Origin of the sequence: Neptunomonas qingdaonensis, assembly GCF_900113275.1 — a bacterium.
In the GTDB taxonomy this organism is placed as follows: Bacteria; Pseudomonadota; Gammaproteobacteria; order Pseudomonadales; family Balneatricaceae; genus Neptunomonas; species Neptunomonas qingdaonensis.
Genome location: NZ_FOOU01000005.1, coordinates 230,687 through 288,357, shown reverse-complemented (window position 1 = coordinate 288,357; position 57,671 = coordinate 230,687). Strand labels below are relative to the sequence as shown.

57 protein-coding genes (2 of these 57 running past the window's edge) are annotated in these 57,671 nt (G+C 45.8%); 36 read left to right on the top strand and 21 right to left on the bottom strand.

Annotated features, from left to right (window positions below):
- The 7 genes from BM099_RS09935 to BM099_RS09905 all read left to right on the top strand — a co-directional run.
- On the top strand, positions 1-405 hold the final stretch of the coding sequence (locus BM099_RS09935; RefSeq protein WP_090727437.1) for a CoA-acylating methylmalonate-semialdehyde dehydrogenase. 1,089 nt of this gene lie to the left of the window's left edge; the window shows 405 of its 1,494 coding nt (coding positions 1,090-1,494); its start codon lies beyond the left edge, outside the window; the stop codon is at positions 403-405.
- A gap of 134 nt (positions 406-539) precedes the next feature.
- Positions 540-1,697 carry an acyl-CoA dehydrogenase family protein gene (locus BM099_RS09930; RefSeq protein WP_090727435.1) on the top strand — a complete coding sequence of 386 codons (1,158 nt, stop codon included), beginning with the start codon at positions 540-542 and terminating at the stop codon, positions 1,695-1,697.
- Between the two features lie 89 nt (positions 1,698-1,786).
- A complete protein-coding gene (locus BM099_RS09925) occupies positions 1,787-2,563 on the top strand; it encodes an enoyl-CoA hydratase (protein WP_090727432.1) in 777 nt (258 codons plus the stop codon).
- A gap of 28 nt (positions 2,564-2,591) precedes the next feature.
- A complete protein-coding gene (locus BM099_RS09920) occupies positions 2,592-3,692 on the top strand; it encodes an enoyl-CoA hydratase/isomerase family protein (protein ID WP_090727429.1) in 1,101 nt (366 codons plus the stop codon).
- A gap of 48 nt (positions 3,693-3,740) precedes the next feature.
- Positions 3,741-4,685, top strand: coding sequence for a 3-hydroxyisobutyrate dehydrogenase (gene mmsB / locus BM099_RS09915; RefSeq protein ID WP_090727427.1), 945 nt, complete (start codon positions 3,741-3,743; stop codon positions 4,683-4,685).
- A gap of 106 nt (positions 4,686-4,791) precedes the next feature.
- Complete coding sequence (locus BM099_RS09910; protein ID WP_090727425.1) at positions 4,792-6,681, top strand: AMP-binding protein; 1,890 nt, start codon at positions 4,792-4,794, stop codon at positions 6,679-6,681.
- A gap of 268 nt (positions 6,682-6,949) precedes the next feature.
- Entirely contained in the window at positions 6,950-7,300 is a 351-nt protein-coding gene (locus BM099_RS09905; RefSeq protein ID WP_090727423.1) for a VOC family protein, read from the top strand.
- 105 nt (positions 7,301-7,405) lie between these two features.
- On the opposite strand, the gene BM099_RS09900 is transcribed toward BM099_RS09905, so the two are convergent.
- Positions 7,406-7,981 (bottom strand): PhnA domain-containing protein, encoded by a 576-nt coding sequence (locus tag BM099_RS09900; RefSeq protein ID WP_090727421.1) that lies wholly within the window; start codon positions 7,979-7,981, stop codon positions 7,406-7,408.
- 203 nt (positions 7,982-8,184) lie between these two features.
- Here BM099_RS09900 and BM099_RS09895 point away from each other — a divergent pair, with 203 nt between their 5' ends.
- From BM099_RS09895 to BM099_RS09880, 4 genes are all read left to right on the top strand, one after another.
- On the top strand, positions 8,185-8,580 hold the full coding sequence (locus BM099_RS09895) for an MmcQ/YjbR family DNA-binding protein (RefSeq protein WP_090727418.1): 396 nt from the start codon (positions 8,185-8,187) through the stop codon (positions 8,578-8,580).
- Between the two features lie 167 nt (positions 8,581-8,747).
- A complete protein-coding gene (locus BM099_RS09890; RefSeq protein WP_090727416.1) occupies positions 8,748-9,509 on the top strand; it encodes an SDR family oxidoreductase in 762 nt (253 codons plus the stop codon).
- A gap of 220 nt (positions 9,510-9,729) precedes the next feature.
- Positions 9,730-10,212 carry a DUF4124 domain-containing protein gene (locus BM099_RS09885; RefSeq protein WP_198064128.1) on the top strand — a complete coding sequence of 161 codons (483 nt, stop codon included), beginning with the start codon at positions 9,730-9,732 and terminating at the stop codon, positions 10,210-10,212.
- Positions 10,213-10,337: 125 nt separating this feature from the next.
- Positions 10,338-10,523: a hypothetical protein gene (locus BM099_RS09880; RefSeq protein ID WP_090727522.1), complete on the top strand. Its 186-nt coding sequence runs from the start codon at positions 10,338-10,340 to the stop codon at positions 10,521-10,523.
- A gap of 110 nt (positions 10,524-10,633) precedes the next feature.
- Here the strand turns inward: BM099_RS09880 and BM099_RS09875 are convergent, their stop codons facing one another.
- Complete coding sequence (locus tag BM099_RS09875) at positions 10,634-11,170, bottom strand: adenine nucleotide alpha hydrolase family protein (protein ID WP_090727412.1); 537 nt, start codon at positions 11,168-11,170, stop codon at positions 10,634-10,636.
- Positions 11,171-11,342: 172 nt separating this feature from the next.
- Between BM099_RS09875 and BM099_RS09870 the strand changes: the two genes are divergently transcribed.
- From BM099_RS09870 to BM099_RS09860, 3 genes are all read left to right on the top strand, one after another.
- Positions 11,343-14,198: a cache domain-containing protein gene (locus tag BM099_RS09870; protein WP_090727408.1), complete on the top strand. Its 2,856-nt coding sequence runs from the start codon at positions 11,343-11,345 to the stop codon at positions 14,196-14,198.
- Positions 14,199-14,215: 17 nt separating this feature from the next.
- Positions 14,216-14,941, top strand: coding sequence for a response regulator transcription factor (locus BM099_RS09865; RefSeq protein WP_090727406.1), 726 nt, complete (start codon positions 14,216-14,218; stop codon positions 14,939-14,941).
- Positions 14,942-15,066: 125 nt separating this feature from the next.
- Complete coding sequence (locus BM099_RS09860; protein ID WP_232348962.1) at positions 15,067-15,876, top strand: CvfB family protein; 810 nt, start codon at positions 15,067-15,069, stop codon at positions 15,874-15,876.
- Here the strand turns inward: BM099_RS09860 and BM099_RS09855 are convergent, their stop codons facing one another.
- Positions 15,877-16,842, bottom strand: coding sequence for a LysR family transcriptional regulator (locus BM099_RS09855; RefSeq protein ID WP_232348959.1), 966 nt, complete (start codon positions 16,840-16,842; stop codon positions 15,877-15,879).
- Positions 16,843-16,938: 96 nt separating this feature from the next.
- On the opposite strand from BM099_RS09855, the gene ydiJ reads away from it, so the two are divergent.
- Positions 16,939-19,998, top strand: a complete 3,060-nt coding sequence (gene ydiJ, locus BM099_RS09850; RefSeq protein ID WP_090727520.1) for a D-2-hydroxyglutarate dehydrogenase YdiJ — start codon at positions 16,939-16,941, stop codon at positions 19,996-19,998.
- A 71-nt stretch (positions 19,999-20,069) separates the two neighbouring features.
- Here ydiJ and BM099_RS09845 read toward each other — a convergent pair whose 3' ends face one another.
- The gene (locus tag BM099_RS09845; protein WP_090727396.1) at positions 20,070-21,227 is read right to left on the bottom strand and encodes a DUF5610 domain-containing protein; all 1,158 of its coding nucleotides are present in this window, start codon (positions 21,225-21,227) and stop codon (positions 20,070-20,072) included.
- Between the two features lie 340 nt (positions 21,228-21,567).
- Here BM099_RS09845 and rraA point away from each other — a divergent pair, with 340 nt between their 5' ends.
- Complete coding sequence (gene rraA / locus BM099_RS09840; RefSeq protein ID WP_090727393.1) at positions 21,568-22,056, top strand: ribonuclease E activity regulator RraA; 489 nt, start codon at positions 21,568-21,570, stop codon at positions 22,054-22,056.
- 26 nt (positions 22,057-22,082) lie between these two features.
- Here rraA and BM099_RS20430 read toward each other — a convergent pair whose 3' ends face one another.
- Positions 22,083-22,238, bottom strand: a complete 156-nt coding sequence (locus BM099_RS20430) for a hypothetical protein (RefSeq protein ID WP_177201137.1) — start codon at positions 22,236-22,238, stop codon at positions 22,083-22,085.
- Between the two features lie 215 nt (positions 22,239-22,453).
- Between BM099_RS20430 and BM099_RS09830 the strand changes: the two genes are divergently transcribed.
- On the top strand, positions 22,454-22,651 hold the full coding sequence (locus tag BM099_RS09830; RefSeq protein ID WP_090727388.1) for a hypothetical protein: 198 nt from the start codon (positions 22,454-22,456) through the stop codon (positions 22,649-22,651).
- Between the two features lie 52 nt (positions 22,652-22,703).
- On the opposite strand, the gene BM099_RS09825 is transcribed toward BM099_RS09830, so the two are convergent.
- The 7 genes from BM099_RS09825 to paaF all read right to left on the bottom strand — a co-directional run bounded on the left by BM099_RS09825 (position 22,704) and on the right by paaF (position 29,505).
- On the bottom strand, positions 22,704-23,165 hold the full coding sequence (locus BM099_RS09825) for an RrF2 family transcriptional regulator (protein WP_090727385.1): 462 nt from the start codon (positions 23,163-23,165) through the stop codon (positions 22,704-22,706).
- Positions 23,166-23,301: 136 nt separating this feature from the next.
- Positions 23,302-24,609: a phenylacetate--CoA ligase PaaK gene (gene paaK / locus BM099_RS09820; RefSeq protein WP_090727383.1), complete on the bottom strand. Its 1,308-nt coding sequence runs from the start codon at positions 24,607-24,609 to the stop codon at positions 23,302-23,304.
- A 107-nt stretch (positions 24,610-24,716) separates the two neighbouring features.
- Positions 24,717-25,925 carry a 3-oxoadipyl-CoA thiolase gene (pcaF, locus tag BM099_RS09815; RefSeq protein ID WP_090727380.1) on the bottom strand — a complete coding sequence of 403 codons (1,209 nt, stop codon included), beginning with the start codon at positions 25,923-25,925 and terminating at the stop codon, positions 24,717-24,719.
- Positions 25,922-26,419, bottom strand: coding sequence for a hydroxyphenylacetyl-CoA thioesterase PaaI (gene paaI, locus BM099_RS09810; RefSeq protein ID WP_198064127.1), 498 nt, complete (start codon positions 26,417-26,419; stop codon positions 25,922-25,924). The genes pcaF and paaI overlap by 4 nt, the downstream gene beginning before the upstream one ends.
- On the bottom strand, positions 26,416-27,927 hold the full coding sequence (paaH, locus tag BM099_RS09805; RefSeq protein ID WP_090727377.1) for a 3-hydroxyacyl-CoA dehydrogenase PaaH: 1,512 nt from the start codon (positions 27,925-27,927) through the stop codon (positions 26,416-26,418). Before paaH ends, paaI begins: the two co-directional genes overlap by 4 nt.
- A 2-nt stretch (positions 27,928-27,929) precedes the next feature.
- Entirely contained in the window at positions 27,930-28,721 is a 792-nt protein-coding gene (paaG, locus tag BM099_RS09800; RefSeq protein WP_090727375.1) for a 2-(1,2-epoxy-1,2-dihydrophenyl)acetyl-CoA isomerase PaaG, read from the bottom strand.
- A 4-nt stretch (positions 28,722-28,725) separates the two neighbouring features.
- The gene (gene paaF, locus BM099_RS09795) at positions 28,726-29,505 is read right to left on the bottom strand and encodes a 2,3-dehydroadipyl-CoA hydratase PaaF (RefSeq protein ID WP_090727373.1); all 780 of its coding nucleotides are present in this window, start codon (positions 29,503-29,505) and stop codon (positions 28,726-28,728) included.
- Positions 29,506-29,725: 220 nt separating this feature from the next.
- Here paaF and paaN point away from each other — a divergent pair, with 220 nt between their 5' ends.
- Positions 29,726-31,402 (top strand): phenylacetic acid degradation protein PaaN, encoded by a 1,677-nt coding sequence (gene paaN / locus BM099_RS09790; RefSeq protein WP_218150142.1) that lies wholly within the window; start codon positions 29,726-29,728, stop codon positions 31,400-31,402.
- 159 nt (positions 31,403-31,561) lie between these two features.
- Complete coding sequence (paaY, locus tag BM099_RS09785) at positions 31,562-32,170, top strand: phenylacetic acid degradation protein PaaY (RefSeq protein WP_090727366.1); 609 nt, start codon at positions 31,562-31,564, stop codon at positions 32,168-32,170.
- Positions 32,171-32,304: 134 nt separating this feature from the next.
- Here the strand turns inward: paaY and BM099_RS09780 are convergent, their stop codons facing one another.
- The 4 genes from BM099_RS09780 to paaX all read right to left on the bottom strand — a co-directional run bounded on the left by BM099_RS09780 (position 32,305) and on the right by paaX (position 35,786).
- Positions 32,305-32,751 carry a MaoC family dehydratase gene (locus BM099_RS09780; RefSeq protein WP_090727363.1) on the bottom strand — a complete coding sequence of 149 codons (447 nt, stop codon included), beginning with the start codon at positions 32,749-32,751 and terminating at the stop codon, positions 32,305-32,307.
- A gap of 54 nt (positions 32,752-32,805) precedes the next feature.
- Entirely contained in the window at positions 32,806-33,363 is a 558-nt protein-coding gene (locus tag BM099_RS09775; RefSeq protein ID WP_090727361.1) for a DUF2889 domain-containing protein, read from the bottom strand.
- A 69-nt stretch (positions 33,364-33,432) separates the two neighbouring features.
- Positions 33,433-34,779, bottom strand: a complete 1,347-nt coding sequence (locus BM099_RS09770) for an FAD-dependent oxidoreductase (RefSeq protein WP_090727358.1) — start codon at positions 34,777-34,779, stop codon at positions 33,433-33,435.
- A gap of 68 nt (positions 34,780-34,847) precedes the next feature.
- Complete coding sequence (paaX, locus tag BM099_RS09765) at positions 34,848-35,786, bottom strand: phenylacetic acid degradation operon negative regulatory protein PaaX (protein WP_090727355.1); 939 nt, start codon at positions 35,784-35,786, stop codon at positions 34,848-34,850.
- 565 nt (positions 35,787-36,351) lie between these two features.
- On the opposite strand from paaX, the gene BM099_RS09760 reads away from it, so the two are divergent.
- The 9 genes from BM099_RS09760 to maiA all read left to right on the top strand — a co-directional run bounded on the left by BM099_RS09760 (position 36,352) and on the right by maiA (position 44,983).
- Complete coding sequence (locus tag BM099_RS09760) at positions 36,352-37,377, top strand: TRAP transporter substrate-binding protein (protein ID WP_090727352.1); 1,026 nt, start codon at positions 36,352-36,354, stop codon at positions 37,375-37,377.
- Between the two features lie 11 nt (positions 37,378-37,388).
- Entirely contained in the window at positions 37,389-37,904 is a 516-nt protein-coding gene (locus BM099_RS09755) for a TRAP transporter small permease (RefSeq protein ID WP_090727349.1), read from the top strand.
- Between the two features lie 42 nt (positions 37,905-37,946).
- Positions 37,947-39,275 carry a TRAP transporter large permease gene (locus BM099_RS09750; protein ID WP_090727347.1) on the top strand — a complete coding sequence of 443 codons (1,329 nt, stop codon included), beginning with the start codon at positions 37,947-37,949 and terminating at the stop codon, positions 39,273-39,275.
- A gap of 78 nt (positions 39,276-39,353) precedes the next feature.
- The gene (locus tag BM099_RS09745; protein ID WP_090727344.1) at positions 39,354-39,839 is read left to right on the top strand and encodes a universal stress protein; all 486 of its coding nucleotides are present in this window, start codon (positions 39,354-39,356) and stop codon (positions 39,837-39,839) included.
- Positions 39,840-40,116: 277 nt separating this feature from the next.
- Positions 40,117-41,079 (top strand): MBL fold metallo-hydrolase, encoded by a 963-nt coding sequence (locus tag BM099_RS09740; protein ID WP_090727341.1) that lies wholly within the window; start codon positions 40,117-40,119, stop codon positions 41,077-41,079.
- Between the two features lie 145 nt (positions 41,080-41,224).
- A complete protein-coding gene (locus BM099_RS09735) occupies positions 41,225-42,142 on the top strand; it encodes a LysR family transcriptional regulator (protein WP_090727339.1) in 918 nt (305 codons plus the stop codon).
- Between the two features lie 192 nt (positions 42,143-42,334).
- Positions 42,335-44,011 (top strand): FAD-dependent oxidoreductase, encoded by a 1,677-nt coding sequence (locus tag BM099_RS09730; RefSeq protein WP_090727337.1) that lies wholly within the window; start codon positions 42,335-42,337, stop codon positions 44,009-44,011.
- Positions 44,012-44,040: 29 nt separating this feature from the next.
- The gene (locus BM099_RS09725; protein WP_090727335.1) at positions 44,041-44,238 is read left to right on the top strand and encodes a DUF2783 domain-containing protein; all 198 of its coding nucleotides are present in this window, start codon (positions 44,041-44,043) and stop codon (positions 44,236-44,238) included.
- A 106-nt stretch (positions 44,239-44,344) separates the two neighbouring features.
- Complete coding sequence (gene maiA / locus BM099_RS09720; RefSeq protein WP_090727333.1) at positions 44,345-44,983, top strand: maleylacetoacetate isomerase; 639 nt, start codon at positions 44,345-44,347, stop codon at positions 44,981-44,983.
- On the opposite strand, the gene BM099_RS09715 is transcribed toward maiA, so the two are convergent.
- Complete coding sequence (locus BM099_RS09715; protein WP_090727330.1) at positions 44,984-46,222, bottom strand: EAL and HDOD domain-containing protein; 1,239 nt, start codon at positions 46,220-46,222, stop codon at positions 44,984-44,986.
- A gap of 136 nt (positions 46,223-46,358) precedes the next feature.
- Between BM099_RS09715 and ylqF the strand changes: the two genes are divergently transcribed.
- The 8 genes from ylqF to BM099_RS09670 all read left to right on the top strand — a co-directional run bounded on the left by ylqF (position 46,359) and on the right by BM099_RS09670 (position 54,249).
- Positions 46,359-47,327, top strand: a complete 969-nt coding sequence (ylqF, locus tag BM099_RS09710; protein ID WP_090727327.1) for a ribosome biogenesis GTPase YlqF — start codon at positions 46,359-46,361, stop codon at positions 47,325-47,327.
- A complete protein-coding gene (locus tag BM099_RS09705; protein WP_090727324.1) occupies positions 47,317-47,622 on the top strand; it encodes a hypothetical protein in 306 nt (101 codons plus the stop codon). The genes ylqF and BM099_RS09705 overlap by 11 nt, the downstream gene beginning before the upstream one ends.
- 78 nt (positions 47,623-47,700) lie before the next feature.
- Complete coding sequence (locus tag BM099_RS09700) at positions 47,701-48,831, top strand: BaiN/RdsA family NAD(P)/FAD-dependent oxidoreductase (RefSeq protein ID WP_177201143.1); 1,131 nt, start codon at positions 47,701-47,703, stop codon at positions 48,829-48,831.
- Between the two features lie 906 nt (positions 48,832-49,737).
- Positions 49,738-50,175 (top strand): hypothetical protein, encoded by a 438-nt coding sequence (locus tag BM099_RS09695; RefSeq protein ID WP_090727319.1) that lies wholly within the window; start codon positions 49,738-49,740, stop codon positions 50,173-50,175.
- A 24-nt stretch (positions 50,176-50,199) separates the two neighbouring features.
- Positions 50,200-50,898: a phospholipase D-like domain-containing protein gene (locus tag BM099_RS09690; RefSeq protein ID WP_090727316.1), complete on the top strand. Its 699-nt coding sequence runs from the start codon at positions 50,200-50,202 to the stop codon at positions 50,896-50,898.
- Positions 50,899-51,322: 424 nt separating this feature from the next.
- The gene (locus BM099_RS09685; RefSeq protein ID WP_090727314.1) at positions 51,323-52,210 is read left to right on the top strand and encodes a DMT family transporter; all 888 of its coding nucleotides are present in this window, start codon (positions 51,323-51,325) and stop codon (positions 52,208-52,210) included.
- Between the two features lie 322 nt (positions 52,211-52,532).
- On the top strand, positions 52,533-53,471 hold the full coding sequence (locus BM099_RS09675) for a homocysteine S-methyltransferase family protein (protein WP_090727310.1): 939 nt from the start codon (positions 52,533-52,535) through the stop codon (positions 53,469-53,471).
- A 256-nt stretch (positions 53,472-53,727) separates the two neighbouring features.
- Positions 53,728-54,249 carry a VOC family protein gene (locus BM099_RS09670; RefSeq protein ID WP_198064125.1) on the top strand — a complete coding sequence of 174 codons (522 nt, stop codon included), beginning with the start codon at positions 53,728-53,730 and terminating at the stop codon, positions 54,247-54,249.
- Positions 54,250-54,273: 24 nt separating this feature from the next.
- Here BM099_RS09670 and istB read toward each other — a convergent pair whose 3' ends face one another.
- The 4 genes from istB to BM099_RS09645 all read right to left on the bottom strand — a co-directional run.
- Entirely contained in the window at positions 54,274-54,999 is a 726-nt protein-coding gene (gene istB / locus BM099_RS09665) for an IS21-like element helper ATPase IstB (RefSeq protein WP_269750471.1), read from the bottom strand.
- Positions 55,000-55,035: 36 nt separating this feature from the next.
- Positions 55,036-56,586 (bottom strand): IS21 family transposase, encoded by a 1,551-nt coding sequence (gene istA / locus BM099_RS09660; RefSeq protein WP_415860141.1) that lies wholly within the window; start codon positions 56,584-56,586, stop codon positions 55,036-55,038.
- Positions 56,587-57,034: 448 nt separating this feature from the next.
- A complete protein-coding gene (locus BM099_RS20425; protein ID WP_090727299.1) occupies positions 57,035-57,337 on the bottom strand; it encodes a hypothetical protein in 303 nt (100 codons plus the stop codon).
- A 252-nt stretch (positions 57,338-57,589) separates the two neighbouring features.
- A protein-coding gene (locus tag BM099_RS09645; protein ID WP_090727297.1) for a hypothetical protein crosses the window boundary here: on the bottom strand, positions 57,590-57,671 show its final stretch. It continues 104 nt past the right edge of the window; only the last 82 of its 186 coding nucleotides appear in the window; the start codon falls outside the window, past its right edge; the stop codon is at positions 57,590-57,592.

The window sequence follows — 57,671 nt, the reverse complement described above, 5'->3', positions numbered from 1 at the left end:
GTTGGCCCGACAATGTTCCGTAATGTATCCACAGATATGTCGATTTATCAGGAAGAGATTTTCGGACCTGTTCTGATTGCTTTAGAAGTAGATACGCTGGATGAAGCTATCGCGTTGATTAATGAGAACCCGTACGGTAACGGTACGTCGATGTTTACTTCTTCAGGTGCTGCTGCCCGTAAATACCAGCATGAGATTAAAGTCGGGCAGGTAGGTATTAACGTGCCGGTTCCTGTGCCTCTGCCGATGTTCTCATTCACGGGTTGGAGAAAGTCTTTCTATGGCGACCAACATGCTTATGGTAAGCAGGCTGTGCGTTTCTATACAGAAACTAAAACAGTCACTGCGCGTTGGTTCGAAGATGATATCGATACCGGTGTAAATACCAGTATTCACCTCAAATAATATTGCTGAGTCAGGCGAAGCTCTTGATGGGTATTGTTTCCAATACTCGTCAAGGCCTTGTTTTGTATGATAATCAGCCTTTACGAAGGCTGGCGGGCTTTGCTAATGAGCTTTGTTAATAAAGGGAGAGGCTAATGGATTTTGAACTGAATGAAGATCAAATCGCATTTTCCGACATGGCACGTTCGTTCGCTCAGAACGAGATGGAGCCGCATGCAGCTGAATGGGATCAGCAGCAGATTTTTCCTGTCGATGTATTACAAAAAGCAGGCGAGTTGGGTTTTTGTGGTTTGTACTCCCCTGAAGATGTTGGCGGTTTAGGTTTAGGCCGTCTTGACTCGAGTATTATCTTCGAACAACTTGCGATGGGTTGCACTTCTACCACCGCTTTTATCACCATTCACAATATGGCTACGTGGATGATTGCCGATTTTGGCAATGAAGAAACACGCCAGTTGTGGTGCCCGGATTTAACGGCAGGACAAAAGCTTGCTTCGTATTGCTTAACTGAGCCTAATGCCGGTTCCGATGCCGCTTCACTTAAAACTACGGCACGTAAAGACGGTGATGAGTACGTTCTTAACGGTAGCAAAATATTTATTTCCGGCGCCGGTGCGACAGATGTATTAGTGGTTATGGCGCGCACGGGTGAAGAGGGACCCAAAGGTATTTCAGCTTTTGCAATTGATGCGAAAACAGCCGGTATTGCCTATGGCCGTAAAGAGGAAAAAATGGGTTGGAATAGCCAGCCGACACGACTCATTACTTTTGAAGATGCCAGAGTTCCTGCTTCATGCTTGATGGGTAAGGAAGGCGATGGCTTCAAAATTGCCATGATGGGATTGGATGGCGGGCGCATTAATATTGCAACCTGTTCAATTGGTACAGCGCAGGCTGCACTCAATCACGCTATTCAGTATATGGGTGAAAGAAAACAGTTTGGCCGCACGCTAGAGAACTTCCAGGCTTTGCAGTTCAAAATCGCGACGATCAATACTGAACTAGTGGCTGCCCGTCAAATGGTGCGTCTTGCCGCCAGCAAACTCGATCATAAGCATCCTGACCGCTCTACTTACTGCGCCATGGCAAAACGCTTTGCGACGGATGTAGGTTTTAACGTCTGTGATGAGGCGCTGCAGATTTTTGGTGGTTATGGATATATCAAAGAATATCCTCTGGAACGTTATGTCCGGGATAGTCGGGTACATCGTATTCTTGAAGGTACCAATGAAATTATGAACGTTATTATTGCGCGTCGATTACTCTTAAAAGATGCGGCTGATATTGTGTAATTTGTTTGTTATAGGTTATGCAGAGCTTTGTCAGTGAATATGGCCTGGGTAGGCTCTGTAACAGAAAAATGAATGGAGCAATGAACAAGATGAGCGATAAATTGATAGTAGAAAAGCAGGGACATATTGCGATTATTACGATGAATAATCCGCCTGCCAATACTTGGACAGAAGCCAGCCTGAAAGAGTTAACCTCAATCGTAAAAGAATTAAATGCAGATATGCAGATATTCAGCTTAGTGCTGAAAAGTAGCAGCGAGAAGTTCTTCTCTGCCGGTGCCGATTTAAATCTCTTTGCAGACAGTGATCGTTCAGTCGCAAGAGATATGGCGCGTTATTTCGGTGAAGCGTTTGAGACGCTTTCTCAGTTTCGTGGCGTGTCCATTGCGGCGATGAATGGCTGGGCAATGGGAGGTGGTTTAGAAGTAGCGCTGGCATGTGATATCCGCATCGCAGAAGAGCAGGTACAGATGGCATTACCCGAAGCGAAAGTTGGTTTGCTACCGTGTGCCGGTGGCACGCAAAACCTCACTATGTTGGTCGGTGAAGGTTGGACGAAGCGAATGATTCTGTGTGGTGAGCGCGTTAAAGCGGCGAAGGCATTAGAGATCGGCTTAATCGAAGAGATGGTTGATACAGGCGAGTCTGTTAAGCGGGCGATGGAGATGGCAGAACAGGTGGCAGAGCAAAGTCCAATGGCCGTTGCCGCTTGTAAGCAACTGATCCAGTCAAATCGTACCCGCGCATGGGATCAGGGCTATATCCTTGAGCGTGAACTGTTTGTCGATCTGTTTCACTCAGAAGATCAGAAAGAGGGCGTTAATGCCTTTTTGGGCAAACGCAAAGCTGAATGGAAAAACTGTTAAGCAACAGGTCGATAAAGGAGAGTAACGGATGAGCTGTGTACTTTTTACAGAACACCTGACGCAAGACGGTAAGAAAATTATTGAAATCTGCCTTAACGCTGAGAAGTCTCTAAATGCGTTAACGCTGGATATGATTAATCTGATTCAGCCTAAATTAGATGCGTACAAAACGGATGATTCGGTTGTCGCAATTTTACTGGATGGCACGGGCGAAAAAGCATTTTGTGCCGGCGGTGATGTCGTTAGTTTATACAAGTCTATGACGGGCGGCGGGGATGCTGATTTTCCTGAGCAGTTTTTCACAAGCGAGTATTTGCTGGATTATACGATTCATACTTATCCCAAGCCGATTATCTGCTGGGGTAGCGGTATTGTGATGGGCGGCGGCATGGGCTTGCTGAGTGGCTGTAGTCACCGCATTGTGACTGAAACAACACATATGGCAATGCCGGAAGTGACTATTGGTTTGTACCCGGATGTGGGCGGCACGTGGTTTTTGCATCGTACCCCAGGGCGCACCGGCCTGTTTTTAGGACTAACCGGAAACCGAATGAATGCAACGGATGCATTGTTTCTTAATTTAGCTGACCGTTTCCTGAAAACGTCTCAGCGAGCTGATGTGTTAGATCGTTTAACTCAGGAAACCTGGGAGGGTGACCTGAACGCGGTGGTCAGCCGTGTCCTGCGCGATCTTGAAGATGATGCCTGGGATACGCGTCAGAGTATGGAATCTCCGGTAAGAACGCATTTTGATTTGATTCAGGATATAACAGATCAGGATACCGTTGAGGAGATCATTGAGACGTTACTCGCGGTCGAAACGGATGATAAATGGATGCAGCGAGCACAAAAAGCAATCAGTCATGGTAGCCCTCTCGCGATCCATATGATTTACAAACAGTTCCAGAAAACGTTGCATATGTCTCTTAAAGAAGTGTTTGAATCTGAGCTGGTGTTGTCTGTTCAGTGTTGCCGTCATCGTGAGTTCCCTGAAGGCGTTCGTGCCTTATTGGTTGATAAGGACGGCAAACCTAATTGGACCTTTAGCTCCGTGAGTGATGTTGATCCGGCTTTCCTCAGTGAGTTATTCGTGTCTCCATGGGACACCAATCCACTGGCTGAGATGTGAGTTAGCTTTTTTGACAAGACCTCTCAGTCAAGAGCTCTCAGTCAAGAATTGGCAATCAAGAATTTTAATACTAAGAATAACGATAAGAACAAGGATTATAAAATGGCTACGATAGGCTTTATTGGTTTAGGAAATATGGGCGGCCCAATGGCGATTAATCTCGTTAAGGCGGGTCACACGGTTAAAGCTTTTGACTTATCCGCTGAAGCGGTAGCAAAAGTGGTTTCTGAAGGTGGTGTGACTGCTCAATCTGCCAAGGATGCGGTAACGGATGCAGACTTTGTGGTGTCGATGCTACCTGCAGGCAAGCATGTTCAAGGTTTGTTTGTCAGCGGTGATGACCCACTCTTTGAACATGTCAAAAAAGATGTACTGATTATTGATTCTTCTACTATTGATGCCGCTACGGTACAAAATGTAGCTGCTGCTGCAGAAGCGCGAGGTATTGGCTTTATCGATGCTCCGGTTTCCGGGGGAGTCGGTGGGGCTAAAGCGGGAACGTTAGCCTTCATGGTAGGCGCCAGCGATGAGCAGTTTGCTAAAGCTAAGCCTATTCTGGAGTGCATGGGTAAAAATATCTTCCATGCAGGTTCTCATGGTGCCGGGCAGGTAGCTAAAGCCTGTAATAATATGTTGTTGGCCGTGTTGATGACGGGTACCAGCGAAGCCCTGAACATGGGTGTTAAAAATGGTTTAGACCCTGCTGTACTGTCTGAAATCATGAAACAGAGTTCGGGTAATAACTGGGCCTTACAGGTTTATAATCCGTTTCCGGGTGTGATGGAAGGCGTCCCTTCCTCAAACGACTACCAAGGTGGTTTTCAGGTTGATCTGATGTTTAAGGATTTGGGTCTGGCTATGGAAATGAGCCAATTAAGTGCTTCACCAACACCAATGGGCTCGCAAGCCCGCGCATTATTTAATTTACATAAGGTAAATGGCAACGGTGGGTTGGATTTCTCCAGCGTTCTGAAGCTCTACCAAGATCAGTAATCATTGATCGATTTATTTCAAATGATGGCGCCTGTGCTTCTGCCGGGCGCCTGCTTCATCGCCTTTAATAAGATGCCTTTAATAAAAAAAAGCATGAGGTCCTACGATGGCTTACACAGAAGAATATCGTCACGCGCTTGAAAATCCAGAGTCATATTGGGCAGAGCAAGCCAAAGTAATCAGCTGGTTTAAAGAACCGCAAACGATTCTGCAGAAAACTGAACAAGGCACTTATTGCTGGTATCCGGATGGTGAGTTAAATAGCTGTTATCTGGCCGTTGATAAACAAGTTGAAGAAGGCCGCGGTGAACAGGTTGCGCTGTATTACGACTCACCATCCACGCAAACGAAAGAAGCGATTACCTATAACCAATTACAGCAACGTGTGAGTCGTTTTGCTGGCGCCATGAAAGGTTTAGGTGTTGAAAAGGGCGATCGGGTTGTTATTTATATGCCGATGATCCCTGAAGCCCCGGTTGCTATGCTGGCTTGCGCCCGACTGGGAGCGGTGCATTCTGTTGTATTTGGTGGGTTTGCTGCAACTGAATTGGCTATTCGTATTGATGATGCGACCCCAAAGCTTATTCTGACGGCTTCCTGCGGTATCGAATTTGATAAAAAAATAGCCTACAAGCCCCTGGTAGACAAAGCGGTAGCGTTAGCAGCCCATAAACCATCTCATACGGTGGTTTTTCAGCGGCCTTTATTAACGGCCGACATGGACCCTGCGCGTGATCTTGATTGGCACGCGTTCCAAAAAGATGCGACGCCTGCTGACTGTGTTGCGGTGAAGGGATCTGATCCACTTTACGTACTTTATACGTCCGGTACGACAGGGCAGCCGAAAGGCATTGTGCGGGATAATGGCGGACATGCGGTTGCATTGCGTTATGCTTTTAATAATGTCTATGGCATGAAAGCAGGTGATGTGTGGTGGGGTGCTTCCGATATTGGTTGGGTAGTAGGTCATTCCTTCATTGTTTATGGTCCATTGATGGGCGGCGGTTCTGCTATTTTTTATGAAGGAAAACCGATTCGCTCACCGGATGCCGGGGCTTTCTGGCGGATTATTGAAGAGTACAAAGTTAACTCTATGTTTTGTGCGCCGACAGCGTACCGCGCCATTCGCAAAGAAGACCCGACAGGAGCGCTTTCGAAGAATTATGATCTTAGCAGCCTCCGCTGGGTATTTGTTGCAGGAGAAAAACTAGATTCTGCAACTTATGAGTGGCTCAATGAGTTATTACAGGTACCTGTCATTGATCATTGGTGGCAAACAGAAACCGGCTGGCCCATGACATCGCCTATGATGGGCTGGGATAATCCTTCTCCGGCGCGTCTTGGCTCTACTAACAAACCTATTCCAGGGTACGATATTCGTGTTTTGGATGGTGATGGTGCAGAGATGGAAGCCAATGAAACAGGCAATATTTGTGTTAAATTGCCATTGCCTCCCGGTGTCGCCTGGAGTATCTGGAAGCAACCGCAGCGATATATAGACTCGTATCTGACGGCTTTTCCTGGTTATTACCATACCGGCGATGGCGGCTTCAAAGATGATGATGGCTATATCTACATCACGGGGCGTACCGATGATGTTATCAACGTATCAGGGCACCGTTTGTCGACCGGTGAAATGGAAGAGGTGGTGTCAGCGCATCCTGCCGTTGCTGAATGCGCTGTTATTGGTGCGAATGATTCGCTTAAGGGACAGGTTCCGGTAGGACTGATCGTTCTCAAAGCAGGCGAAGAGATCGACGAAGCGCAATTGGAAAAAGAGCTGGTTGAGCGTGTTCGTAACGAAGTCGGGGCGTTGGCTTGTTTCCGCAAAGCGGTAGTTGTTGAGCGCTTACCCAAGACGCGTTCAGGAAAGATCTTACGTGCAATATTGCGTAAAATTGCAGCTAACGAGAGTTACAAAATGCCTTCTACTATCGATGATGAAACTATCTTGCCAGAGATCGAAGAGGTCCTGAAAAAAAGAGGTTTAGTCTGAACGAATAGTGCTGATTATAACCACTGCACATATAAGTGTTACGTCGTTTTTGTAACAGTTAGGTTGAAAAAACGCATCTATTGAAGTGATGCGTTTTTTTTCTGAGCACAGAATATCTGAGTGGCTATTTATCGTTGGATAATGACTTCTTCTAATGCCCACTCGTATAGCCGCTTTTTGTCGTGATTCTATTGGTATAAGATAAGCCGAATATAGGTTTTTGTTCTGATAGGCTAAATAAAGTGGGATATTTATCAAGGGGAACGATATGAGCCAGCACGAAAAAATCAATTATGTGGAATTTCCCGCACGGGATCTGGCGGTCGCTAAGCAGTTTTTTGAAGACGTATTTGATTGGTCATTTACCGATTATGGGACTGAGTACACAGCGTTTTCAGATGCTGGCTTGAAGGGTGGTTTTTTCAAAGCAGATTTGTGTTCAACCACTGCTAACGGAGCTGCATTGATTGTTTTGTACAGCCCTGCGTTAGAGCTGACATTAAGCAACATAGAAAAAGCGGGCGGGATTGTTGTTAAGCCTATCTTTGAATTTCCAGGAGGACGGCGTTTTCATTTCACAGATCCGAATGGAAATGAATTCGCCGTTTGGTCAGAATAAATTGGCTGAAACACAGAAAGTGGATGGCTGATATAGGGCTGATTTTCAGTTATCAGCTCTATCGTTTTGTTAAGCTTCTTTTTTAAGTGTGCTTTCTCAGCGTGTTTAGTTCTGCTTTTTAAGGAACTTGGTCAAAAGAACGATACGTGTTCCGTTGACCCGGCCTTCGATCTGATCTGGATTCGAGGTGAGAGAAATACCTCTGACAGCGGTACCGCGCTTTGCGGTAAAGCCAGCACCCTTAACATCTAAATCTTTAATCAAGGTGACGGTGTCACCCGCGTTAAGTACAGCTCCGTTACTATCTTTTGCAGGTGGATATTCATCATCCGAACCACTGCCAGCTTCTGCCCACGCTTTCGTCTCTTCATCGAGATACAGCATATCTAAAAGATCTTGCGCCCAGATTTCGCCCATGGAGGATAACTGCGACAGTTGTCTCCATGCCATTACCTGTACTGCGGGAACCTGACTCCACATGCTATCGTTGAGGCAGCGCCAATGATTAACATTAATGGATTCAGGATCGTTGAGCTGACTGCTGCATGTGTCGCAAATCATGACAGACTGATCTGCTGTGCTGTCAGAAGGTAATACCTCGAAAATAGAAAGGTTTTCTGTAGCGGAGCATAATTCACATTTTGAATCGCAGCGCTGAATCAGAGTTTGTTCAATAGTCATGTTTTAATAACGCCTCATTTATGTGGGGTTATTATGCCAGAATGGCTTAGCAAAACCCAGATGGGGTCTGGCGTGAAGAAATATAATATTGATGAACATCAAGGTAGTTGCGTTCACGGTTACGCCTTTATGAAGAAATTGAACAGCTAGCAAGTACGCAGACGCGTAAGTACGCAAGCAGTCAGTAGACAGGAGCTAATCTGATGGATAAAAAATCGCTGGTTGAATACCTGCTGTCAAAGCCAGAAGCAATAGTAGACTATCCCTTTGGGCCTGATGTCAGTGTGTTTAAAGTTAAAGATAAGATGTTTGCGCTGTTGACTCGCCATCAGGGGCAGTTGAGTATCAATCTAAAAAGTGATCCTCAGGATGCGATTGAATTAAGAGACCTGTTTGATGCTGTTATTCCCGGCTATCACATGAATAAACGCCATTGGAACACCGTCTTTGTGAACAGTACTATTCCCGATGGTGAGTTGATGCGGCAAATTGACTGTTCTTATGCATTGGTTGTTAAAGGGTTGGTTAAAACGAAGCGACTGGCCCTGGAGTTGTCTTATGGGACATCGATCGTTTATCAAGGGCTGCGTGGTGAATAAGCGTGTGATAACCCCTGACTATCTCCTCTTGTTCTTTAGATTAAATTGGTAGGGGATAACGCTTATTTTTATCGCATAATGTACTGTTTTGCGGTATAAGTTTACGTCAACGTCAAGTTGGTTTTGCATTACATACTATAAAAACAGATTGGGTGATGGAGCGATAAATGCAAATTAAAGATAAAGTTTTTGTGATTACGGGTGGTGGACGCGGGCTTGGTCTTGCAATGGCTGAACATTTAGCACAGCAAGGCGGTCAGTTAGCGCTAATTGATATCAATGCCGCTGATCTGGATGCCTCTGTTGCTAAGCTCCAGGAGATGGGCAGTGAAGCTCACGGATACGTTTGTAATATTACGGATGAAAAAGCGGTGGGGGATACTTTCGCTGCGATTCGAAAAGATTTCGGTAAAATTCATGGGCTTGTCAATAATGCCGGTTTAATGCGTGACGGTATGCTGATCAAACTTAAGGAAGGTAAGCTGGTCAAGCGTATGGAGCTGGATCAATGGCAGTCGGTTATTGATGTCAATATGACAGGTACTTTTCTCTGTGGCCGTGAAGCCGCAGGCATTATGGCAGAGCAGGGTGAAGGTGGCGTTATCGTCAATATCTCTTCTGTATCGCGCGCGGGTAATATAGGCCAGACAAACTACTCTGCGACCAAAGCGGCGGTAGCGACAATGATCGTTAGCTGGGCGGGCGAATTAGGTCGCTACGGAATTCGTACAGCCAGTATTGCTCCGGGTGTGATTGCCACTGAAATGACGGCACAAATGAAACCAGAAGCGATTGATCGTATGGTTCAGGCCGTACCTTTACGTCGTTTAGGTGAAGTCAGTGAAATGGCGCACACATTACAATATATTATTGAAAATGATTTCTTTACCGGCCGTGTTATTGAGATGGATGGTGGTTTAAGAATCTGATTGTAACCGCGCGCTACACTTACGCTCTACACTTAAAAGGCTCTTGTTAATAGCAAGGGTCTTTTAAGTTATTGAATAATAATGTTATTTTTTCCTGCCTCCGGCACTTTCTTCGTTTTTTATTCGTATAGAATTATCAGTTTTTCTAAACTTGTGCTTAAATCAATTTATAGCTAATGCCAATATCTGAATTATTGCAGTTACATTGATGGAGTATGCTGTGTTTGGTTTTCAATTTAGAGCACTGACGCTGATAATAATTTTGTTGCCTGCATTGGCGAATGCGGAAATATATCGTTGGACGGATGAAACCGGCAAAGTACATTACAGTGATAAAAAGCCTGCCGGAATTACCGCTGAGAAAAAGGCTTATGTTAATGTGGCGACGCCTTGGCGAAAAGTGCCAAGGCCGGAACGCACAGCTAATGAGGAAGCAGCAGTCGATGTTACTGAGCAAGAGGAAGCAACAGTAAAATCACAAAGCGATGAGGAACTTTCCAAGAATAAAAATGACAAAAAGAGTAATAAGAAAACAAAACGTTTAAAAGCCAAGCAAACATGTGATGATGTAGAAAACTGCGAACAATCAGAACCGGTCAGACTCAATCAAAAAGATAAATCATCATACACCCCAGCTAAACGGGCTGCCGACATTAAAGAAACCTATAAGAAAGCAAAAGAGGAATATCGTAAAGACAATTAATTCGTTTAATGGTTTTTCCTGAAGCAATAAGTGGCCTTATATGGCAGAATTCAACATCTAATTTACTTTTTATTTATTATTCATTATTAATATCGGTTTTCGAAGCCGGGCAGGAGGGCGATGCTATGTTCGATAATGACTCATTACATCCCAAATTTGTAGAAGCCATGCGTAAGCTTAAGGCAATGTCTGAAGAAGATCGTTTATCTGAATCAAATAAGGATCTGTTTGAGCAGGCGATGAATTATGCGCCTTTAGATATCCAGCCACAGCTGGTAGAGATAAAGAAAAAATATCAGGACCTTCATTAACGCTTAATTTACTCTATTTTTTTAGCTTTAAAGCCCTCTTTAAGAGGGCTTTTTTATGGCTGTGAGAGAAGTACTTTGGTTATCCAGCCGAAATTGAATGTGCGCAGCGACTATGCAGAAAGGGCAGCTGACTGGAAAGGGCTATATTCCTGATATGAGCTTAATGAGTCCCACGGATTATGCTTGCTGCTGTGGACTGACATGGGAAGCAGTACCGTATGTGCCCCACTTAACATTTCGCGAATAACTAAAAGACGGTATTGTTTTCTGTTGAGTGCGCAGCGTTCCAGGGGGAATGACTCATTCAGCATTGACGCTAATGTTTTTCCGGTTTGGCATTGCTCGTTGGTTAGCTGGTCGCTGATGATGATCAGGTCGGGTTTTTCATACTTAACAACATTCGTCATAAACTCAGCGACAGTGTAAGCGTTTAAGCTGTCTTGTGTGACAATGTGGATACCTTTGTCAGCACCGCTTTCAATAGCCATTTCTAACTGTTTCTTGCTCTGATTTGAACCTATGGACACTACAATAATGCTATTAGAGGAATCAGCTCGGGCACAAAATGCTTCGTTTAATGCTGACTGAAGTGGATAGTCATGATCTAGTGGCTGTAATGGACGTTTAACAACGACAACAATTTTCATGGGCGCTCTCTCGTGATGTTATTCCACGATTGATAATCAAAAATTTCATGATCTCAGTAGAACGTAAAAGGTTTGCCAGAGTTTGTCTGAATTCTTACCAATTGTAACAAGGGGGCAGAATGTACTGTTTTTGTTATAGAATTTGCAGATAAGTTTTTTACAGGGTTAAAACATGTTGTTTCCTTCCCGGCTGGTTCAGCGATTTTTTCCAATCGTCTTGTTATTTATGTTGATGATATTTGGTGCAGTGTATATTTATTCTGTCCCTTTTATTAAAGACAAAGTCTATGAAATTGAGCGTAACTCGAGCCGTATCGCATTGGATAATGTTTTTACCATGGCCGATAGAATGTATGCGGATACAGAAAGTTATCAGCAGCAAGTGTTGGAATCCCATAAACAGCGTCTGAAAATTGTTGTTTCGATGGCAGAGTCCTATATTGATCAGGTTTATCAGCAGGTTAAAAAAGGGGAGGTTGATCTTGATACGGCGCGAGCCAGCGTGTTTGAAATGCTGCGCCATTTTCAAAGTATTGATGGTGATTACATTTGGGTCGCTAGTTATGACTATCGTTTTTTATCACATCCTGATGAGCGCTTTCATGGTAAGGATGTTTCATCATTGAAGACTGATGATGGGGTTGTGGTAATACCCGAGATCATTGATGTCGCGAAAAGTCAGGGTGAAGGTTTTTATCAATACAAATGGAATCGGCTGGCAGAAAATCAGCAGCTGGATAAGTTGTCCTATGTAAAGAACTTCCCTGAGTGGGGGTTTGTGATGGGCTCAGGAATTTATCTGGAAGATGTTGCTGCAGAGTTAGAGGTTAAACGTAATCAGGCACTGGATGACTTACGTGAGAGCTTCAAGCAGTTGCGGGTGGCTAAAACAGGTTATTTGTTTATTTTTGATGCGCGAACCAACATGCTGATCCATCCAAATCCTAATATTGATGGGACTAACATTGAGAGTTTGCTTAACCCGGTTACTCAAAAATCAATTGCAGATGATCTGATTAATGTGGCCGATACCGGTAAAGAGCTGTATTACAAATGGGATAAACCAGAAGATCCCGGTAACTATATTTATGAGAAATTATCGCTTGTACGACACGTAAAGGGGTTTGATTGGTATATCTGTTCTACTGTGTATGTGGATGAGCTTAAAAGTAGTTCTGAACAATTAAGTGATCGTATTTTAACCATTGCGCTAATATCGTTACTCGTCGCCATTGCTATGGCTTTCTTCTTTATCTATTGGGTGACCAATCCGATCAAGCAGCTCGCCGATACCGCATTACGTGTATCCAGGGGTGAGCTGACCGCAACCGTTGGTTTTCGTCGTGATGATGAGTTAGGCATACTGGCTAAAACTTTCGATGAGATGGTAAAACGTGTCCGCGACAATATTCAGGATCTCGATCTTAAGGTAGAGAGCCGGACTCTTGCACTTGAACAGAGTAATCAACAATTGATGGATACTGTAATGTCGCGCGAAAAAGCACAGTATGCATTAACGTTAATAGAAGAACGGCAACGCATTATTCTTGACTTGTTGCCTGCCGAAGTGGCTTATTTTGATACGAGGCTGCAGTTCCAGTTTGTCAATCAACGCTATGCAGACGCGCTGCAAAAATCGAAAGAAGAGATTACAGGTCAAAGTTTAGCGGTGCTCAGTCAGAATCAATATCAGGCCATGCAAGCGCAGTTAGCTGAAGCTCTTAATGGGGTTGAATCTGCCAGGGAATACAGTAACTGGTCCCGGGATCACCAAGTCATCACTAAGCGTCTGATAACGCCTTGCTATGATGATGCCGGAAACGTGGTGGGTGTTTTATTGGTGGCGCTGGATATCACCTCAGAAAAAGAGGTGGAGAAAAAATTACTGGAAGCGCAGCGAATGAGTGCAGTCGGTCATTTGGCCGGCGGCTTAGCACATGATTTTAATAATCTGCTTTCGATCATTTTAGGCAACCTAGTCTCTGCAGCCGAGCATTACCAGAAGGATGCCGAACTCCAGCGTTACCTGAAACCCTCAATACGCGCTGCAAAACGTGGTGCCAATATAACCAACCGGTTACTGGCCTTCTCCAGACGCCAGCCTTTAGCGCCTTTGCCTTGTGATATTAACGTGTTGTTACAGGAAACCATCGAACTGCTGCAGGGATCATTACCGAGTAACATAGAACTGATTTTTGATCAGAATAAAACTCATGGCTTACCCTTTGTTGATCCCGGGCGCCTGGAAGACGCACTGGTAAATCTGGCTTTGAATGCCAAGCAAGCGATGCCACGTGGTGGGGAAATAAGATTTTCAGTGACTGATCTGAATGTAGAAACACAAAGCCTGTTTCTGGATGAGGAGGTCGCTGCGGGGCACTATATGCAGATAAAAGTGGCTGATACCGGGCAAGGCTTTACTGAAGATGCTATGCGGATGGCATTTGAGCCTTTCTTCACGACACGCTCCGATGTTGGTGGTTCTGGTGCTGGGGCAGGACTGGGGTTGAGTATGGTGTATGGGTTTGTTAAGCAATCTAATGGCTACATAAAAGTTACCAGTGCACCCGGGCAAGGCGCTGAAATAACTCTATTACTACCCGCTGTAGAGGTAGAACTTGTGGCGGGTCCTGTCGATTCGCAAGAATATGAGCATAAAGAGTGGAAAGGAAAGCTAGTACTCTTGGTTGAAGATGATGATGTTCGGCAGGTGGTACGTGAGTTACTCAGAAAAATGGGCTTTAATGTCATTGAGTCGTCCACGGCAGAAGAAGCGGAAGCATTGATAGCGGTTTTAGAGGATGTGTATGCCCTGGTCTCCGATATACGCCTGAATGGTGAAACGAATGGCTATGACCTGGCGGATATTTTCAAGTTTACTCATCCGATGAGTCGTGTTGTTTTGATGACAGGGTATGCTTTCGATGAAAACAGTGGGCGTGAGGGTAAGCATCATTACAAGGTTCTTCAGAAGCCATTTGATATCAAACAATTACAAAAGTTTTTTGAGATAGAAGATGAAGAATAAAATCGAGTGCTTTACTCATGAGTGAACGTAGATTGATTTACATCATTGATGATGAACGTGATATTTGTGACATTGTAAGCCGTGAGCTGGGTGCCTACGGGTTTGATGTAGAAACATTTCTGACCGGCGCTCAGCTTAAAAAAGCATTGTCGGTTCGCTCACCTGATTTGTGTATTGTTGATCTAGGCCTGCCTGATATGGATGGCATAGAGCTGGTGAAGTCGCTGTGTGAGCAAGCCAATATGGGAGTGGTCATTTTGTCTGGTCGGGACAGTATTACTGATCGGGTGTTAGGCTTAGAGTTGGGTGCGGATGATTACATTGTTAAGCCATTTATACCCAGAGAACTCATCGCAAGAGTGAATAGCTTATTTCGTCGTTTAAAGAAAAACGCTCATGAAAATGATACGTCGGTCATAAAAATTGCACAGTTTGCCGGGTGGCGCTATGACCCATCAACATTAACACTGAGTGGTGGGCTTTCGGGTGACAACGATGCGGGAGAAGGGGCTGAATTCAGCTCAGCAGAGCATGAGTTATTAATGTTGCTATTACACTCGCCGCGCAAAATACTGTCTCGTGATCAGTTGTTGGGTGAGCGGGTTTCACCTTTTGACCGTAGTATTGATGTGCGTATGTCGCGCGTAAGAAAGAAAATAGAAAGTAATCCTAAACACCCGACTCTGATTAAAACAGTCTATGGGGTGGGGTATATTCTGACGGCTGATGTTGAATGGATCTAACCGTTAGTATTTAACGGCATCGGCCTAAACTGATTGGGTGAAGAGAGGCTTTCTGATAGTATCTCCGTCCATGCTTTCTCCCAGAATGATTAGACAGGATAGATACCGTGGTTGATGTAGGCCGAATGAATACCCTCACTGTAATGCGCGAAGCGGATTTCGGTGTTTATCTTGATGGCGGCGAATTTGGTGGGATTTTACTGCCGAAAAAAGAAGTCCCGGAAGGCTGTAAGCTCGGCGATCAGCTAGAGGTCTTTATTTACCTGGATACAGATGATTTTGTGGTGGCCAGTATCAATGCACCCATAGCCCAGGTGGGTGAGTTTGCTTGTTTAAAAGTGGTAGAGGTCAACCGTATCGGCGCGTTTCTTGATTGGGGCATGCCTAAAGACCTGTTACTGCCATATGGCGAGCAACAGCGTGCACTGGAAGTCGGACAGAAAGTGATGGTCAGAATCTATCTGGACAACAGCGATCGCCTGGCCGCTTCTGCTAAATTAGAAAAATTCCTCGAAAAAGACCCGCAAGGCTTAACGGTTGGCGATAAAGTGAGTCTCTTTGCTTATCGTCATAATGATCTGGGTTTTAGTGTGGTCGTTGATAACCGCTATGGTGCTGTTCTGCATCAGAAAGATTTGTTTCGTACCGTAAGGCTGGGGCAGACGTTAACAGGCTATATTAAGCGTGTACTGGCTGAAGGTAAGGTTGATGTGATGCTGGACAAGCCCGGCTACGGCAAGGTTGATGAGTTGTCGCAACGGATTATGAAAGATCTTGATAGTCGTGGCGGATACAGCCCTTTGGGTGATAAAAGCCCCCCAGAAGATATTTATCAAGCGTTTGGCATCAGCAAAAAATCTTACAAAATGGCGATTGGCACCCTGATGAAAAAAGGGCTGATCTCTATCAGCCCGGACGGTATCAGAAAGGTCTGACTACTGCTTTTTCAGAGGGCTCTTCAGTGTGTTGTGCAACGCCTCTACATAAGCGGGTAAGTTAGCGTTCTGAAAATACTGGATAGCCCGCTTAAGTAGCTCTTGCCCTGCCGGGCCTATTGAACGCCCTTTGCGTGTTATCAAACACAGCTCTCTTCTTAATACGGGTGAAGTTAACGGGCAAAACTGCATCAAATGAAACGCCTCTGTTGACGCTGCCAGTGCAGGTAAAATACTGATCCCGACACCTTTTTGAATCAGCGCTGCCAGTGTGGCAGGCGTTGATACCTCTATCATGACTTTATCAAATGACAAGGGTAAGTGTTGCTCTTTAATGCTCTTTTCAAGTTGAATTCTGATGCCGTTTTCAGCGGAGAGTAAGATTAAAGATCTTGAGGTAATTTCGTCCCAGCGAATGGTATTGCTATTCGCCAGCGGGTCATCCGAATTCATCACCACGCCGTATTGGTCCTGAAGAATCGGTTGGTATAAAAGCTCGGGGTGAGCCGATCTATTACCGCCAATCCCAAAGTCAACAAGGTTGTTAATAACACTGTCTTCAATGCCGCTGGCACCTTCCTCTTTTAAAGAGAGTCCTATATTAGGAAAGGCTGCGCGATAGGACTGAATCACCGTCGGTAGCAGGCTGTTGAGTACAGAGGGAGAGGCAGCGATACCGACCTGCCCACGCTGTTGCTGGGCACTGGCTCTTAAATCATTAATCGCCGTATCGAAATCTGAGATAAGACGTTCTGCAACCGGATAGAAGCGTTCACCTTCGCGGGTCAGGTTGACTCGTCGGGTGGTGCGGTCGAAGAGTTGCAGGGCAACCTGTACTTCAAGCTGTTTTATAGTCGCGGTGAGTGTCGACTGAGTCACATGCAAATGCTCAGCGGCATGCGTAAAGCTGCCATGACGCGCAACCTCAATAAAGGCCGTTAAGTGGCGGTAAGATATATTATTCATTATTTTCGATTAATCGATTGAATTTTATCGTTTGAATGATTAATCATGATTCTGCATCATAGTGCAATTAAAAACAAACCAGATGTGATTACCCTCATGATTCCCAGAATATCCACTGTTGAAACAACCCAAACCCACTATCTGTCTTTTATCCATGCATTAAAGGATAAAGGGTTTGCAGGTGAGCTGAATCAGGATTATGCCAACCGTATTGCATTATCGACCGATAACAGTATTTATCAGGTGTTACCGCAAGGTGTTCTTTATCCTAAATCCCTGGCTGATCTGGTGTTGATTGCCGAGTTGTCATCTGAGCAGGCGTTTAATCATATCGTTTTAACCCCCCGTGGTGGTGGTACCGGCACCAACGGGCAATCATTAACGGATGGCCTGATTGTAGACGTTTCTAAACACATGAATCGTATTCTTGAAATTAATCAGGAAGAGCGTTGGGTAAGAGTTGAAGGGGGCGTTGTTAAGGATCAGCTGAATGCTGCACTGAAGCCCTATGGTTTGTTTTTTGCACCAGAGTTGTCCACGAGTAATCGCGCTACGGTCGGCGGAATGATCAATACGGATGCCAGTGGACAGGGCAGCTGTTTATACGGCAAGACGCGGGATCATGTGCTCGAACTTAAAAGCGTATTGTTAGACGGCACCGTCTGGGATTCTTTGCCACTGGAAGACGATCAGCTGGCCTCCCTCAAGTTGAGGCAGGATCGGGTGGGTGAAATTCATCGCTTGATTGATGAAATTTATACCGATAAAAAAGCGTTGATTGAAGAAAAGTTTCCGAAACTCAATCGTTGTTTAACCGGTTATGACCTGGCGCATATAAGAGATGAGTCAGGACGCTTTAACCTTAATTCTGTTTTGTGCGGAGGAGAAGGTTCGCTTGCCTTTATTGCGGAAGCCAAACTGAATGTACTGCCGATTCCGAAGTTTGCGGCGCTCGTTAATGTTAAATATAACAGCTTTGAAAGCTCGCTCAGAGATGCCAAAGCGTTAATGGATTGGGGCCCGACATCAATCGAAACCATCGATTCAAAAGTACTTAATTTGGCGATGGGTGATATCGTTTGGGACACGGTTAAAGATTATTTTCCGGAGAAAGAGGGCGATCCGGAAACACTGGGCATTAATCTGGTTGAATATACCGCAGACGATGAGGCGGAATTACAAGCCCGTGTTGAAAAGCTGACACAGCATCTGGAAGCCGTTGCCGGCGCGGCGGGTAAGAGCTTTGGTTTTACTGTCGTCTATGGTGCTACTGAGATTAATAAAGTCTGGGGTATGCGTAAAAAAGCGGTGGGATTACTCGGTAATGCCAGCGGCCAGGAGCGTCCCATTCCTTTTGTAGAAGATACCGCGGTACCTCCGGAAAACCTGGCTGACTTTATCATGGAGTTTCGCGCCGTGCTGGATAGTCATGGTTTAGCCTACGGTATGTTTGGTCATGTGGATGCGGGTGTACTACATGTGCGACCCGCTATTGATATGAAAGATGCAGTGCAGGAATCAATGGTTCGGGAGATTACTGATCAGGTGGTCGCACTTACTCAGAAGTACCATGGTTTGCTATGGGGTGAGCATGGTAAAGGCGTGCGCTCTGAATACTCGCCGGCATTTTTTGGTGAGCTTTATCCTGAGTTGCAGCGTATTAAAGGCGTTTTCGATCCGCTTAACCAACTCAACCCGGGTAAGATTGCTACGCCATTAATCGACGGAGCGGAACTGTTAAAAATTGACGGCGTAGGTACACGTGGTCAGCTTGATCGTCAAATCCCGCTTAAAACACGCCAAACTTACAATGAAGCGATGTTCTGTAACGGCAATGGTGCTTGTTATAACTATGATCCGAATGATGCGATGTGTCCTTCCTGGAAAGGCACACGTGAGCGCATACACTCCCCTAAAGGCCGTGCTTCACTGATACGTGAATGGTTGCGTCTGATGTCTGAAAAGGATGTCGATCTGACGGATATGAGTAGCCGTGTGAAGCGTAGTTCGTATCTGAAAACTCTGCCGGATAAAATCAAGAATACCTTTAAAAAACAAAAGGGTGAATACGACTATTCACACGAAGTCCACGAAGCCATGATGGGCTGCCTTGCCTGTAAATCCTGTGTGGGGCAATGTCCTATTAAAGTGAATGTGCCCGATTTCAGAGCACGTTTTCTGGAAGTTTACTACAGTCGTTACCTGCGACCTGCGAAAGATTACATGGTTGGCAGTCTGGAGTTTATGATGCCTGCCATCGCTAAGTTCCCGGCGCCTTACAATTGGGCGATGAAGAACCGCGTAATCAAGCGCTTGTTTAAGCAATACGTGGGCATGGTTGATAGCCCCGTTGTGTGTAAACATACGCTGGTTAAAGGCTTAAAAGAAAAAGGGATTGAGTTCGCCAGCGTAGAGCTGATTGGAGCAATGAATGCAGAGAAGCGAAGCAGGTCTGTGATTATCGTTCAGGATGCCTTCACCAGCTTCTTTGAAACACAGCTGGTACTGGATTTGATCGAGTTACTCAGAGAATTGGGCTTTAATGTCATGGTGGCACCTTTTATGCCAAACGGTAAGCCTCTGCATGTCCATGGGTTTATGCAGGCGTTTGAAAAAGCGGCTATTAAGAATGCTTCCATGCTACGCGCATTGGATCAGAGTGGTGTTCCGTTGATTGGCGTCGACCCGTCGATGACACTCACATATAGACAGGAGTATACGCAAGCGGTTGATCGCTTACCCACCGTTAACCTGATTCAGGAATGGTTGGTCACACAGCAAGCGCTGATCTCAGCTAAAGCTGCCGGGCTGCCCGAGCGTACATTTACGCTGATGGCGCACTGTACCGAGAAAACATCGGCGGCACCTTCAATCAAACAATGGCAACAGATCTTTTCGGCGCTGGGTCAAACACTCAATGTTCAAGCGCTGGGGTGTTGTGGCATGTCTGGAACTTATGGTCATGAGGCCGAAAACCTGGCTACCTCGAAAAAGATCTATGACCTTAGCTGGCGTGACGTGGTGAATGCAGAAGACACAAAAGGGCAGCTCGTGGCGACAGGGTATTCATGTCGTAGCCAGGTGAAGCGTATGGATGACAAACAGATTCCGCATCCTGCACAGGCATTACTGGACTTAATTCGGGCGAGTCGTTAAAAACTCCATATAAAAAAAGGGCCCGCAAGGGCCCTGAATAACGAGGGTGGAAGGAGTCGGTTAATAGCGGGTTATTGCTCAGCCTCAACCGAAGCGCTTTGCTGGCTGGCAAGAATATTGTTCATACTCTCCAGATTGGCGTTATAACGTGCTTTCTCGGGTTCATCTGAATCACGGTAACGGATATCCTGAGTCACTAATGTCGATAACATCTCGCGGCTAAAGCTGGAAGCATCTTGCATAAAGCCCAGTTTAGGGCTATCAGCGGCGCCATGCATGTTGTGCATCATATGACCTAAGCGTTTGCTTGGGTTCATATCAGAGTTGATGCCTGAGTTCTGCATATTTTCTACATCGGTGTATTTAGCAATCGAACTATGCTGTTCCGATTGAGTCAGACGCAGGTTCATGGACGACAACTCTGTTTTATCCATACGGAACTCGCTGGCCATATCAAATGCTTTTTGGACATCGCCATCGAAGAACTCGTTTGATATCTCGTTCACATCTTTAATCAGGTTTTGCAGTGCGTCGATTTCGTCATTATCCAGATCACCCTCAACTGAAAATTTATACGCGCTGCTTTCATTGCGGCTAATGTTGAAGAGTGATTGGGAGTTGCCTTGCTGATCTTTTTCTATGCCGAATGAACCTTCGTATTGGCTGCTTTTAGAAAAACTAATGGTGACTTCATCACCATCTTGTGTTTTTACTTTTAACGACAGTGTTTCGGCTTCCTGATAGCGTTCAGCTGCCATCAGCCGGGAAACTTGAGCATCTTTAGGTGTTTGCTGTCCAGGCTCCAGAGCACTGAGGGCATCCATTGTCTTGTCTTCAGTCTGGTCAATATTCGATGAGATGCTATCCGTTAACGCGCCTAAGCCATCGAGAATTTCGCGTGCTTCCTCAAAGCCTTTCTTAACGCCATCAACGGCCGCGTTATACATCTTTTGAATATCTTCTTCGGAGCGACCGCTACGACGCGCAGCTTCCAGTCCCTGTGCTACAAAATCACCAATACGACTGGCGACCTTCTCAGGCGAGAAGTCGTCTGCACTCAGCGTTTTAAGGTCACCTGTACTCATTCCCGGAATGTTACTGGCTAGCCTGTTAAGCACCGTATTCTGGCTGGCCGCTTCAGGAGAATTTCCGCTGGACGTTGCTTGTTGAAAGCTTGTCTGGGAGCTTTGTTGAGTGAAAGAACTGTGAGAGTGCAGAGTGCCAATCATGGTGGGCCTCCGGTTTGTTAGTCGGTTATATCTTTCTTTATCGACTCATTTTAGCTGAACTTTAGAAAAAGGCGCTGAAAGCGGGAAAGATTCACGTTCAAATGTTTAAATAATCGATAAGCATGTATTTATGTTGTTAAAAATCACATACAGATCAAAGTGGTGTTGTAAACATCGCCTTGCGTAATAAAATAGCGCTATTTATTCAGAGGAATTCATTCAAGAATTTTATTCAGTGATATTTTTAGCGTGACTTTTTACAGCTGGTTTTGAGAAGTGTTTTGTAAGCTGCTGTTTTAGCTTTAGTATTTTAGGTTATTTGAAAATTAAGGAGAGAAATGTGGAAGACTTACTACCCGAGTTATGTGATCAATTTCCGGAGTTGGTGCAAGTAGTTGAACCTATGTTTGGTAATTTTGGTGGTTGTGAAACCTTCGGTGGTGAAATAGTCACCATTAAAGCATTCGAAGATAACTCGCTAGTGCGTGAGCAGGTTGCTTTACCCGGTAAAGGTAAAGTGCTGGTGGTAGACGGGGGGGGCTCCATGCGCCGTGCTATGCTGGGCGATATGCTTGCTGAAAAAGCTGAAAAAAATGAATGGGAAGGCATCATTATTAACGGCTGTATACGTGACGTAAATGCGATTGGTGGGTTGGACCTGGGTGTTCAGGCGCTGGGCGCACATCCTATGAAAACAGATAAGCGTGGTTTGGGTGATCTGAATGTTGATGTAACCTTTGGTGGTGTTACGTTCAAGCCTGGCCATTATGTTTATGCCGATAATAATGGCGTATTGGTGTCCGCGGTCAAACTTGAACTTGCAGTTTAAGGCTTTTATTTAAGCCCGACAGTCTGCTAGGTAAGACTCATGGCCATGCTGATATAGAGCTTGGCCATGACGCCAAAAACAGTCGCACCACTGATCAAACCAATAAAAATCATTTTCCCTTCGCGGGATGCCTTTGATTGTTTGGACACCGTCCAGACAGACCAGAATTTGTACAAGATCATTAGGATCACACAGACTAATACGAATATTTCAGAATCGAAGATGCTCATGGGCTGCCTTTTCTGTTATCAAAGTGTGTAAGTGATGATTCGGATTATTAAAATGTATTTGATATGTACCTATTATTCATATATAAAATGTTTTGTAAATACATTTTATTATTTGACGCTGTTTTCAGTACAATTTTATTTTGATGAGTCATAGCAGGGGTGGTTACATGAATAAGGGCACGAGCAAAAAAAAACGAGATGAATTACACCGTTCGTGGTTAGACGTCACAGGAACGGCCGTCAAATCAATACATCGGGTAGATGGCTATAAAGGGGCATATGTTGCAGGGCAGGATTATGAACTGATCAGGCCTCATTTTCTACAAAACGAAGACTCACACAGCCGGGATAAAAAGCAGAGCTAACAAGCTGAATACACATGAGGGGTTATGACCAGTGCTCAGCATATAAACCGGTTTAGTTAACCGGTTTAGCCGGCCGTTCAGGTGTCGTTATATCCGAGCCAATAAGTCCCTGGCGCATAGGCTTATTAGCGATGAGGTCAGCGAGTGTATGTTCTTTGAGAACGTCCATAAAAGCATTTTTTGCTTTATTGAGAATAGGTTGTAGTGTGCAAAAATTTGTCAAACGGCAGGAATGATGTTCGCAATCTATGATGGGCCTGAGCCCTTCGGTTTGGGCAACGACAAGGCCAATGTTGATATCAGCAGGATCTTTGCCTAGCTGAATCCCTCCGTTCTTGCCGCGGAACGTCTTCAGGTAAGCGGATTTAGACAGCGCGTGAACAACCTTACGCAGATGTTCGATAGAGATATCATAGAATTGTGCTATCTCAGATAATGTAGTGAGACGGTCATTGTTAATGGCCGCATAGAAAAGTACGCGTAAGCTATAGTCTGTGAATCGGCTCAGTTGCATAAGAGTATTTCTTAAAAGATGTGAATATAATATACGTTATAAAGGCGGGTATTAACAACCCTATTTAGGATGGGTCACATAGAATTAAAAAAGGCCGTATATCACGGCCTTTTACAGATGGTTTGGCTAATTAAAGTTAGCCGTCTTTGCGTTTATCGAAAACACGCTTGGCTTTGCCCTCAGAACGAGGAATAGAGCCGCCATCTACAACAGTGATGCGCGTACTGATTCCAACCACGGCTTTAATGTGATGTTGTAGTTCTTTGGTTGCTGCGAGCTGATCAGCATCGCGGGCATCAGGCGTCATCTCAACTTTAACTTCAACTTTATCCAGGTTTCCTTCTTTAGTAACAATGATCTCATAATGCGGAGACAGAGTAGAAACTTTAAGAATCTGTTCTTCTATCTGCGTAGGGAATACGTTCACGCCCCGAATAATCATCATGTCATCTGAGCGGCCTGTGATTTTATCGATACGGCGCATCGGACGGGCGGTACCGGGTAGCAGGCGCGTCAGATCGCGTGTGCGGTAACGAATAATCGGTAGCGCTTCTTTGGTCAGAGAGGTGAAGACCAGCTCTCCGTATTCCCCATCCGGTAATACCTCACCGGTATTTGGATCGATGATTTCAGGGTAGAAATGATCTTCCCAAATGGTCGGGCCGTCTTTGCTTTCAAGGCATTCCTGAGCAACACCCGGGCCCATGACTTCTGATAATCCGTAGATATCCAGAGCATCTATGCCCAGGCGTGCTTCAATGTTTTTACGCATCTCTTCAGTCCATGGCTCTGCACCGAAAATACCCAGACGTAATGAAAGTTTATGCGGATCAACGCCTTGACGATCCATTTCATCAATCAGGTTAAGCATATAAGAGGGGGTTACCATGATGATATCAGGGTCGAAATCCTGCATCAGCTGTACTTGTTTCTCTGTCTGACCGCCAGACATTGGGATAACCGTGCAACCGAGGCGTTCAGCCCCATAATGGGCACCCATCCCGCCGGTAAATAAACCGTATCCATAAGAGATATGGACTTTATCGCCGTGATGTCCGCCAGCCGCACGGATGGAGCGCGCCACAACGTTAGCCCAGGTATCGATATCGTTCTGCGTGTAACCGACTACAGTAGGCTTACCGGTGGTTCCGCTGGACGCATGAATACGAACAACATCGCGGTTAGGAACCGCGAAGGTTCCGAACGGGTAGTTATTACGCAAATAATCTTTTTGGGTGAATGGGAAGAGCTTTAAGTCTTCCAGTTTTTTCAGATCAAACGGATGAACCCCTTTGTCTTTACACATTTTACGGTAAGCAGGAACATTGTTATAACAATGCGCAATACTCCAACGCATTCGCTTGAGCTGTAATGCGCGTAGTTCATCAATGCTCGCCATTTCGATATCATCGAGCGAGCCGCTGCGGGTTTTTTCAATAGACATATTTTTTATAATCCTGTTGTTCTTTGTCAGTTCTTTGGCAATCTTCAGGGCTAAAGCCAGATAGCTGCCTAAGCGTTAACACTCTTTTATAATTGTTATATTGGGAATCAAACGCGCTCAATAATCATGGCTATACCTTGCCCCACGCCTATACACATAGTGCACAATGCATAACGACCACCGGTACGGTGAAGTTGATACATAGCGGTTGTCACTAAGCGAGCGCCACTAGCGCCAAGGGGGTGGCCTAAAGAGATGGCTCCGCCGTTCGGGTTAACGTGGGCAGCATCGTCAGCCAGGCCTAAATCGCGCATAACGGCTAAGCCCTGTGAAGCAAACGCTTCGTTAAGCTCAATAACATCCATCTGATCGAGAGTAAGACCTGCTTTTTTCAGTACATTACGCGTAGCCGGTGCCGGGCCAAAGCCCATAATGCGAGGTTCCAGACCCGCTGCAGCCATCGCTACGATACGTGCTTTAGGCGTCAGACCATTGGCTTTCGCCGCTTCTGCAGAGGCTATCAATAGTGCGCATGCACCGTCGTTCACGCCAGAAGCATTACCTGCTGTGACAGAACCGCCGGCTCTGAAGGGCGCTTTTAGCTTAGCCAGATCTTCCAGTGTCGTTGATGCGCGTGGGTGTTCGTCGGTATCGACAACGATGGGATCACCTTTTCGCTGTGGGATGACAACCGCTACTATCTCTTCTTTAAAGAGACCTTTTTTCATGGCCGCAGCTGTTTTCTGTTGGCTGCGGTATGCGAAAAGATCCTGATCTTCGCGCGATATGTTGAATTCTTCTGCGACGTTTTCTGCAGTCTCAGGCATAGAATCTACGCCGTATTGCTCTTTCATCTTTTTGTTAATGAAACGCCAGCCGATCGTTGTATCGTAAAGGCCATTAGGATTACGACTGAAACCTGATTCTGCTTTACCCATGACAAAAGGTGCACGCGACATTGACTCGCAACCACCGGCAATCATCAGTTCAGTTTCACCCGACTTGATCGCACGAGCCGCCATGCCGATGGCATCGATACCTGAACCGCATAAGCGGTTAACAGTCGTGCCTGGCACAGCGACAGGAAGACCCGCTAACAACCCAGACATACGTGCGACGTTACGGTTGTCTTCGCCAGCCTGGTTAGCGTTGCCGTAAATAATGTCTTCGACAGTGCTCCAGTCAACATTTGGGTTGCGGTCCATCAGTGCTTTAATCGGAACAGCACCTAAGTCGTCGGGACGTACAGGTGCCAAGCCTCCGGCGTAGCGACCGAAAGGGGTACGGACAGCATCGCATATGAATGCATCTTTCATGAATTATTCTCCTTTGTGCCATGTAGAGCAGATTCTTCTGAGTCGTCTACGAGGACGCCATTAATTTGGTGAGACTTGCCGCGGAAAAAAGCGAGGGCTTGATCTTTCTGATTGTAAACAGTGATGTCGTAAACACCGGTGCGGCCTTTGCGATGGCGTTCCTCTGCGATAGCTTTCAGGCGGTCACCTTCAAAGCCAGGTGCTGCAAAATCAATAGTGCAACCACTGGCAACAGTGACTTTATTATAGCTATTGCAGGCATGTGCAAAGGTGGTATCGGCCAAAGTGAAAAGCATCCCGCCGTGGCAAATGGCATGGCCATTGAGCATATCCTTGCGTACGACCATCTCGAGATGGGCAAAACCTGCACGTGTCTCAATAATCTCCATCCCCAGCGCTTTCGCAGCGTGGTCATTTTCATGCATGGCTATGCTGCACGCGTGTGCCAGCTGATCGGCTGTCATGTCGGGCGTTTTGTGGGGGGCCTTGCTCATGACTTAGCTCCGGCAACTTTACGGCGGATAAGGGGGGAGGTGCGATAGCGGTCTTCACCATAGCTCTTCGCCAGATTATCCAGGACGTTCATAATGCGCTCCAGCCCGACACTTTTTGCCCATTCTATCGGACCGAATGGATAATTAACGCCGCCTTTCATGGCTACATCAACATCGCTTTCAGAGCATACTTGCTGGTTAACAGCGTCATAACCCTCGTTGGCGAGCATCGCAACGGTGCGCATGACAACCATGCCGGCAACATCATCAATAACGGTGACGTTTTTACCGATTGCCTGAAAAAGCCCAATGGCTTTTAGTACGGCAGCGGGGCTTGCCTGATCAGCCGGAGCCAACGCGATACGCGTAGCTTTGGTATAATCCAGAGCCAGATCAAACTGAATCAGATTACTGCTACGAGCAATATCAGCACGGTAGGTTGTCATTTGTCCATTGGTCAGCTGTAAGGTGGTATCCCCTATTAAAATAGCGCCAAAGCCTTCCTGGATGCGGCTTACTTTAATGCCGGCTGCTTCAATGAGTGCTACCAGCGGTTCAGCAACACCAAGATTGCCTTCAATGGTGACGTTACGAGGTGCAGGAGCTGGCGCTTCTGTTTTGATTGTTGGCGTTTCTGCCTGCTCGCTGTAGTCATAAAAGCCTTTCCCGGATTTTCTTCCCAAATGACCGGCACTGACTAATTCCTGTTGAATCAACGAGGGCAGAAAACGTTGGTCATTAAAGAAGGCTGCAAAGACGGATGAAGTCACCGCAAAGTTAACATCATGGCCGATCAGATCCATTAGTTCGAATGGCCCCATGCGAAATCCACCGGCTTCACGAACAATCGCATCGATGCTTGCTTCATCAGCAGCGCCTTCCTGAAGTACGCGTAAACCCTCCGCATAAAATGGACGGGCGACACGGTTAACAATAAAACCGGGTGTGGATTTAGCACGAACCGGGCTTTTTCCCCAGCTCGCTGATAAATCATAGATAGCATCAGCCACGGCTTTATCAGTGTCCAAACCGCTAATTACTTCTACGAGTTTCATGATCGGAGCAGGGTTGAAGAAGTGCATACCGACTAAATTATGTGGACGTTTCAGCTTGCTGCCAATCGCCGTCACAGAGATGGAAGAGGTGTTGGTCGCCAGAATCGTATCGTCTGTGCAGATCTCTTCCAGTTGAGCAAAAACAGATTGCTTAATATCCAGGCGCTCAACGATCACTTCGATAACGACGCGGGCTGGCGCGAAGCCGTCCAAAGAGTCGGTTACTGTGATACGTGATAGCAGTGCATCTACATCACTTTGTTGCATTTTTCCGCGTTGAACCAGTTTGCTCAGTCCTTTGGCTACACCCTCTACACCTCGCTGCGCTGCGCCTTCAAATGCATCATATAGCAGTACCGGATGACCTGCTTTTGCAGCAACCTGAGCGATACCCGCTCCCATAGTGCCGGCGCCAATCACACCAATCACTGCAGTAGAATTAATGTTACTCATGGTTACTGTCCTTTGAACGCTGGTTTACGTTTTCCAATAAAAGCAGCCACGCCTTCACGATAATCATCCGTGCGACCTGCTAAGGTTTGCAAATCACGTTCCAGATCCAGTTGCTCATTAAATGTATTATTTGCTGATGCCTGAATAGCACGTTTAATCAGCGCCAGGCCTTTAGTAGGCTGGCTGGCAAAATGTTGTGCCATCGCCATCGCTTCATCCTGTAGGGATTCGTTCTCAACTGATTTCCAGATCATGCCCCACTGTTCTGCTTGTTCTGCTGATATCTTATCGCCAAGAAGGGAAAGCGCCATGGCGCGAGCAGGGCCAACCAAACGAGGTAATGTCCAGGTACCGCCACAATCAGGGATCAATCCGATTTTACAAAATGCCTGAATGAACGACGCTGATTTGGCCGCCAACACGATATCGCACGCAAAAGCGATGTTGGCACCCGCGCCGGCAGCGACACCGTTGACTGCACAGATAACCGGCATCTCTAAGCTACGAATGGTACGCAGCATAGGGCTATAATTTTTTTCTATGGATTCGCCGAGGTTGGGTGGAGCGCTTCCCGGTGCAACATTTCTGTCCCCTAGATCTTGTCCTGCACAGAACCCACGGCCATTACCTGTTAACAGCAGGCAGCGTACAGAGCTATCTTTCTTAACCTCTTTAAGCGCACTCTTAACTTCTGAGTGCATTTGCGCATTGAAACTGTTCAGGCTGTCAGGGCGATTCAGTGTAAGTACGGCAACGCCTTCAGAAATAGTAAATTCGATGGTTTCGTAAGACATGGTGTTATTTTCCTGTGAAGTTCGGTTGGCGTTTTTCCATAAAAGCAGAGATCCCTTCATTACGGTCTTGAGTCGCCGCTAATAAAGTGAAGGATTTTCGTTCCAGATTCAGACCACTATCCAGTGTCGTTTCGTAAGCCTTTAATAGGGCTTCTTTGGCGAGTCTAACGGCAATAGGAGGCTTGGTAGCAATTTTACGTGCCAGCTCGGTGGCACGTTGAAGAGAGCTTTCAGGAATAGTAACTTCGCTGACCAGCCCGAAAGACAGGGCCTGATGAGCGGATATAAACTCACCTGACAGCACCATCTGCATTGCCATTGATTTGCCGATGGTGCGAATAAGGCGTTGGGTTCCGCCAGCGCCCGGAATGATGCCAAGATTGATTTCTGGCTGGCCGAATAGCGCGTTGTCTCCTGCAATAACAATATCGCAGTGCATCATCAATTCGCAGCCGCCGCCTAAGGCAAAACCATTAACGGCAGCAACAATAGGTTTAGGGAAGAGGGCTATGCGGCGCCAGTAGGTCGGGCGAGGGTCGTTCATCACACCGACGGCATCCAGAGATGCCATCTCTTTAATGTCGGCTCCGGCGGCAAAAACAGTATCACTTCCTGTAATAATGACTGCATTTATATTGCTATCGTCAGCGGCTTGGTCGAGAACCTCGGCCAACTCTTTAAGTAGTTGGGTGCGAAGCGCGTTGTAAGCTTCAGGCCTGTTTAGCCGGATGGTAAGCACCCCGGACTGGGGCTCATCGACAAGTATATCTTGATAATTGTGCATGCAATGGCGCCTTTTTCTCGTTATCTCTCGTATTGTTATTGCCTAAGGTTAACCAAAACTACAAAGGGATACAATATTTATAACTAAAGACGTTCTTTATGTATCATAAACTTTGGTGTATGGTTCATCTATCTTTAAAGAGCTTACAAAGAAAATATAAAGAATATATAAAAAAATAGCCCCCTAAGAACAAGGACAAAGAATCCTCATGAGCTACGTGATGACGCCCCAGCTTGCTACCTTACTAGACAAGCACCAGAACACACTGAACGCCGCCCTTAATGCCATTAAAACCCGTGACTACTGGACGCCCTATCCAGAAAACCCCAGCCCGCGTGCCTATGGCGAAACCGCCAATGCCGATGGCGAAGCGGCGTTTAAAAGCTATCTCAACCAGAGTTTTGCGCTGGATATGCCGGGTATCGTCGGTGAAGCGGGCTCTGAAGTATCACCTTATGGTATTGAGCTTAACGTCAAATACCCGCGGGTGGATCTGGATCAGTTACTACCTGCCATGCAGGATGCACGTAAAGCCTGGCGTGACATTGGCCCGCAAGGCCGTGCCGCTATCTGTCTGGAAATACTCGAACGTATCAACAAACGCAGCTTTGAGATCGGCTATGCGGTGATGCATACCTCAGGGCAGGGTTTCATGATGGCATTTCAGGCCGGTGGCCCCCATGCTCAAGACCGTGGACTCGAAGCGGTCGCGTATGGCTATACGGCCATGATGCATACACCCGAAAGCGCGGTGTGGACCAAACCGCAGGGTAAACAAGACCCGTTAGTCCTGAACAAAACCTTCACCACCGTCGGCCGGGGTATTGGCCTGGTGATTGGTTGTTCAACCTTTCCGACATGGAACACTTACCCCGGCATGTTTGCCGACCTGATTACCGGCAACCCGGTGATTGTAAAACCACATCCGGCTGCCATTCTGCCCGCCGCGATCAGCGTCAAAATTGCACAGGATGTCCTCAGCGAAAACGGCCTGCCTGCTCACATCGTGTCGATGGTGATTGATGAAGACGCCAGCAAACCCGGCACCGCCGCACTGGCCGCACGTGAAGAGATTAAACTGATCGACTTTACCGGCAACACCCCGTTTGGTAACTGGTTAGAAACGCACTGCACACAAGCACAGGTGTATACCGAAAAAGCCGGTGTGAACACCGTGATTATCGACTCCACAGACGACTACAAAGGCATGCTGCGTAACTTATCCTTCACCCTGAGCCTCTATTCCGGCCAGATGTGTACCACCCCGCAGGATATCTTTGTCAGCAAAGACGGTATTGACACCGACCAGGGGCATAAAAGCTTTGATGACGTCGCCAGTGATATCGCCACCGCTGTCAGCAAATTCCTCTCTGATCCGGAACGCGCGGCCATGGTACTGGGGGCGATTCAGGCGCCGGTGACGGCTGAGCGTATCGACAACAGCAAAACACTCGGCAAGGTGCTGCGTGAGTCTGAAGCCCTGACGCATCCGCACTTTCCGAATGCACGGTTACGTTCCCCTTTGTTGATGAGCATTGATGCCGATCAGCAAGACACCTACATGCAGGAACTGTTTGGTCCGATCAGCTTTGTGGTCAAAACAGACAGTACCGCCGAATCGATCGCACTGGCGACAGAGGCCGTCAAACAGCATGGCGCGATTACACTCGGGTGTTACACCACGAACGAGAGCGTTCAGGAGCAGATAGAAGAGGCCGCGTTGGACGGTGGTGTTGCGCTGAGCAGCAACCTGACCGGCGGTGTATTTGTTAACCAGAGTGCGGCTTACAGCGACTTCCATGCAACCGGTTGTAACCCTGCAGCGAATGCCTGCTTGTCTGACTTGGCCTTTGTGGCGAATCGTTTCCGTGTGGTGCAGAGTCGCCGTCACGCGTAGTCGATGAAGTAGTCTGGATGCATTAAAATTAGATCTGGCTAATAAATACTGGTATTCATGTATTTATTTCCGTTATAAAAGGGGATTGCTAGTGGGTTTCGAGCAGCCCCTTTTTTATAATCGAAACATTTATCGTGATTACCGGGTGTGGAGAACAGAATGAAAGTATACGAAATTGATGGTGTAACGCCGGTTATTGATCCTACTGCTTATGTGCATCCAACTGCTGTGCTCATCGGCGATGTCATTATTGGACCGCGTTGTTATGTCGGTCCTGCCGCCTGCTTGCGTGGCGATTTTGGGCGCTTAGTGCTTAAAGAGGGAGCGAATATACAAGACACTTGCGTTATGCATGGTTTTCCAAACAGCGATACCGTGGTGGAAGAGGATGGTCATATCGGACACGGCGCAGTATTGCATGGTTGTGTTGTTAAAAAGAATGCATTGGTGGGTATGAATGCTGTGATAATGGATGGAGCGGTGGTTGGTGAGTCATCTATCGTTGCTGCGATGGCGTTCGTTAAAGCAAAATTTGAAGTGCCTGATCGTACCTTAGTGGCGGGCTCTCCTGCTAAAATTATTCGGCAACTTTCCGATAAAGAGATCCAATGGAAATCTCAGGGAACGGCACAGTATCAGGATCTGGCCGTGCGGAGTTTGAAAACCATGCGTGAAGTGGAAGCATTGACTACGGTTGAGCCTGACCGCAAACGTCTAGAAATTGATGTTAATGTGAAGCCGCTTTATCAGATTAAAGAGGAGGGCTAGTCCTCCCGTCTGTTCGCTAGCCTGTGTACCTATAAGCTATTGATGCTCATCCCATCAATGGCTTTTTTGCGGATCAGATGGTCCTGTTGAATGCTGCTATGTGAAGATATGTGGCAGGGCTCTATTACACAGGGTTAAGCAAGCTTCCGTCTTCCCATCATAATAACAATAAAGCTTATGACTTCGTTGCGATGTTGGTTAAAGCCTCTGCATTTTATTCTTAAAATGCCTCTGTCTGCTTTCGACTTTGACGGAATCATATCAATGATTTCCATTTCTGGCCGAATAGTATCTCCGGGTCTGACTGGCGCAATAAAGCGCAACTCGTCAATGCCTGGACCACCCATGCTTACCGTTTCGAAGATACGCGTCTGAACCAACATTCGAAAGCAAAGAGAAACCGTTTGAAAACCACTGGCGATGAGCCCACCGTATACGCTTTCTGAGGCGGCTTGGGTATCAATGTGAAAGGGTTGAGGATCATAGGTGAGAGCATAATCCAGTATCTGACCCTCACTTAAAGTAAACCCTTGAGCGGCGAAGGTATCACCCACTGTGAAGTCATCAAAATAGCGATCCATATCAGTCTCCGTTTTTAGCCAAAAAAAGTAGCCAAGAAAGTAGCGGTGAATTTATTATTCATCGAATTTAGCAAAATGTGGCCAGTGCTTTTGCACGACAGGGCTTTTCTGACTCCAGCTGTGACAAGTATTCATTACGTCTGGAAGTTTGTTGCCGGCAGTCCAGTTATCTTCTTTTTCGCGGTCTTGATAGGTTGCCTGATAAGCAGATGTGGCGATAGGCCCGAGTAATTCTAATAAGTGAGTACAGCCATTCTCACCGCTGAAAAGTATTTTTGTTTGTTTAGTAAAACCCGGTTTTATCTGCAAGCCAATCAGTTTTTTATAGGCCTCAGAAATGCCTTTGCAGTATTGAAAAGGTGTAAAGTCCATACTGGCTTCTGCGTCTACAATGTTTAAATCAAGATCAATAGTAATGCGCAATGCCATGTCATGAATGGCTTCACCTGCCGGAATTTTTCCATCATTGCGTTCTTTTGAGGTGATATCGTGATCTTTAACATCGACGAGATGTCCTTCAATATCCCATAGACCGTCTTCACGACGATAACCTTTGCAGATAACGGTACGCGTATGTTGTAGGATTCTGTTAGCAGCGGGGGATAAAGGCATAAGATTCTGATCTTCTGTGAGTTATCGGAGTGAGTTATCGTAAAATAGATGATAAAGGCCGTGTAAAACTTAACTTTTATTAACTAAGGCGAGCATTTCAGTAGCTGACGTGAATTTTTCACGCGGTTTACTTTGTGTTGCTCGCTTAATTTCAGCCTGATCTATTATCAGCCAGTCATTATAACTGACAGGTTTAATATTATGGTTATCCAAGAGTGTAGATATACCGGAAAAACCTGTTTTATGTGGGGGCAGAACAGTATGTTCCCAGTCTGCAATAATCGTTTTGGCGAGGTTGACCGCATCAACCCTGTTGGCGGGTATCACTCCATGCGAACCTCGTTTACACCAACCCGTAGCGTACACGCCTGATTCAATTTTGCCGTGTTGATGTAAAAAAATCCCTTTGGCCGAATCGAAAGGAATGTCTGGTATGGATAATGATTGAAATCCTATTGCAGAGATAACCGTGTCGACATTAACACAGATGTACTCATCAGTAGGCGTCGCCGTAGCGCCTTCCAGATGGTTTTTCACCAGATGTAGAGTCGTTGCTTGATTGTTCTCGCCGCTGATCGAAACCGCTGAGGCGCAATTGATAAAGTGTAAACGCGTTTTACCGTCCACCAATGTTGGAATCAATGCTTTTGTTGATGGTTGTGTTGATGTATTTAAAGCACGTAGAAGAGCCAGGTTCTTTTCGGCATTACGACGTTGTCCTTCTTCTATATGATCGGGCAACAGCTGAGGGATTTGATCAGAATCTATGGCGGCTGCAATGTTTGGCAACGAGAGGAGTTCTTGTAGTTCAGCCGAGGTGAAGCTGGCGTCTGCTGCGCTGCGGCGTCCAATAAGGTAAATATCTTTGATGCAAGCGCTATCAAGATGTGCCAGCGCTTGTTGGTGCATATCGCTATTGATCAATTGCTGGTGCTGTTTAGAGAGGATGCGTGCGATGTCCAGCGCGACGTTACCATTGCCAATAATAGCCACTGCATTTGAAAAATGCGGGTTTAGATGAGCAGAGTCAGGATGGCCGTTGTACCAGCGGCTGATCTCTCCAGCGCCATAAACGCCATTGAGGTTTTCTCCCTTGATATTCAATTTGTTATCGAGTGGAGCGCCGCTAGCGATAACAATAATGTGATAGTGCTGTTTAAGCTCGGTGTAGCTAAGATCTGTTCCGAGGTTGATATTACCTACAAAACGAATATTTTCCCGGGACAAAAGACGCTCAAATTGTCGGGTAATATTTTTCGTATGTAAATGATCCGGAGCGACGCCCGCACGCACAAGTCCAAACGGTGTTGGAAGCTTATCAAAAAGATCTATTTGTGAGTCGGGTATTTTTTTAGCGAGTATGTCGGCAACATAGCAGCCAGAGGGGCCGCTACCTATAATTGCGATTTGAACCATTTGTGCTCCGGCTATCCAGGAGATAAAAATCACAGATCAGACAAAAGGGCTTTCTGATCAGAATATTGTCATACGGGAGTAGAAAGACCGCCGAACCGTTTATAAAAATGAGGGGCTGGTTCTGGCAGCATTCCATCAGCGGTTTCTTGTGTTTCTGAAAGAAATGCCTCTGCTTGCAGAAAAATCTTACGATAAATATTTCTACATAATACACGTGCAGAAGTACCTACCCAATCTGTAGGCAGCAACTTCTCAGGTAAGCGAGGATCTCTGAGTTGCAGGCGGCGATAGTGTTGAATCAACAAGGTTCTTAACATGAAGCATTGTTCAGGATCCAGATCAGTGCTGTTGCAGCTATCCAGAACGCGTAGTATGGGACGAAAACGATCAAGAAACGCCTGGTAGTCTTTTGATAACTGCTCAAGATTCCAGCATTCATGAACTAGCTGTTTGAGTGATGCGGATGAATGGCTGTCAAGTAGCTCCGATTTCATATGGATGACTTCGTGGGTCACGCAATATTCTCGCAGCGTATTATTGATCTCAACAAGATCAGACATCGGATGCGCCATGACTCCCGGTGCGATGTTGCCAAAACCTTGCCATTCAAACTCTTTTTTAAGAACTTTTCGTAATTCATTGTCCAGTTGGGTCGTGATGAGTAAATCCCATTTACCGTGCCATTCTGGATAGAGCTCTGCATAGATCCTTTTAAAAGCACTTTCAAAACGACGACGGCCAGAGTCGGTCAGGCTGTAATAACTGCGTCGTCCTATTTGGTTAGATGTTAACCAGCCTTCTTTTGTTAAACGAAAGATAGAAGTGCGCACCAATCTTTGATTTAACCCCAGTGGCTCAAGAAGACGAATAAGGCTGCCTAGCCAAACAGAGCCGCCACGAGGGGCAATAGCATCACCATAAATAGTAATGATAAGTGAGCCGCCGCGAATCGGGCGTTGGTTTTGAAACTCTTCAATGAGTTCATCTATGCATTTGAGTTTATTCATTAAATTATTATATCACGTAAGTATTAATAAATTGATATTCCGTATCACGATGAAACGTGTAGTCAAACTCTTAGATGAATTGAATACAGAGGGGACCTGCAGGGCTGAAAGGGTGTTTGTTAACCCAATTGACTAGAGCGACAGTAATTGACATTGCCTACGTGATACACTATTTTCTACTACACTATGTTTTTTTGTGTCATTTCGTGAGATTGAGAGCATTAATTTATTCGGATAAGTCTGGAGTGGTGAATTGTCAGCTATATAGCAGCACAAGGGCTGAAAAGTTGAAAAACAATTTCCAAAAAGGAAATAATCTTCTGCAAAAGCACTAGGTTATTCCCTTAGAAAAATCAGGTATCTTTTGATGAATATCAATTTCATGGTCTGATAACTGTGAATACTTGATACAAGAAATCTCTTTTTGTTGCGATGTTTGTAGCGAATGTAAGTGCTGGAAATAATTCTGATGAAAGGCGTGTTAACAAAGATACTAATAATAAAAGCTATATAAAAATAGTTCGCTTACTAAAAAAGCGATCACTTAAGCCAGGAGAGCAAACTAATGATAAGAAGAAACTTCCTTAAAGTCGCCGGTGCCGTAACACTGGGTATGTCACTTTCTACTGCTGCGATGTCCGATACTGTATTGCGTGTAGGTAGCTGGCTACCGCCAACACATGCGCAAAATGCTGTCGTTTGGCCTACATGGGCAAAATGGGTTGAAGAGGCGACAGAAGGCCGCGTCACGGTTGAGATGGAGTATGACATTGGTCACCCAAAAACCATGTTTGAGTTAGTCGAAGATGGTGCCGTTGATGCAAGCTTTAGTTACCACGGCTATGTGCCGGGTCGTTTCAAACTAACCCAGGGTATTGAACAGCCATTGCTGGGATCTAATGCTGAAGCGGCTTCTGTTGCTCACTGGCGTGTTCATAATAAATACTTCGCAAAAGCTAATGAGCATGACGGCCTCGAACTGCTGGCTTTGTTTACTCATGGGCCAGGCCAGATTCATACGACAAGTCCTGTTACCAGCCTGAAAGACCTTGAATCTAAAAAAATCCGTTTAGGTGGTGGTGTACAGGGTGTGTTAGGTGATCGCATGGGTGTTACCGCTGTTGGCGCACCGGCTACAAAAGTATATGAAATGATGCAGCAGGGTGTTATCGATGGGGTATTTATCCCAATGAGTGAGCAGAAGTCGCAACGCCTGAAAGAAGTAGCAAAACATGTAGTGATGTTGCCAGGGGGTATGTACCTGGGAAGCTTTGCAATGTTTATCAATCCTGACTTTATGGCAGGGTTGAGCGAAAAAGATCGTGAAGCGATTATCTCTGTCTCCGGTGAAAAACTCTCCGCCATGGCAGGTGCTGCATGGGATGTCGCTGATATAGAAGGTGTAGAGGCTGCAAAAGAGGATGGTGTAACCGTGACGGAAGTAGCCGCTGATGGTGCGATGGCTATAGAATTTCGTGAGCTGGTAAAAGGCATGGATGAAGAGTGGCTTGAAAGTGTCGCTGATCGTGATGTTGATGCTAAAGCAGCGCTTGAAGAGATGCGCAATATTGCCCAAAGCTACGCTAAGTAAGGAGTATTGCAATGGGATTTAGTGCCTGGCTAACAGCGCACTATGACGAGAAAGGGCCAGTCCAATGGCTGGCCTTTGCTCTTGAATTAGTGGCTGCTCTTACATTGTTTTTCCTGATGATGCTGACGTGTGCTGATGTTTTTGGTCGGTTTTTCTTCGACAATTCTGTTGATGGAGCAACGGAGTTGACGGAGATTGGTATCGCTATTCTTGTCTTTGCAGAGATGCCTATTGTTACATGGCGCGGCGGTCACGTCGTGGTCGATATTCTGGATACTTTCTGGAGTAATACGGTGGTTAAAGCACTAACGTTGCTCTCGGCGTTGCTCATGTCCGGATCATTGTATTACGTAGGCGTAAGAATTTTTGAGTTTGCAGATCGTTCTTTAAGGCGTGGAGAGGTTACTGACTTATTAGAAATTCCGGTTGGTTTGATCGTTCAGTATATCGCTTTTATGAGCTGGGCAACGGCGGCGCTAATGATGACCTATGGTATCTACCATATCCTCACTCAGGATCGTGACTAACTTTCCCTTTCATTCACCTTTAACGTTATAGGTATCTTACGTATGGAAATTGCGTTATACGGTTTTGCGGTTTTGCTGATTCTTATCGTTGTCGTCCGCGTTCCTATCGCTTTTTCGATGGGTATCGTTGGCTTCCTTGGCTTTGCTTATGTGCAAGGGCTTAGCTTTAGCAATATTTCAGACTTTAATTGGACACCGTCTCTTAGTATGGCGGCTAAGCGGATTGTTGATACGGCTCAGGATTATAGCCTGTCGGTAATACCGTTATTTATATTGATGGGAAACTTTGTCACCAAATCAGGGCTTTCTCAGGAGTTATATCGGGCTTCTTATGCGTTCTTAGGGCATCGTAAAGGTGGTTTAGCCATGGCAACGGTTGTGGCATGCGGTGGCTTTTCAGCTATTTGCGGCTCCAGCCTGGCAACATCAGCTACCATGGCAAAGGTGGCGATGCCTCCGATGCGTAAATACGGATATGCTGACTCTCTGGCTACCGCCTCTATTGCGGCGGGTGGCACCTTAGGTATCTTGATTCCACCGAGTGTCATTCTTGTTATTTATGGACTACTAACAGAAACCAGTATTCGTGAATTATTTGCCGCCGGTTTTATACCGGGGATGTTGGGCATTGTGTTCTACCTTTTTGCGGTACGCTATGTCGTTTGGCGTAAGCCAGAAAATGGCCCATGCGGCGAGAAGTTTACCTGGAAAGAGCGTCTTGAAGCCCTGAATGGCGTCTGGGGCGTGCTGATACTTTTCGCTGTTGTTATGGGTGGAATTTATCTGGGTGTATTTACACCGACAGAAGCGGCGGGTGTGGGTGCCGGTGGTGCTTTTGCGATTGCTCTGTATCGTAAATCTCTCACGTTTGGCAGTTTGTATGACATTCTCACCGATACGGCGCGTACTACAGCCATGCTGTTTTCAGTCGTTATCGGTGCATTGATCTTCTCTAACTTTATTAACCGCGCGGGTTTGCCTGCAGATATGCTGACATTTGTCTCAGGACTGGATGTGCCGCCGATGATGGTTATCGTGGTCATCCTGATGATCTATGTTGTTCTGGGCATGGTGTTTGAGAGTTTATCAATGCTGCTGTTGACGGTTCCGATCTTCTTCCCGTTGGTGCAAAGTCTTGGTTTCGATTTGGTATGGTTTGGTATTGTAGTGGTGGTGGTAACAGAGATTAGTCTGATCACACCGCCAGTAGGTATGAACGTCTTCGTGTTGAGTGCCGTGCTGCGTGATGTAAAAGCCAGTACGATATTTAAAGGTGTAACGCCATTCTGGTGTGTGGATATTCTACGCTTGATACTGATTACACTGGTCGCACCCATATCGCTCTACCTACCTGAGCTGCTCTATCGATAACGACGATACAAGGGTGCTTTTGCACCCTTTTTACTCTATTCCAATTATGCGTCAGCATCTAAAAAACGAGGTGCCATTATGTTACCTGATGTTAAAACTATTCTTTATGCCTCTGATATCGAAGAAGGATCTCGTCCAGCGTTCCGGGCGGCGGTCAGTATGGCCGGCCACTACGATGCAACCATTACCTTCCTGCATGTGATTGAACCCTTAAGCGCGACAGCCCGCAGTATTCTTAAAACCATGATGAATGATGCAGACTTAAATGAGATGCATGATAGCAGTGTTATAAATCTTAAAAATAAACTGATATCACGCATTGAAAGTTTTTGCGAAACCGAACTGGATGCGACTGAAGCCATGAAGGAAGGGCAAATTATTCCGCGTGTAGAAGAGGGTGTTGCTGACCGGGTGATTCTTAAAGTAGCAAATGAGATTGGTGCAGACCTTATCGTCATGGGAACCCGGACGCATTCCTCAGTAGGGCAGTTCCTGTTGGGTTCTACCGCGAACCGTGTGATGCATCATACTCAAAAACCAGTATTGGTTATTCCTTTAAAATAAGCTGGGGAATAATATTCATTGCTGTCATAAAAGTGCTCTTTTAAAAGGTGACAGTTTATTTTGTTTCTTTTTTGGAAATAATATTCTTCATTTAGGCCACTTATTTAGAAAGAATGAATTAGGTATCGTATTAAAAATCGACTGGGTTTAAGGGGTGTACTTATTTTGTGTAAGTCCGCTTCACCGCTGAATTAGTGACACAATCAAAATTTACGGTAGTAAACAAACCAGTACAAAAACTATTGTAAAAAACCAGTACAAAGATAGGTAAAAAAATATGACGAAGAAGTCTTTTGCGTCCTCTGCGGACCTCGGTGTAAAAACCGAAACATTGGAAATCCTGGGTGATGGTATTTATGCATTAACTGCTGAAGGTGATCCAAACATTTGTGCGGTTGAAGGTGAAGACTTCATTGTTGCTTTTGAAGCACGCGCAACACCAAAAGCTGCCAATGACTGGTTAGAAAAATTACGTGAGCATACAGACAAACCTGTTAAGTATCTGGTGTTATCTCATTACCATGCAGTTCGTGTATTAGGTGCCTCTGCTTACAATGCAGAATCTATCATTGCACATGAAAATACTAAGTTCTTAATTGAAGAGCGTGGTATGCAGGATTGGGCCAGCGAATTTGGTCGTATGCCTCGCTTGTTCCGTGAGCCAGAAGGTATTCCTGGTTTGACGCATCCTGATCTTGTTTTCAATGATCGTATGGAAATTCCGCTTGGTGGCGATCGTGGTAACCTGGTACTGGAATATTGCGGTCGTGGCCATACAGCCGGTGACATCGTTGCCTGGATTCCGAAGCAGAAAGTACTGTTTGCCGGTGACTTAGTCGAAGCAGCCGCTGCTCTTTATACGGGTGATGCTTTCCACTTTGACTGGTCAACCGAGACACTAGACAAAGTTAAAAAATATGAAGCTGAAATACTTGTCGGCGGCCGTGGTGCTGTTGTGCGAGGTCGTGCTGATGTTGATGCAGCAATCGAACAAACGCGTGGCTTCCTAACAGGCATGATCGAGAAAGTCGGTGAAGTTCATAAACGTGGCGGTAGCGTAAAAGAAGCGTTTGAATCGACACGTGATCACTTAGGTCCTAAGTTTGGTATGTGGCCTATCTTTGAACACTGCCTGCCATTTGATGTGCAGCGTCTGTGGGATGAGTTTGACGGTATTGACTGGCCACGCATCTGGACGGATGAGCGTGATCAGGAAGTATGGGATAAACTACAGGATTAATTGCTAGCTTTTGTTTCTGGCTTTTCAGGGCACCCTCTTATAGGGTGCCTTTTTCGTTTCCTATCCATTAAATCAAAGACTTGTAACTTACCAGGACAGTTGTTAGCTTCATCTTATGTATACCCACCATATTTGAGGTACTTTAATGGATGTTTTTTCTGCTATGGGTGTTTTTGTTCGCGTCGTAGATCTTAAAAGCTTCTCTATGGCCGCTGCAGAAATGGGAATTTCAAGCTCCTCTGTCAGTAAACAAGTTTCTCAGCTGGAACAGCATATTGGCGCAAAGCTTTTACAAAGAACGACGCGTCGTTTATTTGTTACCGATGTTGGGGCTGCTTATTACGAAAAATGCCAAACGATTCTGGAAGAGGTAGAGGAAGCAGACAACCTGGTCTCTCAATTGCAAGGAAAACCGCGAGGCGTATTAAGAATCATCTGTAATATGACCTTTGGTCAGATACAGTTATCTAAAGCTATTCCTGAGTTTATGGAAAAGTATCCGGATGTACAGGTGGATATTACCCTTGATGACCGGGCACCGGATCTGATTCGTGACGGTTTTGATATGGCGATTCGCATCGCCGATCCCCAGTTACCTGATTCGAGCATGATTGCACGTGAGATATCCAAAATCCCTATGTATATCTGCGCGACCCCGCATTACCTTGATAAACATGGCCAGCCTGAAACGGCAGAAGACTTGAAAGCACATAATTGTCTGGTGTTTGTGTATGCCGCCAATGCGCACCAATGGACGCTGGAAAAAAACGCTAAACGCTACTCCGTTCAAGTCAGTGGTGATCTTAAAGCTAACAATAGTCTGGTCGTCAGGGAATCAGTTTTACAGCATCGCGGCATAGCAAATTTAGCGGATTTTGTCATTGCACGCTTTGTTAAGTCTGGCGACCTGGTAAAGGTATTTCCAGACTGTCCGCCTGAATATTTGTCCATTTTTGCAATCTATCCCGATCGAAAATATACCTCACCAAAAGTCAGCGCTTTCATCGATTTTTTTAGGGAATGGCTGGATCGTAATCATAAAGAAGATCTCTGGGCAGGGTAATCAGCGCCTCGATTGTTGACATAAAGGCAAGATTGATTCTGTAAATCTTCGGTTTAGCCGGCTTTTGTTTCTTTTTTAGAAATAATCTTATTCGTACTGAGCTAATTATCATCGCGAGTGTTTCAGGTATCGTTAGGTTTATAAGAGCGCTGTTCGCTATGTAACCTGAGAACATAAAACGAGAGCCATGTAATGCTGAATACCTATACTTTTCAAGAATTTAATTATGCCCGGTCAACTGACCAGGATGCCCAGATCCCTGTAAAACATCCGGTTGTTGTAGTGGGTGCCGGCCCGATGGGCCTGGCTGCCGGAATCGACCTGGCACAAAATAATGTTCCGGTGATCATTCTTGATGATAACAATACCGTCAGCGTGGGTTCGCGCGCGGTTTGTTATGCGAAACGCTTTTTGGATATTTCTGACCGCCTTGGCGTTGGTCAGCGCCTGGTAGATAAAGGTGTTACCTGGAATATTGGTAAAGTTTTTTTAGACGAAGAGCAGATTTACAGCTTTAATATGCTGCCAGAAGAGCATCATCGCCGCCCTGGCTTTATTAACCTTCAGCAGTACTATATGGAAGAGTATTACGTAGACCGTCTCAGTACGCTTGAAAATGCTGACATGCGTTGGAAAAATAAAGTGGTTAACGTTGTCGAAGAGAATGATGTCGTTACTCTGACAATTGCAACCCCCGAGGGTGAGTATCAGATCCAGGCGGATTACGTTATCGCGTGCGATGGCGCTAACTCAAAAGTACGTGCTATGTGTGGTCTTGAATCAAAAGGGCAGGTTTTTCATGACCGCTTTCTGATTGCTGATGTAGTAATGGATCCGAAGAACTTCCCCCCTGAGCGCTGGTTCTGGTTTAATCCGCCTTTCCATGATGGCCAGTCCACGTTGTTGCATCGTCAGGCTGATAACGTCTGGCGTATCGATTTTGATCTAGGCTGGGATGCTGACCCTGAACAAGAGAAGAAGGCAGAAAATATCATCCCACGTGTCAGAGCCTTTTTAGGTGAAGATGTTGAGTTTGAGCTGGAATGGGCTTCTGTTTATACTTTTACCTGTCGTCGTATGAAAGAGTTTCGAAAAGGCCGAATCTTCTTCGCCGGTGATGCCGCGCATCAGGTCTCTCCATTCGGTGCCCGCGGTGCCAATTCAGGTATTGAGGATATCGATAACCTTGCCTGGAAAATTAAGCTGGTACTGGAAAAGCGTGCGCCAGCAGCTTTACTGGATAGCTATTCCACAGAGCGATCTTTTGCGGCAGATGAAAATATTCTTAATTCAACGCGCAGTACTGACTTTATTACGCCTAAAAGCAAGATCAGCCGTGTATTTCGTGACGCTGTACTTAAGCTTGCCAAGAACTACAATTTTGCCCGTCCACTCGTTAACAGTGGTCGTTTATCAGTACCGCCCATCCTGACAGAGTCCCCTTTGAATACTGCTGATAGCAGCAAGTTTGCTTGTAAGGTCGTTCCGGGTGCCCCATGTACCGATGGTCCGGTCGTGCGCAATGGACAGGATGACTTTTTACTGACCTGCTTAGGTAATACATTTAATGGGTTGTTGTTTGTTGAAAAACGTCAGGATCTAACATCTGACACTCTGCAGGATCTGGCTACCTTGGCTGCTGAGAATGTGCCGGTTAACACCTACATTGTGGCTCGTCATGAAATGGATCTTGATCTGCCTGAAGGTGTGGAGTTACTGATTGATAAAGTCGGTGCCGTTACCGAAAGGCTGGATGCTAAATCGGGTACATTTTATCTGCTGCGTCCTGATCAATTAGTGACAGCACGGATGCGTCAGTTCGATCAGCAAACCGTCATCGCCGCTTTAGATAAAGCACTGGGCAAGTAATTAGACAAGCATTCAGGAGAATATGAACAATGAGCACATTAAATACAGAAGCTAACCTGCCATGCCCAGATGATTTTTATCAGGTATTAACGGATATGCACCGAGATCTGTCAGATGAGCAAAGCGCTGATGTAAATGCACGCCTGATATTATTATTAAGTAACCATATTGGTGATCAGAGTGTATTAGAAGAAGCCATGAGAATTGCTCGCGAACATATCAGCTAAGCCGTTTTTTGCTAGCCCGTATTTACTTGACGATATCCGCCCGGCTTAATGCCGGGTTTTAATGTTTTACGTACTCTTAAAAATTCAGAATGCCAAAGGAAATAATATGATTCTTTACGATTACTGCCGCTCATCTGCCGCCTATCGTGTACGTATAGCGCTGAACTTGAAAAGCTTAGCGTACGAGCAACGCGCGGTGAATCTTGTCAGTGGTGAGCATCGTGAAGATGCCCATGTGCAGCGAAATGAGCAGGCTCTGGTGCCTGTTTTAGAAGATAACGGTATGCAGCTAAGCCAATCACTGGCTATATGTGAGTACCTTGATGAAGCCTACCCTGAGACTTATTCACTACTGCTGGGTACGCCGCTAGAACGCGCAAACCAGAGAGCATTTGCGCTGGCGGTTGCCTGTGATATACACCCGGTTAATAATTTACGCGTACTGCAGTATCTGGTGGGTGAGATGGGCGTCGATGCAGAGAAAAAAATGCAGTGGTATCACCACTGGATACATACAACTTTCAGAGCGCTGGAAGCAAAACTGCAGAAACGCAAGACGCCCAGCGCATTTTGCTGTGCCGAACAGGTAACCATTGCTGATATTTGCTTGGTTCCGCAGGTCTTTAATGCGAACCGATTTGCCGTGGATATGACTAACTATCCATTAATTAAGGCTATTAATGCACGCTGTCTTGAAATGGAGGCTTTTGCTAAAGCACACCCGGACTTACAGCCGGGTGCGTAATTAATTCTCTGTCATCGCCTGCATGGCTTCCTTAGTCCACTGCATCGCTTCACGATAGGACTGCTCGTAGATTTCTCCGTCAAAATCTTCGGGCAGTAATTCCCAGTTTCCTGCTTCATAGTTAATAACATTATTCAGTACAATGCCTATATCACCGCTTCCGTCACAGATGGCGGCTTTAATCTCATCTCCCAGTGGAACCTGCTCAAGCATTTTATCTCTTTCGATATCAAGGAGTGCGTGCAACCCGGACATCATACCTGCCATAAAATAACTGGAAGCATTAATTTTCTTTTGATGTTCTGCGACGTTTTCAGACATGCGTCCGCGAATAAGCAGTGCCCGGGAAAGCTCTTCAGGTTTGTCTGCATTGGTCGACATGGCGATGAGCGTAGTCCATTTTTTTATTTGCGGAATACCTAACATAACGATCGCTTCAGAAATCGACTCAACTTTTCGCACTAAAGAGTAGGCTGATGAGTTAACAATGCGTAACAATTTATAAGTCAGTACCGGGTCGGTAATAATCAGCTTTTCAAGTACTTCTGGTTTTACATTAGGATTCTGTAACGCTTGCATTAACTGCAACAGTGCAATTTGACCTGTGCTTATTTTACGGCCTTTAATAAGCTTGGGACGAGACAGAAAGTAACCCTGGAATAATTTAAAACCCATCTCAATACAGGCTTCCAGCATTTCATGTGTTTCAATTTTTTCGGCCAGCAGAGAGACTTTATAAGGCTTAATGATTTTAATTAGTTCAACCAACTCTTCATGCGTATGCGCAAGTACATCAATTTTTACAATCTGCGCCAACTCCAGTAATGGAATATACTCAGGACCGTATACAAAATCATCTAAGGCGATGCGATAACCCTGATCAACCAGATTCTTCACTCCAATGATAAAAGCCTCATCAACCGTAGCGTCTTCCAGTAGCTCGAGTACGATTTGCTTTTTGGGAAGATCCGGAATATTCCCTTCAACTACGATGTCATAGGTCAGGTTGAGGAAGGCCGGAACACGCTTTATCTCTCCGGCATCGCATATAGAGGTATATTCGTTAAGAAGCACTTCACTGGTAGCTTGTGAACCTCCATAAAAGACGGCTCCTTCGGTTTCATTCTCAGTCCGATACAATATTTCATAAGCGACAACACGCTGTTGGCGATCAAAAATCGGCTGGCGCGCCATTAATACTTGACTGCCTAAATGGCTACCTAAAGAGGCGTCGTTCATTGGTTTGCTTTCCTGCATATGAATTTAAACTTAGTTTAGTTGCACATTTCCTTATTTACCAAAAAATTAATCCAGTTATTACACTGCGTCATTGGTCTTGATCGGTATAATACGACTTACTGATAAGGAGAGTACGATGACGATCAACTGGTTTCCCGGCCACATGCACAAAGCCCGCAAGGAAATTGCCAAAGTCATGGACGAAATAGATGCCGTGATAGAGGTGTTGGATGCGCGCTTGCCGCTGTCGAGTGAGAACCCGTTAGTTAACTCTCTGCGTAAAGGTAAGCCCGTCTTAAAAATACTCAACAAAAGTGATCTTGCTGATCCTGTAAAAACAGCAGAGTGGCTTGAGTACTTTAATAGTCAGGAAAATATACAGGCTATCAGTCTGGATCAGGCACAGAAAAAACTGATCAGCAGCATTCCGGATATGTGTAAGCGTATGGTGCCAGGACGTGCCAGTAAGGAAAGGCCTGTACGCGTTATGATCATGGGAATTCCTAACGTCGGTAAATCGACTTTGATTAACGCCTTGCTGGGACGGAAAATTGCCAAAGTGGGCAATGAACCTGCAGTTACAAAAAACCAGCAACGATATACATTAAAAAATGGAATGGCACTCTCGGATACACCCGGATTTCTTTGGCCCAAAATTGAGGATCAGGAATCAGGTTACCGCTTGGCCGCCAGTGGTGCGATTCGTGATACCGCGATTGAATATGAACTGGTAGCCCTTTTTGCGGCGCAGTTCATGTTAACTCAATACCCGCAACAGCTGCTTGAGCGTTACAAGCTTAAGGAGCTGCCTATCGGCAGTGACGAACTACTGGATGACATTGGCCGCAAGCGCGGTGGATTACGCCCGGGCGGTGTCGTCGATCGACACAAGGCATCAGAAGTACTCTTGCATGATATGCGTTCAGGAAAACTGGGGCCGATTACGTTTGAAACAGTAGAAGAGTGGTTATTTAAACAAGCTGAAGCCGAGCGTCTATTACTGGAAGCAGAAGCCGCGCAATTACAGCTTGAAGCCGATGCCGCAGAAAAAGCACGGATCAATCAGAATTATTACGAGAATAGAGACAATAAAGATGACGCGTAAAAAGAAACAACGCAGTTTTGTGGGCCAATTTCTCACACTTGAGTCAGATAAACCCACTAAAGAAGAGCTTTTATTAGACCCAACCAGTCGCGAAAGTCTTAAAAAGAAAGCACTTGAACAGAAAAAGAAAAAGAAGTCTGTCTATCAGAAAGAGTTAGATAAGAAGCAAGAAGAAAAAGATCAGGCGGCAAAAGTGCAATCCGCTAAAGGAGGGCGCTTAGCTGATAAAATTCGCGCAAATGCTAAAGCCAAAACAAACGAAAGTGAAAGCGAAAACAAACAGGCTGACTCATAACATTCTGCCGTTCTATAAAGAGACTCTGCGTTAGTGAAATACGATGTAGTTATTATCGGAGCCGGTGCATCCGGCTTAATGTGTGCGGCTACCGCAGGTTACCGTGGCAGATCAGTACTGGTGATCGAGCATACCAATAAAGTAGGCCGTAAAATTCTGATGTCTGGAGGCGGGCGCAGTAATTTTACCAATTTACATAATACCGCTGAAAACTTTGTGTCAGAAAACCCGCACTTTTGTAAATCCGCGTTGAGTCGTTATTCTGTGCGTGATTTTGTTGAGCTCGTCGAACGCCACGGCGTCGACTATCACGAGAAAACGCTCGGGCAGCTTTTCTGCGACGACAGTAGTAAGGAAATAATCCGCGTACTGCTCACCGAGTGTGAATGGGCTAGCGTTGAGATTCATAAAGAAGTGACCGTTAACCAAGTGCTGAAGCAAGCAGAGGGTTATCAACTCAATACAACAGAAGGCAAGATACAGGCACAGTCCGTTGTTATCGCAACGGGTGGCTTATCGATCCCCAATGGTGGCGCAACCCCGTTTGCTTATGACGTTGCAAAACAGTATGGCTTAACAGTATTGCCAACATCAGCAGGACTCGTACCCTTTACGTTGCAGCCTGATTTGTTAGCGCCGCTTAAACCATTATCCGGTGTGTCACACCGAATAACCGCCAGCGTAGGTGACGTCTCTTTTACCGAAAACATGTTATTTACACACAGAGGCTTAAGTGGCCCTGCGATTCTACAAATCTCCTCATATTGGAACCCTAGCGAAGAAGTCGAAATCAACTTCTTCCCTGAGTTCGATCTATTAAATTGGCTAAAAGGGCAACGAGAACAAAGACCTAAAGCTGATATCTCAACCATCATGTCACAAAAAATGAGCAAGCGAATGGCGCAAATCCTGTGTGAGCTGTTTTCTTTAAGCGGAAACATGGCCGACAAAGGCAATGCCGAGCTTGAGCAAATCTCACAAGCATTTTGCCATTGGCGCGTAAAACCGTCGGGCACAGAAGGGTACCGCACCGCAGAAGTCACCCTCGGTGGAATATCAACCACGGAAGTATCGCAAAAAACCATGGAAGCGAATAAAGCCCCAGGCCTCTTTTTTATTGGCGAGTGTTTAGATGTAACAGGGCACTTGGGAGGGCACAACTTCCAATGGGCATGGGCATGCGGATTTGCAGCAGGGCAGGCGGTTTAGTGTGCAGGTGTATTTAAATTTTAGACAAAGGTAATAAATTTTAGACAAACGGAATTTAAAAATTAGACAAATGGGAGTTTGTCTAATTTTTTACGAAAGCTGGCTATGATGTCCCCTCAAGGGCTGACGCGTTTTTGCATTTTAAGTCTGTTTAGGTGACTTTCGAAAACAACAAGTTACCGATAAAGATGCAGTATAAAAAATCATGAAAGATGAAATGGTCCTAGTTTAAAATGACATAGGAGGTTGAAATCAGCCTGCCGCAATGTTGTTCATTCGTTAGCCCGCTTGCTTTGTGATGTTGATTCAGTGGATAAGCGGGCTAGTTACCACCGAGGGGAACCAGAGCAAGCCGTTTTGGCAGGTCCGTGCCAAAAGCGTACTTTTAGAGTTTGCTAATATAGCATCACATATGCGGACCCTCAGTTCCCAAAGAGGCCAGGTCCGGTAATCCTAAAGTGAACCAGTCGTACTTTGTCCTCATTGATTAACCGACATCACATTAAACCTATCGTATAAAAGTGCTCTGCCTCCTATAATCTATGGAATAAAATATAGAGCTTGATCCAGTATAAATATGCCGCTATGGTTCTACGACATAGCGTCTAGCCAGCATGTACTCGCGGATAGTCCGAAGGAATGGGGAGTGAGTTATTGACCAGTATTTTCTCAAAAGCTGATTATTTACACAGTATAATTTTCTTAAGAAAGCCAATGAAAATTTAGCGTATTTTTTTCCTATTAGTTTTAGGCAGTAGTTCTGTGTGTATTATTATATATAAATATCAAGTGATTAGAGTTTATGAAAAATTATTCGCGGAATTATAAGGATTCCTGATAATAATTATTATGAGGACGCGTTCCTCGTAAATGGACTGTTTGATTTACAAGAGCAAGGAGCCAAATATGAGTGAGTACCAGATAGTAAAAACAATAAAAATTGATGGAGATTTTGACGGGTTTGATGATGAAGTGCTTTTCAAACTTATGGACGGATCCTATTGGATACAGAACGAATACAAGTATTGGTATCATTACGCATATTGCCCTACGGTCCACATCTTAAAATCCGGTAACCGACATTACATCCAAGTTCAAGGCCGTAACGAAATTGTTTCAATCAGACAGATATCGGACATTACTGAATCTCAAATTAATGGTGAATTCAATGGCTGGGAAGGTGAAACTCAATATCAGCTTATGAACGGCGAAGTGTGGAAGCAATCGACTTACAATTACGACTACACATATGCATATATGCCTGTCGCCATAATCTATCATGCGGGTAGTGGCTATAAGATGAAAGTAGAAGGCACAATAGCTGAAGTTCAAAGGATTAAATAACAACCTTGATCGGAAAATAAGAATATGGAACCCGAAGTAATACTGGCACAGTTAAGAGCCCTTTTTGAGCGAGCCCCAGATTTCAACGAATATACTCCCACTTCAAGAGATCATATGACGTGGCTTGGACAAGGTCACGCTCTTATTTCCAGGTGGAACCGCCTTGAAGCATCGTCATTTCAGATTGCATCAGACTTTTTACCAATGGACTCAATAAGAGATCAAAATGTTGCCAAAATATTTGGCGTCATTCAACGAGCTATATCCGACTTAGAATTGACAGTACCTAATGCAACAAAAACCGTATTTGGTGCCGGTGAAGTTTATGATGTTTTTCGCGCACTCAATCGGGTTGTCGCATCGGCTGAAATGTCGATCTTTATCATCGACCCTTATTTAGATGACTCGGTATTTAATCACTATCTAAACTCTAGAAAACCAGGTGTGAGGGTTCGCCTATTGCTAACAAAAAATGCAGATCAGCTAAAACCTGCCGCAGAAAAATATATAGCACAATATGGAGATTTCATAGAAATTAAAAAAACGAAGGCCGTTCACGATAGGGTTATTTTCATAGACGGTTATGTATGCTGGGTGTTGGGGCAATCGCTAAAAGATGCCGCCAAAGCTAAACCAACGTATTTGGCACCGCTGTCCCCTGATGTTATTCCAGCAAAGCTGGAAGAATATGAGAAAATTTGGGGCGATGCCAATGTAATCTGACAAGTTGCTCAAGTCCACGCCGGGCCTTGGCACTCCGGAAGACAAAGGGGTAGGGTCTTGCGTTTTGCACTTCCCAGTATCAATGCAACATGACCGCTCTCACTGACAGCTACCTGCCAGCTGTGACTAGTATCACAGAGAGTGAGATGAAGTAACTATATAGGGTCGATGAGCGACCATCCTTGTCGCTTGAATATGATCTTTATATCTCAGTTTATTCCGGCATTTCCAGGGCATCATCTACATCTATTCCTAAATACCGTGCAGTACTTCCTGGCTTGGTATGACCAACAGAAGCTGCACAGCACGCAAGTTTTTAGTCCGTGCATCAGGGCGCTAGAAGGCATTTAAACTTTGAAAGCATCAAAAAAGTGCTAGGTTGTCGTTTAAACTCTCCAGTAATAATGCTAATCGACTCACACACATGACTCACAACTACATACCTACTGTTAAAGACTGGCTTTCTCTGCTGCTACTCATTCTGCTGTGGGGTACGTCATTTATGTTTACCGCTGTCTCACTGGATAGCTTTAGCCCTGTGGGTATAGTCACGCTTAGAGTGTTGATTGCAGCGATTATCCTAACTCTTTTTATGTATGCCAAGGGTTTGCGTTTGCCTGTCGATCCGTTGGCTTGGGCGATGTTTTTGCTGCTGGGTATTATGGGTAACCTGTTGCCATTTCTTCTGATCTCCACAGGTCAGAAGGATGTTAGCTCGGGCATTGCGGGATTGTTGATGGCATTTATGCCGTTGGCGACAATGATTTTGGCACATTATTTTGTGTTAGGGGAAAGCCTCAATCGCTTTAAAATACTCGGTTTTGTGTTGGGTATTACTGGCGTGGCGATTGTGCTTTGGCCGTCGTTAGTAGGTGCTCACAGCAATTTTCTGAGTGGTCTACTGATTTTGTTTGCCACTTTTAGTTATGCGATAAATGCCATTATGGTGAGGCGATTGCCCTCCTATAACCCTGTTGTAACGGCGGCTGGCGTGATGATTGTTGCCAGCATCACTATACTGCCATTGTGGCTGTGGCAAGATTTGCCGTGGCAACAAAGCTACTCTTTAAAGGCCACGTTATCCGTGTTGTGGTTAGGTATCGGCCCGACTGCGTTTGCCACCATTATTTTGTTTGCAGTTATCGTCACGGCAGGTCCTACGTTTCTTTCGTACATTAATTACGTGATTCCTGTAGTGGCGTATTTTACCGGCGCGCTTATTTTGGGCGAAGCAATTGAATGGCACAGCTTAGCGGCGTTGGTATTAATAATTTTAGGGATAGCGCTAACGCGCAAGCGGGTTGCTGGTTGAATAAGGTGTTCGTTAGTTCTGCTAAACCTTTCTACAATAAACAACCACCCTGGAACAGGGGAAAGTTGGTTGGCCAAAAGAAGCCTCTTAAGTTGAAAGAGATTTGGGCGATCCGCATAAGATTACAAATCGCTAACAACTGTAGAAAATTGGAGCTTTTCAATCTAGCAATCGATAGCAAACTGAGGGCCTGTGATTTAGTGAATTTGCGTGCCAAATATAGTTACTTAACGATTCGTGGGTGTATGCTATTGAATGATGCTTTTTATTCCCGACCGCGATAAAAGTGTTAGATTTTTGAACACAACTAAGAGGAGTAAGGATGGAGCACAATCAAGTGATGCCTCATATGGGGCACGATCTATATCTTAGTTACGTGGGTGCGGAGACTGACATTATATTCAATAAGGGAATCGACTTGCCCGGCTTTGCATCTTATCTATTACTTGAAACAGACAAGGGAAAAGAAATCCTGCGGGGGTACTATTCAAGCCTTATCGAACTAGCCCGAAAGCACGGTGTGGGTGCAATCCTTGACAGCGCAACGTGGGTCGCCAATCGCGACCGTGGTGCACTAATTAGCCAAAGCTCCCAATCATTGGAACGATTGAACATTGAAGCAATAGATATAATTGCTCAGATGCGAAAACAGTATGCCGATGTTTCAATCATCCTGTGCGCCCAAGTCGGCCCCCGCGGTGATGGGTATGCCCCTAAGGATTTAATGACAGCGCAGGAAGCAGAAAGCTACCACAACGAACAGATTGAAACCTTGTCCAGGACAGATGCCGACTTTATCTGCGGGTCGACAATATGCTACCCGGAAGAGGCGATTGGAATTGTTCGCAGCGCCGGGAGATATGGCAAAGCCATTGCTATTTCGTTTACTGTCGAGACGGATGGCTGTTTGCCAACAGGGATTTCGTTAAAGGACGCCATCCTGGCCGTAGACGAAGCAACCGATGCCGCCGCCATTTATTTTATGGTCAACTGCGCCCATCCAGATCACTTCAGTAGAGTACTGGTTGACGAGCCCTGGCTTCAAAGGGTCAAAGGCTTAGTTGCCAATGCTTCACGATGTAGCCATGCCGAACTCGACGCAGCGGAAACCCTTGATGACGGTGACCCTGTTGAACTTGGTGTACAACTAGCGGATTTACGGCGGAAGTTCCCACACATTTCAATCCTGGGCGGCTGCTGTGGAACGGATATGCGGCATATGAAAAACATCGCTGAGCAAGCGCAGAGAGCGGTGTCATAGTTGTCCGGGGACAGTTTACTTAATCCAGTCTACTTCTAGGCCCAGACTTCCCTCTACGTAAGACACGCTTTGTCGCAACATCAAACATGATCTTCCGTATCCTAAAAGTCCGCTTGGTGTCGTTTGCGACTAAAAAACTCAGCCGAAGCAGTTGAGCGTTTTGGATGGTGGGTGCCAAAAACGGACGAATATTGGGCTGATCCTCCTGTTGATAAATAGGCTCGATTTTATGAACGATTAGACTAGGAGAGAAACTATGTCTAGCACTATCCGCACTTGTCTCTGGTTCCGTGACGGGCAAGGCCGCGAGGCCGCAGAGTTCTACTGCTCTCTGATCCCGGAAAGCCGGGTCGAGAGGACCTTTTCTGGTGATGCCGGCAACGGCCCTTTTTCGGTAATCGACTTCTCGCTTGGCGGGATGCTTTACCAGATACTCGACGCCGGACCGCATTTCACCTTGACTGAGGCAGTATCGATTTCGGTCGAAACGGCCGATCAGGCCGAGACGAATCGACTGTGGACCGCGCTGACCGCAGATGGTGGTGAGGAAAGCGTCTGCGGTTGGCTGAAAGACCGCTACGGAGTATCGTGGCAGATTTTCCCGAAAAGGCTAACGGAACTGACATTGAGTACAGACAAGAATGTATCTGCCAAGGCGATGGCAGCCATGATGAAGCAGAAGAAAATCGAAATCGCGCTAATTGCGTATTTCGGCTTGTCCGGCCGGCTGTTCCGGTTTTATCCGGCCACCTGTTTCGGGGTCGTCCGGCCAGGGTAATTCTTCACTTGCCTACCTTCTTTTTTACTTGATTTCTTCTGCCTCCTCCAGTGATTTTTTCCGCTGAGATTCGCCTTGAAGCTCTAATCTGTGAGCATTGTGGACCAGCCGATCCAGTAGCGCGTCTGCCACCGTTGGATTGTCCATTAAGTCATACCATTGAGAGACCGGCAGTTGGCTGATGATAACGGTGCTTCTTCGTTCGTATCGGTCTTCGATAACGTCTAATAAATCGGTGATCTGTTTGCCTTTGAAGCCTTCTAAGCCCCAGTCGTCGAGCAGCAAGAGGTCCACCTTTTGTAATTTGCCTAACACCTTCAAGTAAGACCCATCGACGTGGCCCAGTTTTAGCGTTTCAAGCAAGTGACTCAGGCGGTGATATTGCACCCGATAGTTCTGCCGACAGGCTTGCTCGCCTAAGGCACAAGCCAAGAAGGTTTTGCCACTGCCCGTGGGGCCGGTAATCAGGATGTTTTGTTGGTAGAGCAAGTGACGGCCCTCCAGTAGTGGCTGCATTTGTTCTTTTCTTAGCCCTCGGGCAGCGGGGTACCGCAGCGCTTCAGGCTTGGCCTGAAGTCGTAAGTTGGCGGTTTTACGCAGCCGTTTAATTCGATTGTTGTCACGGCTCATGTGCTCTTGTTCAACGAGTAACGAGAGCCGTTCTTCGAAGGCCAATTCGTTATATGCATTAGGGGTTTGCCATTGTTGCTCCAGTGCCGCCGCCATGGCAGGGATCCGAAGCTGTCGCATTTGACCGAGTAGTGTGTCCATAGTGAGTCCCTTCGATTACGAGTAATAATGTGAGCCGCGCACGTTTTTGTGCTGGGCAGGTATGGATCGATTCGGCGAGAACTCTACGACATTGTCCCGACCATTTTGTAGGATCGTCTGAATGAACTTGCGGGTATAACACCCTTGGTTGAGGGCAATGCCGCAGGCCCGCTCCAGGCGCTCTTCTCCGAAGCGCTTTTGCAGGGACAAGAGGCCAAGACAGCTACGCTGAGCTTGTTCTATATGGGCTTTACTCTGCTCAATGGCATGGATGACGTGTTCTGTATTAGGTCCAATGCGACCCGCCCAGCTGCGAATACGCTCTGGCGACCAGTCTTTATACGCCGCGTGAGCCACGGGCATATGTGCCGATTCAGTGGTGTGTTGGTAGCGCTTCTGACTGCGTGCATGCTGGGCAATAATGTTGCCTTTATAACGTACACGCACTAACCGCTGTGTAACGTTCAGCTCAACCCGCTCGCCTACCAACGTATGAGGTACGGAGTACCAGTGGTTGTCGAAAGCCACGTGGTAATCTTTGGCCACCTTAGCTAACTTGAACTGAGCGTATTCATAAGGATACTCAGGTAGAGCCGATAACGCCGGGGCATCCGTCTGAGCGAACAGCTGGGCCCGGGAGAGGCCGTTATAGCCTTTCATCGGGCGTTTATTCAGATCGTGCATGAGTTCTCTAATGGCTTGATTTAATGACGCTAAGGTATGGAAGGTGTAATGCCTTAACCGAGCGAGCACCCAGCGCTCAACGACTAATACAGCGGCTTCAACCTTGCCCTTGTCTTGGGGCTTGTAAGGCCGTGCGGGTATCACGGGGCAACCATAATGCTGAGCAAAGGCTTGGTAGCTGTCATTGATCACAGGCTCATACCGGTCGGCTTTATTCACCGCCGACTTCAGATTGTCGGGTATCAGCAGCGAGGGTACACCACCTAAAAATTCAAGGCAGCGCCGGTTGGCCAGTAGCCACGACTCTAAGTCTTGGCCTTCACAGGCCTCAATGTAGGTGTAGTTTGAAACACCCATACAAGCCACGAAGATAGCCGCTCGCCTAACCTCGCCAGTGTCGGGATTAACGATCGGTACCGTTGGGCCACAGAAGTCGATAAATAGCTTCTCGCCCGCCTTGTGGGTTTGCCTCATGGATCGGCGCTGTTGACCTTTCCAGACTTTGTAGTGGGCGCAGAATTGAGTATAACCAAGGGCGTTTGAACCGTGTTCGCCTTGATACTCTTGCCAGAGTAGCTGTTTGGTCACGCCAGGCTTGGATAAGTTGACGTCCATGACGACCCAATCGGGTAATACGCGCTGGGTTTGATAGTTGCGCCCCGGCATTAAGGCTTTATCAAGCGCATCAAGAGAGACGCCGTCAGGAAGCGGCCACTGGAAGCCTGCGTTGCCAAACCGAACAACAAAGTCATTCACTGTGGAGCGACCAATATTAAGGGTCAGTGCGATCTGTCGGTTAGAAAGATGACGTTCAAATTTAAGGTGGAAAATTTGCAGATAAATACGCATATCTGTCCTCGCTTTTTTCTTTGGTTTAGTCATATTGGTTCCAACACACAGGTGAACACCTGTTATGCCGAAACCCCAAAGGCAAGAGAAGAAAATAGTGGCCGGATCATGCCGAAATGGGTGGCCGGATCACGCCGAAATCAGTGGCCGGACGATACCGAAATGGGTGACCGGATGACCCCGAAATGCGCACTAATTGAAGCGGCGGTTCGCGACCAGAAGCCTGTGGCCTAACGATTCATTCAAGCCGACGCCGCTTCGCGGTGCGGCTTAACTACTATGAATACATATGAGCCTTCTCAAGTACAGTGGCCAAAGTAACTCTTATTGGCTGCGAAATTGCACGCTGATAAGCAGGTAACGCTCTAATCCCCAATCCGCTTACATTTGCTTTTCACAAAAGTCTGCCTGCCGGAAAAAAAGAGGTTATAAGTTGAGAGGAAAAACCCACTAAATAGTAGGTTTTTAAAGGCATTTTTGTTTATAAAGTATGTTGCTTCGTTTCACCTTGCGGCAGAAGTAGCGAAGTAATTGCATCATAATACCAATGTGAGGCACTAAACCAATCGTCTATTTTTTCCGATTCAAAAACCCTTTCAATGTAGCTATCGAGCAGAGCATTCTGCTGTTCTCCACATTCTTTTGGATTACGAATTATAGGGTACATAGCGTGACCTCCATGCGCATAGCAGCACATTATATTAATATAATGCACGCTTTTATTGTGCACTGCAACAAATTTAAGTTTAGCCTTATTGGTGTAAAATCCGACATCTATAGCCACTGTAAAACACCTGGGATTAATCAGGTATTAACCAATGCTTATTTAAAATCACAGGCGCTTTATGTCTTACGTGATAGTTGGATGAAGCTAGACAATCTTACAGATATGAAATGCATGCTGGTAAGCAGATAACGCTCTAATCCTCAATCCGCTTACATTTTCTGTTCACAAAAGGCTGCATGTCGGAAAAAGAAAAGATTATAAGTAAAGAAGAAAAAACCCACTAAATAGCAGGTTTAGGGATAATTTTGTTTATAAAGTATGTTGTTTCGTTTTATCTTGCGGCAGAAGTAACGAAGTAATTGCATCATAGTACCAATGTGATGCATTAAAC

Coding starts and splice junctions, on each gene's coding strand:
- BM099_RS09715 (WP_090727330.1), bottom strand. CDS start 46,222: ATGAACGACGCCTCTTTAGGTAGCCATTTAGGCAGTCAAGTATTAATG.
- BM099_RS09775 (WP_090727361.1), bottom strand. CDS start 33,363: ATGCCTTTATCCCCCGCTGCTAACAGAATCCTACAACATACGCGTACC.
- BM099_RS09705 (WP_090727324.1), top strand. CDS start 47,317: ATGACGCGTAAAAAGAAACAACGCAGTTTTGTGGGCCAATTTCTCACA.
- paaK (WP_090727383.1), bottom strand. CDS start 24,609: ATGTCTATTGAAAAAACCCGCAGCGGCTCGCTCGATGATATCGAAATG.
- BM099_RS09750 (WP_090727347.1), top strand. CDS start 37,947: ATGGAAATTGCGTTATACGGTTTTGCGGTTTTGCTGATTCTTATCGTT.
- BM099_RS09865 (WP_090727406.1), top strand. CDS start 14,216: ATGAGTGAACGTAGATTGATTTACATCATTGATGATGAACGTGATATT.
- maiA (WP_090727333.1), top strand. CDS start 44,345: ATGATTCTTTACGATTACTGCCGCTCATCTGCCGCCTATCGTGTACGT.
- BM099_RS09860 (WP_232348962.1), top strand. CDS start 15,067: ATGAATACCCTCACTGTAATGCGCGAAGCGGATTTCGGTGTTTATCTT.
- BM099_RS09770 (WP_090727358.1), bottom strand. CDS start 34,779: ATGGTTCAAATCGCAATTATAGGTAGCGGCCCCTCTGGCTGCTATGTT.
- paaN (WP_218150142.1), top strand. CDS start 29,726: ATGACGCCCCAGCTTGCTACCTTACTAGACAAGCACCAGAACACACTG.
- BM099_RS09925 (WP_090727432.1), top strand. CDS start 1,787: ATGAGCGATAAATTGATAGTAGAAAAGCAGGGACATATTGCGATTATT.
- paaF (WP_090727373.1), bottom strand. CDS start 29,505: ATGCACAATTATCAAGATATACTTGTCGATGAGCCCCAGTCCGGGGTG.
- BM099_RS09905 (WP_090727423.1), top strand. CDS start 6,950: ATGAGCCAGCACGAAAAAATCAATTATGTGGAATTTCCCGCACGGGAT.
- ylqF (WP_090727327.1), top strand. CDS start 46,359: ATGACGATCAACTGGTTTCCCGGCCACATGCACAAAGCCCGCAAGGAA.
- istA (WP_415860141.1), bottom strand. CDS start 56,586: ATGACTAAACCAAAGAAAAAAGCGAGGACAGATATGCGTATTTATCTG.
- paaY (WP_090727366.1), top strand. CDS start 31,562: ATGAAAGTATACGAAATTGATGGTGTAACGCCGGTTATTGATCCTACT.
- BM099_RS09735 (WP_090727339.1), top strand. CDS start 41,225: ATGGATGTTTTTTCTGCTATGGGTGTTTTTGTTCGCGTCGTAGATCTT.
- BM099_RS09890 (WP_090727416.1), top strand. CDS start 8,748: ATGCAAATTAAAGATAAAGTTTTTGTGATTACGGGTGGTGGACGCGGG.
- BM099_RS09830 (WP_090727388.1), top strand. CDS start 22,454: ATGAATAAGGGCACGAGCAAAAAAAAACGAGATGAATTACACCGTTCG.
- BM099_RS09825 (WP_090727385.1), bottom strand. CDS start 23,165: ATGCAACTGAGCCGATTCACAGACTATAGCTTACGCGTACTTTTCTAT.
- paaH (WP_090727377.1), bottom strand. CDS start 27,927: ATGAGTAACATTAATTCTACTGCAGTGATTGGTGTGATTGGCGCCGGC.
- paaG (WP_090727375.1), bottom strand. CDS start 28,721: ATGTCTTACGAAACCATCGAATTTACTATTTCTGAAGGCGTTGCCGTA.
- BM099_RS09900 (WP_090727421.1), bottom strand. CDS start 7,981: ATGACTATTGAACAAACTCTGATTCAGCGCTGCGATTCAAAATGTGAA.
- BM099_RS09880 (WP_090727522.1), top strand. CDS start 10,338: ATGTTCGATAATGACTCATTACATCCCAAATTTGTAGAAGCCATGCGT.
- BM099_RS09760 (WP_090727352.1), top strand. CDS start 36,352: ATGATAAGAAGAAACTTCCTTAAAGTCGCCGGTGCCGTAACACTGGGT.
- BM099_RS09855 (WP_232348959.1), bottom strand. CDS start 16,842: ATGAATAATATATCTTACCGCCACTTAACGGCCTTTATTGAGGTTGCG.
- BM099_RS09700 (WP_177201143.1), top strand. CDS start 47,701: ATGTGTGCGGCTACCGCAGGTTACCGTGGCAGATCAGTACTGGTGATC.
- BM099_RS09730 (WP_090727337.1), top strand. CDS start 42,335: ATGCTGAATACCTATACTTTTCAAGAATTTAATTATGCCCGGTCAACT.
- BM099_RS20430 (WP_177201137.1), bottom strand. CDS start 22,238: ATGATCTTGTACAAATTCTGGTCTGTCTGGACGGTGTCCAAACAATCA.
- BM099_RS09685 (WP_090727314.1), top strand. CDS start 51,323: ATGACTCACAACTACATACCTACTGTTAAAGACTGGCTTTCTCTGCTG.
- paaI (WP_198064127.1), bottom strand. CDS start 26,419: ATGAGCAAGGCCCCCCACAAAACGCCCGACATGACAGCCGATCAGCTG.
- BM099_RS09910 (WP_090727425.1), top strand. CDS start 4,792: ATGGCTTACACAGAAGAATATCGTCACGCGCTTGAAAATCCAGAGTCA.
- BM099_RS09695 (WP_090727319.1), top strand. CDS start 49,738: ATGAGTGAGTACCAGATAGTAAAAACAATAAAAATTGATGGAGATTTT.
- BM099_RS09930 (WP_090727435.1), top strand. CDS start 540: ATGGATTTTGAACTGAATGAAGATCAAATCGCATTTTCCGACATGGCA.
- BM099_RS09725 (WP_090727335.1), top strand. CDS start 44,041: ATGAGCACATTAAATACAGAAGCTAACCTGCCATGCCCAGATGATTTT.
- BM099_RS09895 (WP_090727418.1), top strand. CDS start 8,185: ATGGATAAAAAATCGCTGGTTGAATACCTGCTGTCAAAGCCAGAAGCA.
- BM099_RS09870 (WP_090727408.1), top strand. CDS start 11,343: ATGTTGTTTCCTTCCCGGCTGGTTCAGCGATTTTTTCCAATCGTCTTG.
- BM099_RS09875 (WP_090727412.1), bottom strand. CDS start 11,170: ATGAAAATTGTTGTCGTTGTTAAACGTCCATTACAGCCACTAGATCAT.
- BM099_RS09670 (WP_198064125.1), top strand. CDS start 53,728: ATGTCTAGCACTATCCGCACTTGTCTCTGGTTCCGTGACGGGCAAGGC.
- paaX (WP_090727355.1), bottom strand. CDS start 35,786: ATGAATAAACTCAAATGCATAGATGAACTCATTGAAGAGTTTCAAAAC.
- BM099_RS09740 (WP_090727341.1), top strand. CDS start 40,117: ATGACGAAGAAGTCTTTTGCGTCCTCTGCGGACCTCGGTGTAAAAACC.
- BM099_RS09845 (WP_090727396.1), bottom strand. CDS start 21,227: ATGATTGGCACTCTGCACTCTCACAGTTCTTTCACTCAACAAAGCTCC.
- BM099_RS09675 (WP_090727310.1), top strand. CDS start 52,533: ATGGAGCACAATCAAGTGATGCCTCATATGGGGCACGATCTATATCTT.
- BM099_RS09920 (WP_090727429.1), top strand. CDS start 2,592: ATGAGCTGTGTACTTTTTACAGAACACCTGACGCAAGACGGTAAGAAA.
- istB (WP_269750471.1), bottom strand. CDS start 54,999: ATGCGACAGCTTCGGATCCCTGCCATGGCGGCGGCACTGGAGCAACAA.
- BM099_RS09780 (WP_090727363.1), bottom strand. CDS start 32,751: ATGGATCGCTATTTTGATGACTTCACAGTGGGTGATACCTTCGCCGCT.
- BM099_RS09690 (WP_090727316.1), top strand. CDS start 50,200: ATGGAACCCGAAGTAATACTGGCACAGTTAAGAGCCCTTTTTGAGCGA.
- ydiJ (WP_090727520.1), top strand. CDS start 16,939: ATGATTCCCAGAATATCCACTGTTGAAACAACCCAAACCCACTATCTG.
- BM099_RS09745 (WP_090727344.1), top strand. CDS start 39,354: ATGTTACCTGATGTTAAAACTATTCTTTATGCCTCTGATATCGAAGAA.
- BM099_RS09755 (WP_090727349.1), top strand. CDS start 37,389: ATGGGATTTAGTGCCTGGCTAACAGCGCACTATGACGAGAAAGGGCCA.
- pcaF (WP_090727380.1), bottom strand. CDS start 25,925: ATGAAAGATGCATTCATATGCGATGCTGTCCGTACCCCTTTCGGTCGC.